The organism is Rubrivirga marina (assembly GCF_002283365.1).
GTDB classification, from domain to species: Bacteria; Bacteroidota; Rhodothermia; order Rhodothermales; family Rubricoccaceae; genus Rubrivirga; species Rubrivirga marina.
The window spans coordinates 2,816,704-2,872,570 of record NZ_MQWD01000001.1; the positions used below are offsets into that span (position 1 = coordinate 2,816,704).

Below are 55,867 nucleotides of genomic sequence, written 5' to 3' on the forward strand. Positions count from 1 at the left end.
CCCCCGCACCCCGTGCCCACGCTCCGCATCAACGGCGAGCCCCGCGACGTGCCCGTGCCGCTCGCCCTCGACGCCCTCCTCGACCACCTCGGCCGCGACCCCGGCCAGCCCGGCGTCGCCGTCGCCGTCGGCGACCGCGTCGTCCCACGCTCGCGGTGGGCCGAGACCACCGTCGACGACGGCGACCGCGTCGAGATCATCACGGCCTCGCAAGGGGGATGACGACGATGAACGCCGAGTCTCCCCAGGTCGACGCCCCCGCGGACCTGTGGACCGTCGGTGGCGCCGACCTGGGGAGCCGCGTGCTCCTCGGTACGAGCCGCTACCCGAGTCTCCAGACGCTCCTCGACTCCGTCGACGCCTCGGGCGCCGAGGTCGTCACCGTGTCCGTACGCCGCGTCGACCTCGACGCGAGCGGGGACGGGCAGACGCTCCTCGGCGCGCTCCGCCAGCGCGGCCTCCGGCTCCTCCCGAACACGGCCGGGTGCTACACCGCCCGCGAGGCCGTCTTCACGGCGCAGCTCGCCCGCGAGGCCCTCGAGACCGACTGGGTCAAGCTCGAGGTCATCGGCGACGACGAGACGCTCTACCCCGACGCCGTCCAACTCCTCAAGGCCGCCTCGGAACTCGTCGCCGACGGCTTCCAGGTGTTCGCGTACTGCGGCGACGACCCGATCACGGCGCGGAAGCTGGCCGACCTCGGCTGCGCGGCCGTCATGCCCCTCGCGGCGCCGATCGGGAGCGGGATGGGGCTCGTCAATCCGTACGCGCTCCGGATCATCCGCGAGCTCCTGCCCGACGTCCCGCTCGTCGTCGACGCCGGCATCGGGACGGCGTCGGACGCCGCGCGGGCGATGGAACTCGGCTACGACGGCGTCCTCCTCAACACGGCGGTCTCGGGGGCGCAGCACCCGGCCCAGATGGCCGCCGCGATCCGCCACGCGGTGACGGGCGGACGTCTCGCCCGCAGCGCCGGCCGGATCCCGCGCCGCCTCTACGCCCAGGCCTCGACCCCCGACGCCGGCCGCGTCGAGGTGGACGAGTAGGAGGGGTGGGGGACGAGGGAGCGGCCAGGGGGCGGACCGTCCCGCGTCTCTTGCTGATCGCGGACGGGTTCGCGACGGGCCGCGTCGAGCTTCCGGCCGACGAGATTCGGAGTCGGGTCGTGGAGCTGGTGGAGGCCGGCGTGCCGTGGGTCTCGCTCCGCGACCAGAAGGCCGATGACGGGACGTTCGCCGAGGCCGCCCACGATGTCGCCGAGGCGGTGCGGGCCGTCCGGTCCGACGTGACCCTGTCGGTCCACGGCCGGCTGGACGTGGCCCAGTCTCTCGACGCCGGGCTCCACGTCGGCCGCCTCGGGGCGTCGCTGGAGGAGGCCGTCGCGGCGGGGGTGGCGGGGCCGGTCGGCGTCTCGGCGCACTCGGCCAGCGCCGCGCTCGCGGCCCGCAAAGGCGGAGCCGACTACGTCACGTTCTCGCCCGTCTTCGCCACGCGGACTCACCCCGACACGGTGCCGACTGGTATCGACCCGCTCCGGCTCGCGGCGGAGCGCTCTGGACTGCCCGTCCTCGCCCTCGGCGGGATGACGCCGCCCCGAGCCCGCATCGCTCGCCTCGTCGGCGCGCACGGCGCGGCGGCCATCTCATCGCTCCTCTTTGCCTGGGACGCCGCCCGCACCGTCGGCCAGTTTTTGGACGCGGTCGCGGAGTGAACAAGTCACCGGGGGAGTGAGTGTTCACCCCCGAAGACTTCGCCCGCCTCCCGACTCGTCCGTGACCTCGTCCCCCCCGATCCCCACTGCTCTTACGATTGCCGGCTCGGACTCGGGTGGCGGCGCCGGGGTCCAGGCCGATCTGAAAACGTTCGAGGCACACGCCGTCTTCGGCATGTCGGTCCTCACCGCGATCACGGCGCAGAACACCCGGTCCGTCACCGCGGTCCACGCGGTCCCGACCGACGTGATCGCCGCGCAGATCGACGCCGTGGCTGACGACCTGCCCATCGGCGCGGTCAAGACGGGAATGCTCGCCTCGGTGGAGATCGTCGAGGCCGTCGCCGACGGGATCGCGCGGCACGCGCTGGCGCCCGTCGTGGTCGACCCCGTGATGATCTCGAAGAGCGGCCACGCCCTCCTCGATCCCGACGCCGTCGCGTCCGTGATCCGGCGGATGCTCCCGCTCGCGGCGCTCGCCACCCCGAACGCCCACGAGGCCGCCCGGCTCGTCGGCTTCGACGTCCGCTCGCTCGCCGACGCCCGGCGCGCCGCCGACGCGATCCTCCGCCTCGGTCCCGCCGCCGTCCTCGTCAAGGGCGGCCACCTCGATGACGAGACCGAGGCGGTCGACCTCCTGGTCTGGGGCGACGGCGAGGCCGTGTTCCGCGAGGAGCGCGTCGACACGCCGCACACGCACGGGACGGGCTGCACCTACGCGAGCGCGATCGCGGCGAACCTCGCGAGGGGCCTCGACCTGGAGGAGGCGGTCGGCCGGGCCCGAGGCTACGTCCAGCAGGCCATCCGGAACGCGCTCCCGCTCGGCGGCGGCCACGGCCCGACCCGCCATTTGTGGTTTCTGAGTGGCGCCGAGGCCTGGGGATGAGGGCCCCGGTCGACAGCCCCGCCGCGTTCCGCGGCTCTTCACTTGAGGCCGCTCCCGCGCGCGGTCTATCTTCGACGCGCTGACGGGGTGACCCGTTCGCTGCGCCGGTAGCTCAGCTGGATAGAGCGTCGCACTACGGATGCGAAGGTCGGGGGTTCGAATCCTCCCCGGCGCGCAGCGCCCTCCGCCACCCGCGGGGGGCGCTTTTCGTTTCAGGCCGCCCGTGGACTTCGACCCGCCCCCGTACCGCCCACCGCTGGCGCTCCGCAGCGGCCACCTCCAGACGGTCCTCCCGACGCTCTTCCGTCGCGTCAACGGCGTGTCCTACCGGCGCCAGCGGCTGGAGCTCGACGACGGCGACTTTCTGGACCTCGACTGGGTCGGCCGACCGGAGGGCGCGTCCGTCGCCGTGATCGCGCACGGGCTGGAGGGCAGCAGCGACCGGGCCTACGTCCGCGGGATGGCGCGCGACCTCGCTTGGCGGGGCTGGACGGTGTGTGCGTGGAACCTCCGAGGGTGCTCGGGCGAGCCGAACCGGCTCCTCAGCGCCTACCACAGCGGGATGACCGGCGACCTCGGCGCCGTCGTGGACCACGTCCTGGCCGAGGGCGCCGCCGAGGTGGCCGTGGTCGGGTTCAGCCTCGGCGGCAACCTCACGTTGAAGTGGCTCGGCGAGCAGGGCGAAGACGTCGACCCGCGCGTGGTGGCGGGGGCCGGCGTGTCGGTGCCGGTCGACCTCGCGGGCTCGTCGGAGACGATGGAGGCGTGGAGCCGGAGGATCTACATGCTCCGGTTCATGCGGTCGCTGACGGGGAAGGTGGCCGAGAAGGCCGACCGCTTCGAGGGCGCCCCCGACCCCGAGGTCGTCCGCCAGGCCCGCACGTTCCGCGAGTTCGACGGGCTGTTCACGGCCCCCGTCCACGGGTTCGAGAGCGCCGAGGACTACTGGGCGAGGGCCTCGTCCCTCCCCGTCCTCCCCGAGATCCGCGTGCCGACGCTCCTCGTGAACGCACTCGACGACCCGTTACTCGCGCCGTCGTGCTTTCCCACTGCGTCGGCTGCGGCCAACCCGTACCTCACGCTTCTCACTCCACGATACGGTGGGCACGTCGGGTTCATCCGACGCTCCGGTCCCTACTGGTCCGAGGAGGTCGTGGGGCGATTCGTCGACGCCGTGAGACGGTGAGCCTCCCCACCCACGGCGGGGTCGGACGCCGCGCGGTCGGCGTCATCTTCCGTCGCGTAGAGGAGGAGAAACCGCCGGAGGAGGTCGTCGGCCTCGGGCGACGGGCGGAGGGTGTCGAGCACGGACTGGAACGCGGCCTCGTCGGCCATCTCGGCGTAGTGGTCGCGGTAGGCCAGGAGCCGCTGGCGCTCGGTCTCCTCGTCGAGCTCGGTGTGGAACTGGGTCCCGTAGATCGGCGCGTCGCCGAGGCGGAAGGCCTGATGCGGCGCTCGGTCGTTGGTCGCCAGTTCGACGGCGCCGGCCGGCAGCCGCGCCACGCGGTCCTGGTGGCCCATCTGTGTCGCGAAGCGGTTCGGCAGCGTCCCGAACAGGGGGTCCGCGTGGCCGGCGTCGGTGAGCACCACCTCATGTGTCCCCATCTCGGTCCGGTCGGGGTCGTGAACGACCTCGCCCCCGAAGGCCCGCGCGATGAACTGGTGGCCCCAGCACGACCCGAAGAGCGGGACCCCGCCGTCGGCGCAGGCGTGGCACAGGTCGATCAGGGCCGGCGTCCAGTCGTACGTCATCGTGACCGAGTACGCGCCGGCGCCGCCGATCATGACGGCATCGACGCCGTCGAGCAGGGCGGGGGAAAGGTCGTCTCGGAGCGCGTTCGTGAGGAGGAACGCGTCGGGCCCGAGGCCGCAGCGAGCGCGGAAGCTCTCCTGCTCCTCGCGGAGCACGGCGGCGTTCGTCCGGATCTGGACGAGGCGGACACGGACGGCGGAGAGGTCAGGGGCCATGTGGCGGGCGGGGCGGCGACGTGGGAAGATCGCCAGAGTACGGACCCCGCTCGGAGCCACGTCGAGGCGGCGACGTTGGACGCTTCGATCCACCTCTCGAACTTCCTCATGGCACAGACCGAATCCATCGTTCTCGGGGGCGGCTGCTTCTGGTGCGTCGAGGCCGTGATGACGCCGCTCCGCGGCGTCGAGCGCGTCGTCTCCGGCTACGCGAATGGCCACGTCAACAACCCGACGTACCGCGAGGTCTGCTCCGGCCGGACCGGCCACGCCGAGGTCGTCGAGGTCACGTTCGACCCCGATGTGATCTCGCTCCACGACCTCCTGACCGTCTTCTTTACGACTCACGACCCGACGACGCTCAACCGCCAGGGCGCCGACGTGGGGACGCAATACCGATCGGGCGTCTACGTCTCCAGTGACGCGCAGCGCGAGCAGGCCGAGGCCGTCGTCCGCGAGATCACCAACGCCGGGATCTATGACGACCCGATCGTGACGGAGATCGAGCCGCTCGACACGTTCTACGCGGCCGAGGCCTACCACCAGGACTACTTCGCCCGGAACCCGGCCCAGCCCTACTGCCAGGCCGTCATCGCGCCCAAGGTGTCGAAGTTGCGGAAGCTGTACCTCGACAAGCTGGCTGCCTGACGGGTCCCGCCCGCCCTCGTACCGAGGCGGCCGGCCTCGGGGGGGCGGCGCATACGCTGGCGAAGCGGACGTGAAAGGGGCCCGCACCCGACCGGGCCGATTGCGCGGCGCCCCGCCGCGGCTCTACCTTCGAGCCGCTTCCCGCCCGGCGGGACGGCCTTGGGTCAGTAGCTCAGTGGTAGAGCATCCGGCTGTTAACCGGACGGTCGTAGGTTCAAATCCTACCTGGCCCGCCCAGCACGCCCCCTCCGACTCGGAGGGGGCGTTCGTTCATTTTAGGGGGCGACGCCTGGTGGAAAATCAGGTGTCTGTAGGCCAATCCCGGATCCTCCGCCCACCCAGGAACGGCTCGCCCTGCTGCTCGATCAGTGGGAGCCACTCCTCCCGTACCTCCTGTGTCGTCGCCTCCGGCCAATGCCCCGTCCCGCCGCCATCCAGCGCCGTGGGTCCGGTCGGTCGTCGGCGGGCGCCTTTCGGCACGGAGCGAGTTGCGAGGGATGCCGCTTTCGGGGCATGCCAGCCTGATGTGGTGGGCGCTCGGGTTGACGCAGACGGCTCGGCGCCGCGGCGACCTGTTTCGTGAGGCCATCCGGGACAGCCGGGGTCTCCGGTTCGCGCTGAGCCGGGCGCGAGGCTACGCGGAGATCTAGCGCTCGCCGCCGCCCTCGCCCGGGCTCGCCTCGGTCGCGGGTGAGGGCGCCTCCCACGTGTCGTTGGTCGGGTTGGCGTCGAACACGTAGCCGTCGGGGTCGAGCTCGACGCGGAGGACCTCCCCGGCAGGGAACGTGAGGGTCGCCTCATCCGCGCCGCCGAGCCACGTCTCGACCGGCACGCGCTGCTCCGCCGTCTGCCCGTCGGCGTAGGTCACGCGGACCGGCGCCGGCATCGGCGCCATCCCGAGGTCGACGATCCTCACCTCGACTGCGCCACCGGCCGACGCGAGGACGGACCCGATTCCGTGATCGACCGTCCAGGTGTCGAAGAACGTCGGTGTCCAGAACCAGTCGAGGTCCTCGCCGAGGCCGTCCTCGATGGTGCTGAAAAAGTCGTAGGGGTAGGGGTGGGCGCCCCGCCAGCGTCGGCCGTACTCGCGGTAGGCCTCAAAGAAGGCGTCGCGGCCGTAGAGCCCGGCGAGCGCGTGGAGCGCGACGGCCGGCGTGGAATAGGACGCCACCCCCCGCGCGTTCCCGCCGACGGGGTCGACCTGCCGCGTCCCGCCGCCGACGGGGTACCGGTCGTTGTGGCGCATCGGCGGGACGGCGTAGCCCGTGCCGGCGAGGAGGTAGTGCGACTGGCGGCGCCGGTCCCATGCGTCGATCCGCTCGCGATCCGGCGCCGAGCCGTCCCAGAAGGCGTCGATCCCCTCGTTCGTGTTGAACGACGTCAGGCCCTCGTCCATCCAGGTAAACGCCGTCTCGTTCGAGCCGACCATCATGGGGTACCACATGTGAGCGATCTCGTGGTACGTCACAGAGAACAGCGAGGCGTCGGTCCGGTCACCGCCGATGAGCGTCATCATGGGGTACTCCATTCCGCCGGCGATGACACCTTCGACGGCGGTCATGTGGGGCCAGGGGTACGGCCAGAGCGTTTCCGAGAGGTGCTCGATGGAGAAGGCCGCGAACTCGGCGGAGCGCCCCCAGGCGGCGGTGCCGGGTCGGTAGAAGCTGTTGATGAGGACGGCGTCATCGGCCGTCCCGTCCTCGTCCTGGTCGACAAGCGCCCGGGTCGCGTCCCACACGTACGCCGCCGAGGCGGAGAGGGCCACGTCGCGGACCTCGTTGGCCTCGAAGCGCCACACGCGGCGCCCCTCGGGGGCGGGCGCGAGGGCGTCCGCCCGGTCCGCCTCGGTCACGACGTGGACGACCTCGTCGCCGCCGAGCGCGTCGGCGAGGCGCCGGCGGGTCCGGTCGGCGTAGACCTCCTCCTCGTTGACCAGGCGGCCGGTGCCGTAGACGAGCATGTCGGCGGGCGCGTCGAACGCGACCAGGAAGTCGCCGACCTCGAGGTAGTGTTCGCCCATCCCGAGGTAGGGGTCGGTGTGCCAGCCGTAGACGTCGTCGTAGACGGCGACGGTGGGGTACCAGTAGCCGAGGTAGAACACCTCGCCGTCGGTTCCCTGGCGGAACGTGCCGGTCGCGGGCGGGACGGTGTAGCTCCAGGCGACGTCGATCGCCGCCGTCTCTCCCGGCCCGAGCGGGTCCTCGAGGCCGACGGTCATGACGGTCCCGAAGATGGCGTACTGGCCCGGCTCGACGGTTCCCTGGTAGGAGCCGGGCGTCGCCCCGACGGTCACGTCCTCGTAGTCCGTCCCGTTGACGGCGAAGGTGCTCAGGGTCATCCCCCCCGTGACGGCGACGGGCCGATTCCGCTGAACGCCGGGGGCGTGGACGTTCTGCCGGAGCTTGAGGACGAGGAACGCCAGCTCGTCGGGCGACTCGTTGGTGTATGTGATCGTTCCGGCCCCGGTGATCTGTGCGGCCTCGGCGTCGAGGCGGGCGGTGAGGTCGTAGTCCGCGCGGTTCTGCCAGTGATTGGGCCCGGGGCTGCCCGTGAGCGTCCGCGTCCCCTCGGCGATGGCGTGCTGGTACTGCGGGGGCGGAATCACCGGGTAGGGGAGCACGCGCTGCGCGGCGGGCGCGACGGCGAGGCCGACCGCGACGGCGGCCAGCACGAGGGGACGGGGCGGCATCGGCAACGGAGCGGTTTGAGCGTCGAACGAGGCGGGCGCGCAAGTTCGCGCCACGTCGGCGGCCACGACGGCGCCGAGGCGAGTGGAGAGACGGTGGAGACCGCGCCCCCCGTGGTGACCGTGCCCGCCTCGGGCTACCTTTGGCGTCCCTGAGCCCGAGTGGCGGAATTGGTAGACGCGCACGATTCAGGGTCGTGTTCCCTTACGGGAGTGCTGGTTCGATTCCAGTCTCGGGCACCTTAGAGGACCGGTTGCTAGTCTCGGCGGCCGGTCCTCTGTCGTTTGCTGGTTTTCCGTCCCGTTTGCCCCGAAGTAGGCGGATGGACTCGGCCAACTCAGGAGTTCGATACGCGCCGTCCTCGAAGACGAGATTGCCGGGGAAGATCGAACTCAGGATGCGGTCCTTCGCCTCGATCCCGGCGGCGGCGTAGTAGCGCGGGAGGTCCGCCAGCAGGGACAGGCCGTAGCGCGCGTTGTGGAGCAGGTCGCTCGTGTCGTCGCCTAGCGCCTTGCGCCGGTCCTCTAACTCCCGCTTCTGCGTCTCGTAGCGCTCCACCAATCGGATGAAAGCATCGTGCGGGATGGAGCCCTCCACCAGCTTCTCAGCAGCGTCCGTCAGCTTCTCGTCTAGCGCGTCGATCTCCGCCTCCACTTTGGCGCTGGCGGCCTCTCGGCTGCCCTCCCGTTCGTCCTGCACGTCCTTGAGGACGGCGAGGTAGAGCCGCGCTATCTCGGGAGCCACATGGATGCTTCCGAACAGTGCCAAGAGTGCCCCATGTGCGTCTTCGGCTCGGAACCGCACTGAGCACGGATGCTGGCAGTGGTAGTAGTGGTAACGGCCTCCCTTCGCGGAACTGGCGGTCAGGTTGCCGCCACACTCTGGACATGTGAGGTGCCCCCGCAGCGGGTACTCCGCACGTCGGCGGGGGCGAGGGCCGCCGGTCTTCTGATTCCCGTCGAGGATTTCCTGCACACGCCAGAACGTCTGCTCCGAGATCAGCGCCTCGTGCAGCGACGGCACCAGTCGTTCTGGTTCGTCGCCGTAGGCGTCGACGCGGATCAGCCCAGCGTAGGCCGGGTTATGAAGGAAGTTGTAGAGTTGGCTCTTTCCGCAGCGTACGCCGCGCTTGCGGATGTGCAATAGGGCCTCGGACGGGAGGTAGACACCGGAGGCCACCATCTCGAATGCCTCGCGCATCGCGGGGGCATCCTCGTTCGGGCGCATCAGGGGCCGGTCCGTTTCGTCACGGCCTTTCGAGTACCCGAGCGGCGGCTTGGTGACGTAGCGGCCCTCCAGTTTCGCTCGGCGCATCCCGTCGCGCGTGGCCTGAGAGCGGCGAAGGTTGTCAACCTCAGCTACGGCGAAGTAGAGCGCTTTTAAGATCAGGCTCTCGGGGCTCCCGTCTACCGGTTGCTCGACGCATTGGAGTTCAACCCCGAGGCCTTTGAGTGTAGCGGCCATGCTCCAGGAATGCTCGCTGCTGCGCGAGAACCGATCCCACTTGAGGACCAGCAGGAGATCCACATTCCCTTTGTTCGTTCGGATGTAGGCCAGCAACTTTTTAAACTCCGGCCGCTCAAACGTTTTCGCGGAGTAGTCGTCTTGGAAGTGCGCTGCGACCTCGATCCCTCTTCTCAGGCAGTACTCCCTAAGCTTCGCCTCTTGGTCGCGGAGGCTGTAACCGCGTTCTGCTTGATCGTCCGTCGAGACGCGAGTATAGATGATCGCACGGCGCGTCCTTTTGCTGGTGGGCATGTTCATCGTACTCGATCAAGGCGAGCTGATATAGGAGGTCCCGCAGCGCCTCGGTTTCTGCGCGAGTGTAGGTGGCGCCGTCCTGCTCCAGAATGGAGCGGCACGCCTCGATGGAGAGCATTCATGGATTCGCGGGGCCAGCCTCCGGGGTCTCCGGTCAACAGGTCGTGTGAGGGGTCATGGCTTCGCCTCCGGGGCCTCCGGTCAGCGAGCGGCATGTCAAAGCTTTTCTCTAAGCACTTGGGAGAGGTGCACAGTCTTGCCGTCCTGCCTCTTGACGGTCAGCTCCGTGTGATCCGCCTCCTCTAGTAGTTCCTCGAGGGTCTTCCCGTCGCCGGCACGTTCTCGCTCCAACATCACAGGACGCCCCTCCTTGAGCTTGACTCTCAGTCTGAGGTTGCCGGGGTCTCGGATAGCGTGAATCACCTTGAACTCGGCGTCGCTAACCAGTACGCCCGGCTTGTACTCTGGCGTTAGGTCGAGCTTCGGGAGAATCTTTTGGACTACTCGGTTGAGGCTGATGCGGACGTGGTCAGCAAGAGGGGTGAACAACTGGTTGTTGGCGTACTCGCGTTCGTTCGCCAACTCGACCTCGCCATCTTCGAACACGAGCAGATAGGCGGGCACGCCTTGCATTGCTTCCAGCACGTAGAACTCGAATAGTCTCAGACCCCCCGCTCGAAGGCCTGGCGGGTCGAGTTTGCGGATGCCCTGCTTGGCCTCACGCAGCGTCGAACTCGGAACCCCGAACCGACGGAGCTCCATGATCGAGCCAAGCCACGCGAGGTCCATGATGCTGTACCGTCGCCAGCCTTGTCCGTCCTCCCTCGGGTCGTCCACAACGCCTTCCGACTCCCACAGGTTTACCACGCGCGAACTAGCGTCTGTGCGCTCCGCAGTGAAGCGTTTGGCGCGGATGGCCGCCAGCATCTCGGGTAAATCGTCCGATTCAACGAGCCCATAGAACCGGACGAAGTGGCCGTCACCCCGCACCACCTGCCGACCGGCTCGGAGCCGCCGCAGGTTCTCTTTCTGGAAGGTTGATTGATCAGAGCTCAAAGTTTCCGGTGCGGGAAGGTTTAGGGCCGAAACTAGCCGGCACTGGATCCTTCCGCAACCGGAAACTTTAGGTCAGGCCCCGTACTCCCCCCCCTCTGTGAGTCGGGCTTGGCCGAGGCCGACTAGGGTATCCAGCAGCGTGGATACGTCGGCGCGACGGGCTCGGATGAAGTGGCGGGCCACCTGCTCCACGGTCAGAGGACCGGGCGCGCTCTCCAACGTGCGCCGGAGTTCCAGCGCGCGGCCGGGCAGGGTGTCGGGCCACGGGACCGGCTCGGCGGCAACAGCTAGGGCCTCGACGGCCTCCACCTCGACGCCGAGGCCGAGTTGGTCGGCGGCACCGGGGTTCTGGTAGGAGGGCCGGAGGTAGCGCACGCGCCCGGCGTCCTCCTCCTGCTGTCGGGCCCCGTTCAGCGCGACCACGCGCCGCAGAATGTCCTCGTCTGAGAGGGAGGCGGGCCAACCGTAGGCCTCGAACACGGCAGCGTCGAGCGCGTCGTGAAGCTCCTGGAGGATACCCACCTGCCCCCGTTCGTACGTGTCCCGCGTCTTGCCCTCCAGCGGTACGCCGGACCGGACGGCCTCCAGCGCGTTGTAGAGGGCAGTCAGTGTGAGGTCAGGGTGCTCCGCCTGCACGCGGTTGCGGTGGGCGTGCAGCAGTTCGGCGCGGTCCCGGATGGTGCTCTTTTGGTCCCCCGTCGGGTCCGGGAACGGGAAGGGCTGAAACGTCTTCGTGCTCGTGTAGCGCGGGTCATTGCCGACGCCGAGACGGCCGCCAACACCGAGAGACCAAACGACGTGCGGGCGGCTGGAGAGCACGCCGAGGGTGTAGGAGTCGTCAGAGGCCACGGCGATCAGCGCCCCGTCAGGCAGGATGTCCCCGTCGAGGAAGGCGAAGACGCGGTGCTTGGACACCTCCGGGGTCACGATGTAGCGGGGCAGGCCGCGCACGGCGTCCCGAAATGCCGGGATGGTCTCGCCATGAAGCCACCAGTTTTCTCGGCGGACCTTCCGCTTGTTCTGGTCGCGGGCGGGCTTCACGCGGTCCCGGACGCGCTGGTAGAGCGCGGGCACGCGGTCACGGGCTTCCTCGGCCGTTAGGCCGTAGAGGTCGATCACTCGCACGTCGCGTGAGATCCGCACCACATCGCTCCCATTGCGAAAGCGGGGGAGGTGGAGCGTCACGGCGGGGTCAGCGCCGAGGCCCAATGCCCGCGCCTCCTCCTCCGTCACGGTGAAGTCGCCCACCAGCTTGGCGCCCATGAAACTGAGGTCGCGGTTGGATTCAAGCGGCTTTACCCCAGTCACGTCGACGCCTATTGTCAGGTCCGCGAACACCTCTCCCCGGCGGTACTCCATCTCCAGTCGCCGGGCATCGTCTCCCTCGACGCGCTCCTCACTCATCACGGTCGCCAGCTCGCCCTCGGCCGGACCAAGCACGCCCACGGTCATTGCTACGCGGACGGCGGCGCCGAGCGTGCCGTCTACCCATGGGTGATCCGGCACGGCGTAGGCCAGCGCCAGCGGCGGGTCGGCTGACAGGTGCCGTTCGACTACACGCCGGTTGTTCGTCTGCGTGATCGAGTTAGTCGTGATGAACCCGAAGCGCTCCGCCCGCCCGTGCCGCACGGCGTCGGCCGCCTTCTCCCACCAGTACATCACGAGGTCCGCCGATCCGGGGACCTCGGGGTAAGCCGCCCGCAGGGCCTCGGTGTACCCGTCGCCTAGGGCGTCCCGCATCATCTGGCTTCCGACGAACGGCGGGTTGCCCACAAGAAAGTGTGAGGACGGCCACGCGGCCGGGGTCGGGTCGGCGTAGTCGAAGACCGGCACGCGGGCCTCGGTGTCGGGGACAGGTTCGCCCGTCGCGGGGTGCGGCATGGTCGTTCGCCCGTCCCAGACCGTCAGCGGTTCGCCGTCGTCTCCGGTGCGCGGGATCCGCTCGGCGTAGTCCAGCACGGCGTCCCGGCACACCACGTTGCCGTAGGCCTGGAGCACGGGATCGGTGATGGCCTGAGGACCCCCGTAGGTGCGGAGGTGCCACTGGAGGTACCCGATCCACAATACGAGGTCCGCGAGCGCGGCGGCGCGCGGGTTGACCTCGATCCCGAGGAACTGCTGCGGCGTCACGGCGGCGCTCTCCATCTCCAGAGCGGCCACGCCGTACTGCTCCTGCGTCTGTCGCACCTCGCCTTCCAGCCGTTTCAGGTGTTCCAGGGTCACGTAGAGGAAGTTGCCAGATCCGCAGGCCGGATCGAGCACGCGGACGCTCGTCAGGCGACGCTGGAAGCCGTTCAGCGTCTCCGTGACGGCCGCTCGGGTCTTGCGGGCTCCGGCGGCCCGTGCCCGGTCGGTGGGGTACTCGCTCGTCTCGTGCACTTCCTCAAGGCTCGCCACGGCGGCCTGTATGGCCTCCCACTCTTTGCGGAGCGGCTCGATCACGGTCGGGACGACAAGCCGCTCGACGTAGGCCCGAGGCGTGTAGTGGGCGCCGAGCTTGTGCCGCTCTCGGGGGTCCAACGCCCGCTCTAGGAGCGTCCCGAAGATGGCCGGTTCAACGTCGCGCCAGTTGGCCCGAGCGGCGGTCAGCAAAAGGTCGAGCTGAGGCCTCGATAGCGCCGGGGCGTTGGTCTCCGAGAACAGCCGCCCGTTGAACCGGCGGACGCGGGCGCGGAGGTCGGGGGAGAACCCACCCGCGTCCATCGTGTGCCAGAGCGCCGCGAGCCCGTCGGGGAGCACGTCGAGACTGTCCCGGTAGCTCTCCAGCAGGCCCGTGAACGCGCGCTCGGGGAGGAGGCCGGTGTCCTCGGCGAACATGGTGAACAGGCTCCGAGTCAGGAAACCGAACACCTCCGCCGGGGCATGGCCGTCGGCCTCTAGCGAGGTCGCCAACTCCGCGAGTGTGACTGCGAGCGCGCGGGTTGCCTCGGCCTGCCTCCGGCTCGGGTCCAATGCCTCGGGGTCCGTCCATACCAGCCTCAGCCGCTCTCGCACGGCGTCATCCCTTAGGTCCGTCAGGAAGACGCGGTAGCCCCGTTGGTCAGGGGAGGGGACGTAGCGCTGCGGATGGCCGAAGTTGGCGTAGAGGTCGATGCAGTGCCCCACGTCGATCACGAGGAGCAGTGGTGGTACTGGCTCTCGCCAGTCGCCCACGTCGAGGTTTCGCGCGTAGCGGGCGGCCTGCTCTTTCGCGGCCCGCATCGTCCGTTCCCACGCGGCCGATCCGCGCGTGCCGTGTCCAGCGCTGCGGGTCTTCCCGCGCCTGCGCCTTTCCTCGTCTACGCCCTGCTTCGTCTCGGCCACAAAGCAGCCGCGCCGGTAGAGGTCGATCCGGCCTCCGGCCTGCTGCGCCTGATCGTCGAAGACGACGGGCCGCTCGAACACGTAGGCGTCGCGCGCCGGGTTCTTCGTGGCCGGCTCGGGCTCCGCGACGCCAAGCACGTCCCGGCACAGCTCTTTCAGAAACGACTGCGCGTTGGCGAGTTCAGCAGCTTGGGCGCGTTTCCAGCGCTCTATAAAGGCATCTACCGGGTTCGGGACTGAGGTGTTTGGTCGGAGCATCGGCACATGAGTCGCTGGCCAATACTATTCCCACACCTCGACCTGAGCCCTTCCGAAATCGAGAACCGAACGAACCCGCAGGAATCCGCTCTGTCAAACGAGAAGCGAGCCTAGCACGGCGCCGCGCACATCGTCCAGAGGACCTGACGCAGGGCTGTCGATGCACAGTGGCTGAACTTGGCCGAGACCCTGGGTCGGTCTAGGGTTCCCGTCAGTCTATGGTTACCAATTTGACCCTGACCCGGTGTAGCGGACGCCCGGTCAAGGCTATGCGGCAAGCCTGAGCGCTTGCCGTTGGTGGTGCCGGTCATCGTGTGCGACCAGCACGAGGAAGCCATGCGACGCATGCCGCCGTCGCGTGCTGTAGAGGGTCTCGAGGTAGTCGAAGAGCGCTGACCGGACCTCGGCCTGCGTCTCGAACCGGTGGTCGTGGATGGCCTCCGACTTCAGGGTCACGACCACTCTATGGTTCTTCTGAATACCCTCCACTTTTCGCACCAGAAGGATTCAAGCCCCTCGCTGTCGAACCTGACAATTCAATTGCCCCGCCGAAAGACTTGGATCAAGCGCTTCCAGGTCGGCCAAGCGTGGTGAGGTTTCTTCTTTCCGCCGTAGGTATTCCTTCTCTCAGTTGATGGTGCCGCAGAAGGGGCGGACTCTATAGCCTCCGCTTCATCTGGGCCGTTGATCTCGTTGAATAGTTGGTATGCTGTTTGGTCGAATACGTTTATTGACCTGAGGGAGCCAACTGGAATGATCACTTCAAAGTCCCCTCTGGTCATATTGTTGAATCGACTGGCTTCGTGGTCGACGTTGAGCAGAACCTGTGTGTAATCAGTGGTTAGTTGTAAAATATGTGTTTTTGGATCGCGATATCCGCTCACTGACGGGATGAGCGTGATGTATCGCCTTTCTTGTGCTGGATCAACTGGTGCCGACACATAGCCAATGTAGACCTTGCCCGAATCCATGGTGATGGATACCTGCCACTTGTTATCTATGGCACGGTCTAGCAATACCTCCAGGCGGTCGCCATCGCTTTTCACGACCTCGCGGTGTCGCTCCTCTGCGTCCATTCGTGGGTTGAGGATTTCAGGTGCGGCTAGTCCAAGTGCCAGCGATAGCAACCCGCTACCAGCAAAAGGGAAAGGCACATACCACCTCCACGATGCACCTAGCCATCCTCCTAGGTGCTCAATGTCGAACCACACTATTGCGCGAGTGAGAGTCCAAGCTGTCGCGATCAGGCCGACGCCAACTAGCGCGGACAAGAAAACCAATCGCTGGCCAGACTCCCTTTTGACGTACGGTCGCGTGTAATGCCAACGGCTGACGAACCAAAATCCCCCCAGTAAGGGGAGTAGCAGCACGTTGTATGGCATCGGCTAGGCTCGACTACGCCTTCACTTTGTGAGTCGGCGGCGTACGAGTCGTCGCGGGCGAACGCGCTTTGCTTTCGAAGCCTTGACAAGACGTCCCATTTGGGCAAGAGCGCCCCTGACTTGGGGGTCATCTAGATAGTACCCAGGCTCAACGTAGAGCACGCCTGAGCTCGTCAGGCGCACCCCAGGGTCGTGCTTGTGCTCTGAGGCTTTTCCTTTTGTCGAGCTCATTTTGTCAGAGCGCCATGTGGCCAGTTCTGGCGCTGGTTTCCCATAATTGAACGCTGCTTCCAGCGTTTCAGTGCCATGAATGTACTCCGCTCCTCGGTATCGGTTGCTCCCAAGCCCGAAGCAGGAGGATGGAGCCGCCAGTCTGGTGTTGGCAGCGCACTAGCGCCAACAGAACCTCCTGTACCGGGAATGCAGAAGCTGTGTCCCGCCCCTTTGGGAGGCAGAGGGGACGTCCGAGAATGAGGTCGTAGAGAGTTGGAAGCCTGAAAGGGATATGCCTACGTGACTGGGTCGCTACCGGGGAACGGGCCTCTCGTATCCGGCAAGTGGGTCCAGCAAGGTCACAGGGACTAGCGGGGCCAACGCCGCTAGTTGCTCCATCTCGGCTACGAAGCGGTTCGATACCAGACCACTCAGGGGCACCCTCAGAGGGCCGTTGAGAGCGATCTCGGCGGCCTTTTCTGGTTCCGGTCGGTCCTCCTGAGGACGTCACGGCGCGGGGGCTGCTGGCGTATTGCTGGTGCCCGGTGCCCCACTCGGGGGCCGGTGGAGGCGCGCTCGCAGCCACCCGCAGAGGCGGGAGCGAGCGATGGCAGGACTCCACAAGGACAAGCGGACGGGGATCTACACCGTCCAGTTCTACGACGCGGACCGGTCGCCCAAGAGGAAGCAGGTGTCGACGGGGACGCGCGACTTCCGGACGGCGAGGAGGCTCCACAGGCGGTGGGAGGCGGCGTACGCGGAGGGCCGTTACGACCCGTGGACCGACCCTCCCCCGGAGGCGACCGAGGCGCGGCTGGTCAGGACTGTGACGACCCCCACGCTGGCTGAGGCTCGCGACGCCTTCCTGCTCAGCAGGTCCCACCTCGCGTCGAACACGAGGCTGAACTACGAGCGGGTCACGCGCTGGTACGTCGAGCACGCGGGGGGCGATCGGCCCATCGCGACTGTCAACAGCGACTCGGTCACTACGTGGTTGAACACGCGCGATGTGCGGCCGGTATCGAAGGCGAACTACCTCCGGCACCTCCGGGCGTTCGTCCGGTTCTGCGTCGAGCGCGGCTGGGCGGCCTCGGACGTCACGGACGACGTGGGGTTGGAGCGAGTGCCACGCCAGTTCCCCAAGGCCCTCCGGCCCGACCAGGTCGAGGCCGTCGCCGCGTACGCCGAGCGTCACTGTCGGGACGGCGAGGAGCGGTCGGCCGCGTGGGCCGCCCAGTTCGTCCGCCTCGGGGCGGAGACGGCGATGAGGCGGAACGGGCTCCACCTGAGGTGGGACCACGTCGACCTGGAGCGCGGGCACCTCACGGTGGCCTGTACGGACGCGTTCACGTCGAAGTCCGGGGCCGAGCGCAGGATCCCGTTGTCGTCGCGGGCCGCCTCTGTGCTCGACGATCTCGGAGGCGGGCGGTCGTCGCCATCGGGGTTGGTCCTGGTCGCGGGGCGGGGGAGGGGCGTTCACCCCGGGACGTGCAGCAAGACGGTCAAGCGGTTCGCCGTGGCCGCGGGCGTCCCGGACCTCACGCCCCACGTCCTCAGGCACTCGTCCGTCACGTGGCTGATCGAGAGGGGCGTTCCCGTCCCGGTCGTCCAGCGCTTCGCGGGCCACGCCGACGTCGCGACGACGATGCTCTACTGCTCCGTCGCCGACGACGTCGCGGGGGACCGGATCCGGTCGGCGCTGGACGGGCCCGGTTGAGTTGTCCCTCTACGACCGAGGGCGTCTGAGGTCGTCGTGTTATTCGCCCTTCATGCCCGGACGGCAGCGATCTCTCCCCACCGCGTCGTGTAGCGCGGGCTCATCCGCTCCCTTCGCATCTCCCACTGCGGCGCCCCGGCCGCCCCGTCCCGCGCCTTTCTGAGCGCGCTCAGCGGTCCCATCGCCGCGAACGCGACGGCCCGCCGCCCGAACCGCCGGTTGCACGCGTCGACCGCGTCCATGAGCCGGCCCTGCGCCGCCGTCCACTCCGGCGTCCGCTCGTCGGCCCCGAACAGTGCGCCCTGCTCCGTCCCCACCGGCCGGAGTTCATTGAGGATCACGCCGGCCTTCCGGTACCTGTAGGTCCGGCCCTGCGCGTCGGCCGCGACGAACGCCTCGCCCAGCGCGAGCATCGCGGCCCGGATGAGGTCGGGCGTCCGGGCCGAGGCGACCGTCAGGTCGCGCTCGACCCAGCCCGTCCGGTGTGGCCCCTGGCCAAAGCCCTTCGTCGTGCAGAACGCGCCGACCCGGCCGGCCACGAGCCCCTCGCGCCGGAGCTTCTCCGCCGCCCGCGCCGCGTGCGTCGCCACGGCCTGGCGAACCACGTCGACGTCCTCGACCGGCTCGCCGAAGGAGCGGGAGCGGACCATCGTCTTCCGCTCGACCGGGCCGTCCCCGTCGCGGACGCACGCCGTCCCCCGGAGCTCGTGGACCGTCCTCAGGAGGACGACGTTGAACCGGCTCCGGATCACGGCGTCGGGCGCCCCGGCGAGCTTTGCCGCCGTCGAGAACCCGAGGTCGCGGAGCCGCTGACCCCACCGCCGCCCGACGCCCCACACGTCGCCGACGTCGAGCGAGGCCAGGAACGCCTCGCGGTCGGGGTGGCCCCAGAGGCAGACGACGGGCTCGCCGCCGGCCTTCAGGAGCGTCCGGGCGTACTCGCTCGCCGCCTTCGCGAGCGTCTTCGTCTCGGCCACGCTCACGCGGACGGGGACCCCTGTCCACCGGAGCACGCGGCGCCGGATCTCGCGGGCGGTCGCTTCCATGTGCTCGCGGAGCGCGTCGCCGGTCCGCCCGCCCGTCGGGAGGTGGACGAACGCCTCGTCAATGCTGTAGGGGACGACATGGGGCGAGACGGAGAGGAGCGTGTCCATGACCCGCCGGCTCATGTCCCCGTAGAGCGTGTAGTTCGAGCTGTAGACCCGCGCGCCCATGTCGGCCAGCTCGCGTCGGCACTTGAAGAACGGCTCGCCCATCCGGACCCCGGCGTCCTTCACCTCCTGGCTCCGGGCGATGACGCACCCGTCGTTGTTCGAGAGGACGGCGACGGGGAGGCCGTCGAGCGAGGGGTCGAAGACCCGCTCGCACGAGACGTAGAACGCGGAGCAGTCGACGAGGGCGACGAGCCGACGGAGCGGGACGACGGACGCTGGGGACACGAGGCGGGTCGGTGGAACTGGGAAAGAGGCTCCCCGCCCTGCCAACCCCCGTGTCACCGGCCCCGTCGGCGCCCGATGCGACGACCTCACAGTCGCCCCCTCAGCCCTCCAGCCCGAACCGGTTGGGGTACACGACGAGCTCGCTCCCGAAGCCGTGCCGCCCCACGAGGTCCGGCCGGCCGTCCTCGTCGAGGTCGGCCGCGAGGACGACGACGAGCGGCGCGACGAACGGGCCCCCAGGGAGCTCCCGCCCCTCGTACGCCGGCGGCGCCCCGCGCCCCGCCGTGTTCACGAGGAGCGCCGCGACCCCGATCCCGGTCACCACGACGTCGACGTCGCCGTCCCCGTCGAAGTCCGCCGCGGCCAGACCGTTGACCTCGGCCGAGGGGTCGTCCGAGACCGCGAGCACGGTCGACGTGAACTGGCCGGACCCGTCATTGACGAGCGCGGCGACCTCGGGCGGCCTCGGCGTCGGGGCTTCGGGCGCGACGACGAGGTCGGTGTCCCCGTCGCCGTCGAGGTCCGCCGCCGCCATCGACAGCGAGGCGGTCGAGGGCACGAGGGCGGGCACGACGCGCTGGCTCGCGACCCGGAGAGGGGCCCCGGCCCCGAACGTCGCGAGCGTCAGCCCGGCCGCCGACCCGTGGACGACGTCGTCGCGCCCGTCCCCGTCGAAGTCGGCCACGGCCAGCCCACGTACGCTGTACTCGCCGTGCTCGGTGGCCGGGCGGAGCCGGACGCGCGTGGGCCCGACGGTGGCCGGGCGGGACCCGACACGCGCGGGCCCGACCTCGCCGGTATCGAAGGCGTCGGCCGCCCCGAAGTACCGGGCTGAAACGACCTCGGGCCGCCCGTCGCCGTCGAGGTCGCCCACGGCGACGAGGCCGACCGGGTCGGCCCCCCCGAGCACGTCGACCCGCCAGCTCTCGGCGAGGGCGAACCGTCCGGACCCGTCGTTCGAGAGGAGGTCGACGGCGCCGGCCGAGCCCCCGCCGGCCACGACCGCGTCGGGGTCGCCGTCGCCGTCGAGATCGGCGAGGGCGGCGGAGACCCAGCAACACGCGTCGCGGTTGGAGGCGGTCGAGGGGAGGACTCGGAACGACAGGGCGTCGGGGCCGGCGTCCGCGAGGGCCGCGTAGAGCGTCGGGAGGCTCTCGCCGCTCGGGGTCTGGGGCGTCGCGACGACGAGGTCGGCCCGGCCGTCGCCGTCGACGTCGCCGACGGCGGGCCCCGGCCTCGGGACCCCGTCCACGCCGACGGCGACGGCCGGCCCGAACGAAATCTCGGGAGGGGGATCGGAGGGCCCCCCGGTGTCGCACGCCGAGAGGGCGGCGAGCGCGGCGAGGGCGGACGCGAGGGGTCGGGTCATGGGCGCCGAAGGTAGGCGTTCCCGCCCGAGGATCAAGGGGCGAATCCGTGGACGTCCACGTCCCGAACGGCGCTCACGCGGCCACCCGCCGGAGCCCCCTCCCGGACGGGAGGTGGAACCCGGCGAGATCACCCGGTCGCCCCGGCGCACGGACCGCTTCACGGTCGGCTCGCCGTCGACGGCGGCCACGGCGGTCCTCCCCGTCGCCCGCGTGCTCACCCCGCGACCCCGAGTCGGCCCCCACTACAGGCGGAAGGCGTGGCGGGTCAACCCGCCCAGCGCGTGGTGGTGCCGCACGGCGGTGACGATCGCGTCGTCGGCGACCGACCGGTCGAGGTCCCCGAGGCCGACGTGGCGATCGCCGGGCAACAGCGCCCCGGACCGGGGCTCCCGCCGGCTCGACGGGGGCCGCCCCCGATCCGGGACGAGACGGACGGAGACCCCGCCGAGGTCGACGGAGAACACGACCCCGGTCGCGCCGATGAAGAGGCCGCCGTGGGAGGTCCCGACCCCGACCGTCGTCCCGAGGACGCCGCCGTCCCTCGACGGGCCGGCCGCCTTGGCCGCCAGTCCCCGCGTCGCGAGGACGGTGTCGGCCTCGAACACGGCGGGGACGAGGTGCCCGCGGTACCACTCGAGGAAGGCCCGCTCGACCCGGCCCTCGCCGGCGGCCTCGGGCCCTCGCCAGCGGTCGGCGCCTCGCCGCTCTCCGAGGGCCGCGTGCAGTCGGCACGTGAGGTCGTTCATGGTGCGCTCAGGGGTCCGGGTGGGGGCACGAGTCCGTGGGCGCCGGGGGAGGCCCGGCCCGCCGTCGACGTTAGGGCCGGCTCGGGGGCCGGCGGATGGTGCGGGGGGACGAGCCGGTGCCGTCGCCTCGACCTACGGGTCCGCCGCCGGTTCGGCCTCCGGGCGTCTCGGCGGCTGCCCCCTCGGGGGGCCGCCCCCTTAGGAGGCCGCCCCCACGTCCCCCACCGCCGGCCCTATTGACGGCCTCCCCGGTCCCTCCCGATCCCGGCGCGGCGTCCGAGCGCCCACTCCGAGTCCGCCGCCCGCGGCCCGTGCCGATTCGAGGCCCCCGGGTCGTTCCCTGAGCACCCGCTCCTGACCCCTGACCGGCGGGCTCGTCACCGCGGCCCGGTCTCCACACCCGTGGAGGCCGGGCCTCTCTCGTATCCGACCGCGACGTGCGTCCCGTCGGCCTTCCACCCACGGCGAACACGCGTTCGCCCCAGCCTGCGCCGAGGGGCGCACGCCATGACCCCACTCCCATCCCAGGCCGAGGTCCGCCCTGCCGACACGCTGGTCGCCCCGTCCGTCGTCGTCGTGAAGGGGCCAGGGTGTGCCACGGCGCTCCCTCAGGGAGGCCTTCGTCGCCGACGGACTGCCAGCGCACCGAGTGAGGGAGACAGGTAGTGGGGCCAGGGCCCAGGGGCGACGGGGGGTACCGTCGAGACCCTCAGTTCCGATTGACGATCGGGAGGGCCCGATCTGCCGGCTCGATCAGCGCACGGCGGTCGAGCCGGTGCTCCGGGCCGGGCGCGGCCGCCCGCCCCGCGAGGCTCCAGGCCGTCGACCCCGCGGCGGAGGCCAGGGCGAGCTCGACGCGAGCGTGGTTGTAGAGCCTTCGGTCGGGCCGATTCGGGGGGCGGGGCATGAGCGCGATAGCTAAGACGTTCCCCTAGAATCGGCTGGTGTCTCCAGACCTTGAGCCGGTGTCCGCGGTCTCGTCCGCAGACGCGCGCCCCGCCAGACGGAGCCGACGGGCCTAGTCGACGTCGATCCCGGGCGTGAGCGGCCGGCGCGTTGTCGGCCGTCGGGTAGACCCGCGCGGAGCCGAGGTTGTGGAGGGGATCGCGGTTCGTGGGTCCGCCTCGGCGGGTCCGTGCGCAGACCCATCGAGGCGGAAGGAGGTAGGCCTCGGCGTGGGACGCGGTCACGGCCTCGGCGGCCGGAGCTCGCGGAGGACGACGCCGGCCTGGCCGGCCCCGATCGCCGGCCGCGACGAACGCCTCGCCCAACGCGAGCATCGCGGCCCGGATGAGGTCGGGCGTCAGGGCCGAGGCGACCGCGAGATCGCGTTCGACCCACCCCAAAAGCGTCTAGCCCGAAAGCTTTGGACGGTTGAAGGCCCACTCCTGGCCGGCCTCTGTGCCTACGCGTGGCGCTTGCATGAGGCCCGCCGCGCCACTGCCGAAGTGAGGGGCCGGGCTGTCGCGCCACGTGGCCGCCTCGGCCAGCCCAATGATTGGCCGGGACAGAGCCGCCGCGAGCTAGGGGCACGAGCGCAGCGTGGGACCACCGGCCGGCAGGGCCTCCCCTCTGCCCCCACCTCCGAATGGGTGGAACGACCCATGACATCGCCCTCTGTGTGGGAGAGAATGGGTTCGGTGCCTGCTGCGCCCCTGCCCGCAAACCCTCCCAACGCCTCTCCCTTGGACCCGAGCTCCCCACGCCCACTCGCTCAGACATGACCCACCGACTCGACCGCTTCGCCCGCGCGCTCGGCGCCTCCGAGCAGAGCGTGACCCGCGCCCTCCCGGGCGTCCTCGGTGCCTGGCTCAGCCTCACTCCCGAGCCGGCCGTGGCCGCGCCCGCCCTTACCTGCGAGCCCGTTCCTGCCGACGGCCATTGCCCCCCGACGCGGCTCAAGCAGGGCAAGCCGGGCAACGTCCCGACGCACAACGGCTGCGGCGCCGAGGGCGGCTCGATCCCGGTCCCGCAAGGGTTCGGGAGCGCCGCCTTCACGCCCGCCTGCAACCAGCACGACCACTGCTACGAGAACTGCTCGATGTCGCAGGCCGAGTGCGACGACGACTTCTTCGGCGGGATGGTCCACTCGTGCGAGCAGGCATACGCCGGCACGCTCCACACGCTCACACGCGGGTGGTGCATGAACACGGCCGTGGCCTACTGGCAGGCCGTCGCGCAGGGCGGGGCGCCCGCGTGGGCCGCCGCTCAGGTCAAGGCCTGCGAGTGCTGCGAGGGCGGCGGCTGCGGCCGCGAGTCCGGCCGCTGCTGAGCCCCACGCCCATGCCGACGCTCCTCGTCCTCGCACGGCTGGCCCTCGCCGCCGTCTTCCTCGTGGCCGGCCTCGCCAAGCTCGCCGACGTCGCCGGCTCGCGCCGCGCCCTCCGCGGCTTCGGCGTACCCGCGCTGCTGGCGGCCCCGCTCGGCGTCGCCCTCCCGCTCGTGGAGGTGGTCGTGGCCGTCCTCCTGCTGCCGGCGTCGACCGCGGGGGCCGCGGCGACGGCCGCGCTCGGCCTCCTGCTCGTGTTCTCGGTCGGGATCGGCGCCGCCCTCCTCCGGGGGCAAGCGCCCGACTGCCACTGCTTCGGCCAGTTCCACTCGCGCCCGGCCGGGCCGGCCACGCTGGTGCGGAACCTGGCGCTGGCGGCCCTGGCCGGGGGCGTCGCCGCGGCCGCTCTGAACGGGTCGGCAGGACCGGGCGCGCTCGCCTGGGTCGCTCGCCTGCCGATCGCGACGCCCACGGGCGTGCTGGCCCTCGCCGGGGTCGGGGTGGCCGGGGGGCTGACGTGGGGGCTCCTCGGGCTCCTCCGCCAGAACGGCCGGCTCATGCTCCGCGTCGAGGCGCTAGAGGCCCGGCTCGGCACCTCCGGGGGCCCGGCCGCCGTCGGCGCCTCGGCCCCGTCCTTCCGGTTGCCCGCGCTCGACGGCGCCGACGTCTCTCTGGGCGACGTGCTCTCGGGAGACCGGCCGGCGCTCCTCGTCTTCTCCGACCCCGGCTGCGGCCCGTGCCGGGCGCTCCTCCCCGAGGTCGGCCGGTGGCAGCGTGAGCACGCCGGCCGGTGGACGACCGTCGTGGTGAGCCGCGGGAGCGCCGAGGCGAACGCGGCCGAGGCCGCCAGGCACGGGCTGGACCGCGTCCTCCGCCAGCGGGACCGCGAGGTGGCCGAGGCCTACGACTGCCACGGCACGCCCGGCGCCGTCCTCGTCGACGCGCAAGGCCGGGTCGCGAGTCCGGTCCTGGAAGGGGCCGACGCGATCCGGGCGTGGGTGACGCAGGCTGCCCTCGGCCGCGCGCTGTCCGAGGCCGCCGCTCCGGTGCCCGCCGGGCTCCCCGTCGGCGCGCCGGCCCCCGGGGTCCGGCTCCCGATGGTCGACGGGCCTGACGTCGCCCTCGCCGACCTCCGCGGCGCCGAGGCCGTCCTCGTCTTCTGGAACCCCCGCTGCGGTTACTGCCAGCGGATGCTCCCCGACCTCCGGGCCCTCGAGGCCGACCTCGCGTCCGACCCCCACGCGCCGCGGCTCCTCGTCGTCACCTCCGGGACGGCCGAGGACGCCCGGGCCCTCGACCTCCGCTCGCCCGTCCTCCTCGACTCCGCCTTCGCCGCGGGGCGCGCGTTCGGCGCCAGCGGCACGCCGTCCGCCGTCCGGATCGGCGCGGACGGCCGTGTCGCCTCGGCCGTCGCCGTCGGCGCGCCAGCCGTGCTCGCTCTGGCCGCTGGTAGAACCGAACCCGCCCTCTAGCCCTGCCATGACCACCCGCCTCGACACCCTGGCCCGGACCCTCGGCGCCTCGACCTCCCGCCGCGACGCCCTCCGCGCGCTCGGCGCCTTCGCTGCCACGACGGCCCTCTCATTCGCCGGGACGGGCTTCGCCAGCCCACGGACCGCGGACCGCGCCCCGGTCTCGGTCCGCACGGGCGGAGCCTGCGTCGGGTCTCCCGTCCCCGGTCTCCCGGAGTTCTGCTCCAACAGCTCGAACTGCCTCTGCATGGACACGCCGGAAGGCGCGTACGCCTGCGCCGAGCTCCCGTTCGACGTCTCCTTCTGTGAGGCCCCGACCTGCGCGTCGAGCGCCGACTGCGCCGGCCTCGGCCCCGCCTACTTCTGCGGGAGCCCGGGGGACGAGTTCTGCGACGACGGCCTCGCCCGGTGCGTGGCGCCCTGCGGCCTCCTCGATTGGGCCGGCACGTGGGCCGGGGTGTCCGTGCTGGGCGGCGAGCGGCTCGACGTCCAGTTCGAGATCGCCGACGTCGAGGACGCTTTGACCGGCCGGCTCGCGGTGGCCGACCCCGTGACCGGGGCCTGGGTCGATCTCGGGACGCTCTCGGGGTACCACTACAGCACCTGGGGCTCGTGGACCATGGCGACGGGCCTCTCCGTCGCGGGCGAGTTCTCCAATGGCGCGTTCGCAGGGACGCTCGCGTTCCCGGCCGTCGGGTCGTCGGCCGCGTTCGTTGCCAACGTGACGCTGGAGAAGGTGGGCGGACCGGTCGGGGACGAGCCGAGCCCGCCGGGGAGCCGTGCCGTCGAGCTGGGGGCGCCCTACCCGAACCCCGCCCGGAACGGCGCGGCCGTCACGGTCCCGCTCCGCGTGGCCGAGCCGGGCGCGGTCCGCGTTGCCGTGTTCGACGTGGTCGGCCGCGAGGTCGCCGTGCTCCACGATGGCCCCGCCGCGGCAGGCGACCTCCGGCTCACCGTCGACACGCCGCTGGCGGCTGGGGTCTATGTCGTCCGCGCGACGACGGGCGCTGCGGCCGTGACACGCACGCTCACCGTCGTGCGCTAATCGAGCGATGTTGGTCGGGCAGAGACCTCGGCCGCGAGGTCAACCGCCGCCGCACACACAGGCACGTCGCGCCCTCGGTCAGCCAGGGCGCGCCGAAGGAGGCCCTAGACTCGGCGATCGCCGAGCCCTCACGCTCCGAGGCCGCCCGAGCGCGAGGCTGCAGACGTTCGCGAACGGGGCGGGGTCACTGGGAGCCGGCTCTCGGCCGCGTCGGCCCCAGTGACGAGGGCACGGGTGCCAGCAGAGGTCTCGGCCGGCGTTAGGATAGGGCCGCCCGAGCCTGAAACAGTCGGGCCCGTGGGAGTTACGGCGTGGGGTCTGGGCCACATACGACTCGCGCTCTGCGGCGTTATCTGCCCTCAGCTCCCTGGGCCACCTAAGCTGCCACACGCCGGAGGCCCCTCCCTACAGGCAAGTGGAACCCGACGTGGCTTGCGACCACGCCCCACACGTCGATGTCCTGCCCGTCGAGGAGCTCGATCGGCCCGTGGTCCGGGGTCGCCGCGAGGAGCACGACCCGCTCGCCGCGCCGGACGTACTGCTTGACGGTCAGCTCGCCGTCGACAGCCGCCACGACGATCATCCCCGACTCGGGCCCTACAGCTCGGTCGACGACGACGTAAAACGCGGAGCCGTCGGCGAGGGCGACGAGACGGCGGGGAGACATAGGACGAGGGGAGGGACCAGGGGGGCGCCTCGTGTCGCCCGCCCTGTCACACCCGCCGGGCCCGCCCGCCTCTGGGCCTACGGGACGGGGAGCCGGACGGCGAACGTGGCCCGGCCAGGGGCCGAGTCCAACAGGACGAGGTCGCCCCCGTGCCCCTGGACCACCGTCTCCCACGCCATCGAGAGCCCGAGGCCGGTCCCCTCGCCCGTCGGCTTCGTCGTGTAGAACGGCTCGAACGCCCGGGCCCGGGCCTCCTCCGAGAGCCCGCCGCCGTTGTCCTCGACGACGACCTCGACGACGGCCCCGTCCCGTCGCGTGAGGACCGTCACGGCCGGGCGGTACCCCTCGCCCTCGGCCGCACACCGGGCGGCCACGGCGTACAGCGCGTTCTCGACGAGGCCCGCGACGGCCCGGCCGAGGTCCTCGGGGACCGCCTGCAGAGGGGGGACGTCGGGGCCCAGGACCAAGGCCACCTCCGCGGCCGGACTCCCCGCCGCGAGCCGGGCCTGCCGCGTCGCCTCGACCGTCAGCCGGAGGAGGGCGTGGACGTCGACCGTCCGCCGGTCGCCGGGGCCGCTCCGGGCGTGGGACATCATCGACCGGACGATCCCGTCGGCCCGGCGCCCGTGCTCGGCGATCTTGGCGAGGTTGGCCCCGAGCGTGTCGAGGTCCTCGACCAGTGGGTCTGGGAGGCCCCCGCCGAGCGCGTCGGCCACGGCGTCGTGGACGTCCGAGACGAGGTCGACCGAGAGGTCGGCGAAGTTCGTCACGAAGTTCAGCGGGTTCTTGAGCTCGTGGGCCACGCCGGCCGTGAGCCGCCCGAGCGACGCGAGCTTCTCGGACTGGACGAGCCGGGCCTGCGCCCGGTGGACCTCGGCGAGGGCGGCCTCCAGCTCGTCGTTCTTCCGCCCCATCTCGTCGGAGTGGCGCCGGGCCCGCTCGGCGTCGTCGAGCGCGCGCTCGGCGGCGTGGCGGGCCGAGAGGGCCTCCAGGCGGGCCGCCATCTCTTGGCCGAGGATGTCCTCTCGGACCGCCTCGTTCCGGCGGAGGTGGCGGAGCGCGTGGCCCATCCGCCCGAGCGTCTCGTACGCCTCGGCGAGGGCGACGTGGGCCTGGCTGGCCCGGAGCTTGGCCCCGACGGCCTCGGCCAACTCCAGCGCCCGCTCCATCGTCTCGACGGCCTCCTTCGGCTTTCCCAGCGCGCGGAGGGCCCGGCCGATGTCCAGGAGGCTCTCGCACTCGTCTGGGCGGAGGCCGGCGCCCCGGCGGAGGTCAAGCGCCACGCGGTGGAGGAGAAGCGCGTCGCGGGGGGCGCCCTCGGCCTGGGCGAGGACGGCGAGCGCGTGGAGCGCCTGGGCCTCCGTCGCCACGTCGCCGGCCCCGCGGGCCATCGCGAGCCCCCGCTCGTGGTGGCCCTTCGCCTCGGCGTACCGGCCGAGGTCGCAGAGGGCCGTCCCGACGGCGACGTGGGCCCGGGCCTGTCCTCCAGCGATCCCGAGGCGGTCGAACAGCGCCAACGCCTCATGCCCGAACCGGAGCCCGTCGCGGGGCGCGTCGAGGTCGGTCGCGGCCCCGCTCAGCCCGATGAGGGCCCACGCCTCTTGGAGCGCGTCGCCGTCGGCGCGGACCCGGTCGAGGAGGGCCTGGAGGACCCGGAGGACCTCCTCGAAGTTGCCGAGGTCCCGGTGGGCCCACGCGAGCCCCTGCTGGACCCACCGGTCGAGCTCCAGTGGGAGGAGGTCCCGATCGCGCTCGGCGTCGAGGAGGAGGTGGAGCGCCCCGAGCGGGTCGGCGTGGAGGAGCCGGGCGTACCCGGCGAGGGCCGTCGCGAACGCCCGCCCCGGGGCGTACCCCAGCCGGCCGGCCAGAGCGAGCGACTCCCGGGCGAGCCCCTCGATCCGGTCGGCCTCGCCCGGCCCGAGCCCGTGGGCCAGCGCGTTGAGCGCGTCCACGCGGGCCGAGCTCGCCTCGCCCTCCAGGGCAGCGACGCGGGCTTCGAGGTCGGGGACCGGGTCGGTCATGTCGGCCGAGAACGTAGAGACGGGGACGAGGCGGGACAAGATGGGGGACGGCGGTGACACGCCGTGTCACCTGGGCCCCCTACGTTCGCCGTCGACCTCCCCATTGACCGCCATGTCCGAGCCGTCGCCGTTCGACCTCCGCCACGTCCACCCCCACCTCCGGTTCGGGACGGCCTCCGACCGGTACGCCGGGTGGATCGGCCAGGTCTACCCCGAGGACGTCTGGGCCGACCGGGTCTCGACGCGGACCAAGAAGCTCGGCGGGACGACGTACGAGGAGCGGACGCTCCCGGTCGAATCGACGGCCGACTACTTCCGCCACTTCTCCGTCGTCGAACTCGACTTCACGTTCTACCGACCGCTCGCCGACGACGCCGGGAAGCCAACGTCGAACCGGTTCGTCCTGGAGCGGTACGCCGAGCACGCCCCCGACGACGCCCGCTTCCTCCTCAAGGCGCCCCAGGCGTTCTCGGCCCGGACGCTCCGTCGCGAGCGGGCCCCGGCGTCGGCCGTGAAGCTCGACGAGGGCCTGGCCAAGAGGGGCCGCCCGGCGTACGTCCCGAACCCGACGTACCTCGACGCGGCCCGGTACGCCGACCAGTTCCTCGGCCCGGCCGTCGACGTCCTGGGCGACCGGCTGACCGGCGTCGTGTTCGAGCAGGAGTACGCGCCGAAGGGCCAGAGCCCGACGCCGGAGGCGTTCGTCGGCGAGCTCGACGGGTTCTTCGCCGACGTCCCGCCCGCGGTCGGGGGCGCCGCGGTCCAGGCCCACCTCGAAGTCCGCTCGCCGCACCTCCTGGAGCCGCCGTACTTCGCGTGGTTGGAGTCGCGGGGGCTCGGGTACGTCTTCAGCCACTGGACGTGGCTCCCGTCGCTCGGCGACCAGGCCCGGCGGGCCGGCGGGCGGTTCACGGCGGCGAACGGGGAGGCCGTCGTCCGGCTCCTCACGCCGCTCCGGACCCGGTACGAGGAGGCCTACGGGCTGGCCTACCCGTTCGACGCCGTCGTCCCCGCGCTGGCCGGGACGCCGGGGGCCCGGGAGATGATCGAGGACACGGCCGACCTCGCGGCGAAGGCGGTCGAGGCCGGGGCGGTCCTCAACGTGATCCCGAACAACCGGGCGTTCGGGAACGCCCCGCACCTCGCCCGGGCCGTGGCCGACCGGGCGCTCGACCGGCTCTGAGGCCGTACGGGGAGGTGCTCAGCGCTTCCGGCTGGACCGGACGTCGCGAGACACGAACGTCACGATGCCGACACGACGTCCAGGCCCTCCTCTCCGTCTTCCGCAGCGACCCCGACAAGCGCCTCCGCGTCATGGCCCTCCGTGGTCTCGAGGCCGCGGGCGGCGTCGTGGCGACGCTCCGGGACGAGGCGGGGGCCGAGTTGGGTCGCCCGGTGGACCCCCGGGCCCGCCACCTCCTCATCGCCATCCTCGTCGACCACTACGGGGCGCACGCGCTCCGCAACGACCGGGCCGTGGCGGCCCTCGCCCAGGCGGCCTCGACCGACCCGGGCCGGTGACCTCCCCCGCTCGTGATCCCTCGCGCCCCGTTGGGTCATCCTGGCGGGGCGCGAGTCCGTGCGGTGAGGTCATCCGTCCCGACGGCGGCGCCCTCGGCTGGACAGGGCCCGTGGGGGAACAGCGATTCCCTCTGGGTGATGCACCCGCACGTGGGGCGGAGGCTCGACACCTCCGCGACGGCCGGGGACCGGAGGAGCTCCGAGACGCCCGGGGGACCGAGGTCCGCGAGCACGGCGGAGAGGCCGTCGCGCCGCTGGAAGCGGGCCGGCCGGGGCGACCCTCCAACGGCGACCACGGCCGCCTCGACGCTGTCGCGGTCGGGCCCAGCCACGAGCACGTACGGCCCCCAGACCCCGTAGCACGGGCGCGACGTGTCGGGCTCGACGCCGCGAGTGCGGGCGCGGTGGACGGCGACCTCGGCGAGGAGCTCGCGGGGCCCGAGGAGCTTCGCCCGCTCCAGTTCGGGGACCTCGGCCCTGACGACCTCGCTGGTGGCCCAGCACCCGCACGCGCCGCACCCCCAGTTCACCTCGATGGGGGGGAGGGCCGGCTCGGGGCGGCACCCGACGAGGGCTCCGAGAGCGAGCGTGAGGAGGACGGATCGCATGGTGGCCGAACCTCGCGGGCGGGCGCGCTCCGCCCCAAATTCCGCCATCGCTTGGAACGGTTGGCTCGCACGCGGTGCCTACAGCGCCTTGTCGAGGCCGGGGACCGTGTGGCGCGGCGGACTCTCGGAGGCCCGACTCACGCGCCCCTCGCGCGTCCAGCGGTCGAGCGTCCGCGTGGACACGCCGAGGTGGGCCGCCGCCTCGGCGCGCGCCAGGAGCCGGTCGCCGAGGCGGTCATTGAGGACGGCGACGTGGCGGGCGAGCCGCTCGACCTCGGCCACCAGCGGGGCGACGGCGCGGGCGCAAGGTGGGGTCAGAGAGAGAGAGGACCAGGAGGAGACCGGCGGCGGCGGGCCGTCCCACGTCGTCCTGTACCGCCGCCGGCCGGTCACCTCACGACGGTGGCGCCCACCCCCGACGCGGGGCGGTCGCCCGGGTGACGGGCCTGGTAGACTCTGACTCCGAGGCGGGCCCGTGATGGACGGGCATGGGCGGCAGGGGGAGGCCGCCGATGTACGGACTCCGAGGCCCACCGTGTCTTGAACGAACCGATCAGAGAACGGAATCGGGGCTCCGGGTCGGGGGCGCCTCCTCGATCCCCATCCGCCGGTCGATCACGCGCTCTGCGCTCTCCCAACGTGTCGGGGACACTCCCGCGAGGCGGCGGTAGGCCCGGACGAAGTGGGACTGGTCGGCGTAGCCGAACCGCTCGACCACGTCGGACCACGTCGTGCCCGGCACTGCGTGGAGAAAGGCGTGCGCGAGCCGGAACCGGACGATCTCGGCGTACCGCTTGACCGAGACGCCGAGCACCGCGAACCGCCGTCGGAGCGTCGGCGTGCTGACCATGAGGCTGTGTGCGATCGCGTCGACCCTGATCCGCCCCTCGGCCGCTTCGATCGCGTCAACGGCACGCTGGAGGAACTCGGCCTCGACGAGGTCGCTCCACGGCGCGCTGGCAAGCCCGTTCCCCAGGAAGTCGAGCGTGAGAGCGGCCCGGCTTTCGAAGTCGGCCGCGTCGAGGAGCGCCCGCTCGAAGGCGTGGGCCGCCTCTGCGAGTGGGGCTCGGACGAGCGCGGCGAGCGCCGGCGGCCTGTCAGCCCCGCCTCGCCAATACCGCCGGACGCCGAGGACCGCCAGCGGCCCGACGGCCGGGAACGTCGCGTAGAACGCCTGGAGCCCGCCGATGACTTCCGCGGCGTAGGCGTCGGGCTGGGGACCGGAGAGCAGGACCGGGGGGATCCAGAACGGCGGGTGCCCGCTGAACTCGCCACGGGCCTGCCCTCGGACGGTGACGTTGAGGATGGGCGTGACGCCCGCGCTGACGGGGATCCGGTACGATCCGGCCGAGGCGATGGGGTACGGGACCTCGTAGAGCTCGCTGAGGAACGGACGGAGCGAGCTCGGAAGGGCGTCGTGCGAGATCCGGCGTTCGCCGGGCGCGCTCGGGGCGATCGTGTTCAGAGGCGTTGGAGCAGGGAGGCCTCAAGTAACGCCCTTCCAGCCCCTAGACAAGGGGCCACCGACAAATGCCTCGGCGCCGCAGACTGTCATCTCGGGCGTCTTGGAATTTGACCCGGGGGCGAGCGTTTCGTTCAAGACCTGCGGGGGGGCGGCGCCTGCTTTAGAGCGCTCCGCGGACGGTGGCACACGGTGCCCGCCCTTCCGCTCGACATCACACCCCGCCAAGCCCTCATGCTCAGCCCCATCACCTCGCCTCGCCGCGTCCCGGTTCGTCGGGTGTCGTCCCCTGTCGTCGTCGAACCCGCCCTGCCGACCGATCCGGCCCTTCGGTACTGGAACGCCCGCCCGTCGGCGTGGCGGGCCTCGTAGGCGTGGCCCAGCGCGAGCATCGCGGTCCGGATAGGGTCGTTAGGGACATGGGGGATCCCGGGCAGAAGGTGGAGAGGGCCTCAGAACCGCGAGGCGGTGATCAGGATGTCCGCGTGGGCCCAGGCGGCCTCGAACTCGGGGCGGAGGACGTCGGCCTCGGCGTCGCGGCCCTGCTGGCGGAGCGACCCCATCAGCCCCGTGAGCGCCCACCCGTTCCTCGGCCACGACACGAGGTCGTCGCGGTAGACCCGCTCGGCCTCCTCGGCGCGGCCGGCGTCGAGGAGGACGGCGCCGAGGGCGAGGCGGGCCTGGAGCGGCCAGTTGGGCGGCTCGGTGTACATCTGCTGCTCCTCAAGCCCGACGGCCTCCTCCAGCGCGACGACGGCGGCCTCGGTGTCGCCGCGCGCGGCGGCGAGTTCGCCGGCGAGGTACCGCTCGGCGATGCCGAGGACGGAGTGGGGCGTGTTGAACCCGAAGATGGTGAGGGTGTCGAGCGCCATGTCGGCCGCGATCGGCCGGAGCGCCGCCCACTCCGCCTCCGCCTCGTCGACGCGGTCTGTGCGGGCGAGGGCGACGCCGCGCGCGAAGTGCCACAGGCCAGTGGGGTAGTCGAGCTCAGAAGGAGGTGCCTGGGCGGCGAGGATCTCGTCCCACCCGCCGAAGCGGACGCGGGCGAGGAGCGGGATCGCCGTGATGTGCTGGACCTGCCCGCCGAGCCCGCCGGGGGCGTGGAAGAGGGCGGGGTCGGCCATGTGCGAGAGGTGGCCGGCCGCCTCCAGCGTCGCCGCCCGCATCCCCGCCATCGAGGCGGCCATCCACAGCATGTCGTGGTTGTGGGGGACGTACCCGATGGGGTAGAGCCCCTGCGCGTGGCACTGCGCGAGGTAGTTGTCGTCCGCCTCGGTCGCTAGCTCGTTCGAGACGACGGCGTCGTGGTAGCGCCCGACGCGGAGGTAGATGTGGCTCGGCATGTGGACGAGGTGGCCGGCGTTGGGGACGAGCGGCCCGAGCCGGTCCGCAGCGTCGACGCCCAGCTCTGGCCGCTGCTTCTCGACGGCGTGGATCCAGAGGTGGAGCGCCAGCGGGTGGGCCGGGTCCACGGCCATCGCGCGTTCGAGCGCGGCGAGAACCTCCTCGGTCTCGGGCTTCGGCGAGCCGTCGCCGTACCAGTAGTCCCACGGCATCGTGTCCATGAGGGCCTCGGCGAAGAGGCCCTGCACGTCGGCGTCGTCGGGGTAGCGCCGGGCGACCTCTCGCATGGCGTCGGCGTAGGCGCGGTCGAGGGCGGAGCGGTCCTCGACGGGCTCCGCGACGTACCGGGCGGCAAGGGCCTCGACGAGGGCCCGGTCGGCGGCGGGGGCCGAAGCGGCCCGCTCGCGGGCGCGCCCGAGGGCCGCCCACGCCACGGGCACGTCCGCCGGCGTCATCGGGGCGTTGACGTGGGGGCCGAGGACGAGGGCCTCGCCCCAGGCGCACATCGCGCAGGCGGGGTCGAGCCGCTGGGCCTCGCGGAAGGCGCGGGCGGCCTCGGCGTGGTTGAAGGCGTAGGCGAGGACGAGCCCCTGGTCGAAGAACCGCTGCGCGTCGGCGTCGTCGGTGTCGGCGGGGCGGGTGTGGTCGCCCAGGCCGTCGAGACGCGGAGCCAGCGGGTCGCCGCCCTGGGCGCTGGCGGCGATGGCCACCAGCGGGACGAGGAGAAGAACGGGAGCACGCATGGGAGTGGGGAGCTGAGTGTTGTAGGCCGAGGTCACCGCTCGCGGAACGAGAGCCCGAACCGTTCGCAGAGCGTGGGGACGCTGTCGAAGTCCATCTCCAGGCCGTAGGCGTCGTTGATCCGCACCACGCGGTCCACGTCGCCCCACGCCTCGGCGATCTCGCGGAAGAAGTCCTCGAACCCGGCCGGCGAGATGACCTCGATGATCCGGCACGGCACGTCGCCGGCGTTCCAGAACGTGTGCCACTGGCCGCGCGGCTTGAACACCCACGTCCCCGCCTCGGCCGTCACCACGTCGTCGCCGAGGAGGGCGCCGAGCGTGCCCTCGATCACGAACGAGTACTCGTCCTCGTGGCGGTGGCGGTGGAGCGGGGCCGCGAGCTGGCGCGGCGCGATGGGGTGGTGGACGACGGCGAAGCGCCCGCCGGCCTCGGCGCCGTCGATCTTCCAATCGACGCCGAACCCGCCGAAGTCGTGGGACGCGCGCCCGTCGGGCGGGACCACCGTGGGCTCGGTTGCGAGGGGATGTCCGTTCTCAGGGATGGGGCTCATGGCAGTCGTGTCGGGTGGGAGTGGGCGGACGACGCTCGGCGTCTCATCGGGTCGCTGCTATTCACAGTTGTAAAGGGACGAGGCTCTGGGCGGCCGGTGGGGCCTGGCCATCGGGGCGGCACACGGATCGGGCGCCGCCGTCCGCAGGGAGAGGCACGGGGGTCGTCATTCGTCCGCGCGGCGCCACGCTCGCAACCGGCCCCGCCGGTCCTGCTCGGCGTCGGCCTGGCCTCGGTGGACGTCGTGCCGGCGTCGTGACTGGCGTGCTGGGCCGCTGCAGGGACCGCGAAGCTCGCCGCGGAGGCCCACGCGAGCAGGCCCGAGTGCCAGATGGCTCGTCGGGTGGCGGGGGATGGCGCACCGCGCGGGGTCGCCATGCCAGACACGGAGACGTGGATCACAGACTCCCACGCGCCGCCCTCGCATCGGGCGGTGGGTCTCAGGCCGGGGTCGGCAATGCGAACCCCACCCGACACAGGATGGTTCGATCTAGCCATCGCCCGGGACCTCGGCCCGCGAGGCTCTCGGCCCCACACGACGCTCCATGCGGGGCCGGTACGGAGTGTAGGAGGCGGGGCGCTGACACGGCAAGAGCCCGGCCAGAATTACCGCACCATGTTTAGCGACACCGGTCGGCAGGAGCGCCATGTCGGCGGCGGCCCTTCGGCATTCCCATAGAGCCAGCGTGGGAGGATGGGCTCACATCGGGCAAGGCGTGTCGTCCCACGCGTGGCCGGTAGAGCACTGCCGGTGAAGCAGTACCGAGGCCGCGGATCGACGGCGATGAGCGCCGTCCTCGGCCTCCGCCGCCGTTACGCCTCAATCGGTCAAGTGACGGAGCCCCTTTCCTACGGGAGAGTGAAACCCGACGTGGCTCGTCACGACGCCCCACACGACGAGCTCCTGGCCCTCGGCGAGTTCGCTCGGATCGTACTCCGGGTTCGCCGCGGGGAGCGGACGCGCTCGCGGCCCCGGACCTCCATCCGCGTGAACCGCTTGGGCGTGAGCTCGCCGTCGACGGCTGCGGCGACGATCGACCCGTTCTTCGGCTCCTCGGCCCGGTCGACGGCGATCCGGTCCCCGTCGAGGATCCCGTCGCCCGTCATCGACTCGCCCCGGACGCGGAGGAAGAAGCACGAGGGGGAGTCGGCCTCGACGAGCTCGTGGAGGTTCAGCCGGCCCCCGACCTAGTCGTCGGCCGGATAGAGGAACCCGGCCGGGACGTGCTCGAGGTAGAGCTGGAGGCGGGGGCTGGGGGCGACGGCCGAGGCCGGGAGGACCTCGACGACGAGCTCTCCCGGGGGAAGCGGTCGCGTCGACGCACCGTCTCCGAGGTGGGGGGAGGTGGGCATGGGAGGGGGATCGGTCCGCCCTGACGGTCCGAGGCTCCGGAGGTCCTGGGAGGCCCCGTACGCGGAGGGTCAGTACGACCCGTGGACCGGGGGGCCGCCGGAGGCCACCGAGGCACGGCCAGTCGAGACGATGACGCCCGTCACGCCGGCCTCATCACCGGACAGAGCCTAGAACGCCGCGGCGACTCCGAGGTCGGTATGCCAACGCGACAACGTGCCGTCGATCGTGTAGCCGGTGCCGACCGAGAGGCCGACGCGTCCCAGCACCGGGCGCTGAGCGCGGACCGAGACGCCCCACGATTGGCGGATCGCCGCCGTCCCGTCGGGGGCGACAATCGGTTCCTGCCCCTGTCCGAGCCTGACTTCGGCGAAGGGCGCCGTCAGACCGCCGGTCCCGTCGAAGAGGTGGCGCGCTGAGAGAGAGGTCGATACCCCGGTCACCGCTGCCGGGTCGACGACGGCCCGAACCCGGATGAGCCAGTTGCCGGCGTATCGGGCTAGCGACCCCGTGCCGAGCGTGACCGTGTTGGCCTCGAACGTGAGGTGGCGGACCCCGAAGGAGCCTTCCCATCCGCCGCCGAGGGCGAGGTACCCCTCGCCAAGGAGGTCCGAACGAGCGATGGCGGTCGCACCGGGGGCCACCTGCGCCCGAAGGTTCCCGTAGCCGGCTCGACCAAAGGAACGGTAGAGGTCCGTCGCCGCGAACGGCGCCGTCTCCCCGTTCCGTCGCCAGTGGCCGGCCTCCAATGACGCCGCCCCTTCCGAAAATCGGCGCTGGACCGCCACCTGCGACCTTTGCCACGCCTCGCGGTCCGATCGAAACGCCTCGACCCCGTAGCTGACGACGCCGCCCCACCCGGCGCGGTGCTGTGCGCGGGCGGAGGCCGAGAGGGCCATCAGGGCGGCAACGAGGAGGGCGGCGCGCATGGTCAGGTAGAGGTCGTGGCGAATCCGGTCCGCGTCATCTCGCCCCACGACGAGTCCTTCCGCAGGAACTTCCAGACTCCCTGTAACCGCCACCAGACCGTCAGCTGGCGGTAGCCGAGGTTTTCGGCGACCACCATGACGAGGAGGAGAGCGAGGTCCCGGAGCGAGGTGTAGCGGCGGAGGGCGAACTGTTCGAGGGCCACGGCCGCGATCGACTGGCAGACTCCGAGCGCGAGGGCCAGTCCAAGCAGGAGGAGGGCCACCGGGACGTTCAGGACGCCGAGGATCAGCGAGGCCACGAGCACCCCGTAACCGACGGCCTCGACGAGGGGACCGAGCATCTCGATGAGGAGGAACGAGGGGAGCGAGATCATCCCGACCCGGCCGTACCGCGGGTTGAAGAGCATGCGCCGGTGCTTCCACACGACCTCCAGCCCGCCGCGTTGCCAGCGGTCCCGTTGACGCCCGAGGACGGCCAGTGTCGACGGGCACTCCGTCCACGAGACGGCCCCCGGCGCGAAGTCGACCCGGTAGGGCAGCCCGCGCTCGCGGTGGTACCGGTGGAGCTTCAGCGTCAGCTCGAAGTCCTCGCCTACGGTGTCGGGGTCGAGCCCGCCGACGGCGACGACCGCCGACCGGCGGAAGAGCCCGAACGCCCCGGAGATCAGCGGGAGCGCGTCGATCGCGTTCCACCCGACGCGCGACGCGGCGAAAGCCCGGATGTACTCGAGCACCTGGAACCGGGCGACCCACCCGCGCGGCATCCGGATCTCCTCAACGCGGCCGCCGCGGACCCCGCAGTCGTTGACGATCCCGATCGTCCCCGCCACGGCCACCGTCGTGCGGTCCTCGAGGTACGGCTGGGCCACGCGGTACAACGCGTCCGGGGCCAGGAGGCTGTCGCCGTCGAGGGTGCAGAGGAGCGGCGTCCGGCAGTGGTTGATCCCGACGTTGATCGCGTCGGAGCGCCCGCCGTTGGCCTTCTGAATGAACCAGAGGTCTGGTCGGCTCCGGCTCCGGTACGAGCGGAGCACCTCGGCCGTCTCGATGCGGGCCGTCCGATGGCGGACGGCTGGGACGAGGTCGAACGCCTCGATGAGCCGCTCGGCCGTCCGGTCCTTCGAGCCGTCGTCGACCACGAGGATCTCCTTGCTGGGGTACTCGACCCCGAGGAGCGCCCGGACGGCCTCGACGCACACGGTCTCCTCGTTGTACATCGGCGCGATGAGCGTGATCGGGGGAGCGCTGGTGGCCCCGGCCGCCTCGCCGACGTGGAATGTCCGGGACCACCGCCGGAGGCGGAGGAGCGCGGGGAACGCGAGCGCGGTCGTGGCGGAGTACGTCGCGGCGATGGCCACGAAGAATCCCAGCGTCAGCCCGCTGACTGCCCAGAAGAGCGCGTGGAACAGGTCGGTCATGTCGCGGGGGCGAGGAACCCGGCCTCGGCGAGCGCCTGGCGCGCCACGCCGGCGCAGGGCGCGTCGCCCTCGGCGATCGCCTGGAGCGGGGCGGTCCGACCGGCCTCGACGAGGCCGCGGGCGGCCCGGAGCGCGACCCACGGGGAGGGGTCGGCGAGCGCGTGCTCGATCCGAGCCGCGTCGTCCGGGCGGATGCTGAGGGCCGACAGGGCGCTGATGGCGTGGAGCCGGACCACCTCGTCGCCGTGGTGGAGGAGGGCGCGGGCGGCGTCCGCGTGGCCGGGGCCGCCGACGTCGCGGAGCAGCCGGAGCGCGGCGGCCTGGACCTCCCGGGGCGGCTCGCTCTCCGACAGAAGGGCCGCGGCCGTGTCGCCGGCCGGGACGTAGCCCAGCCGGCGGAGGGCCTCGGCGCACGCGGTCCTCGCCGACTCGCTGAGCTCGGGGCTGGCGAGACCGGCCTCGAGGGTGGGGCCGGCCTCGATCCCGAAGAGCGTGAGCGCCGAGGCGACGGCCGGGCTCCCCCACGCCTCGAACCCGTCGAGCGCCCCGACGACGGGGCGGAGGTACCGGAGGTCACGAGACCGTCCCAACGCTCGGGCCGTGATCATCCCGACCTCGGGCGCCGGGTCGTGGAGGAGGGGGACGAGCCGGTGGAGGTCGGGGACGGACCCGACGAGCCCGAACAGGTGCGCAGCGAGCGCTCGGCGGTCGGCGCGGCGGTCGCAGAGCCACTGCCGTGCCGTGTCGAGGTGGGGGGCCGCGGCCTCGGCGAAGACGGCCCGGCTCTCGCCCCCCAGGCGGAGGGCATAGGCGATGAGGAGCTGGAAGTAGTCCCCCCGCTCGCCGTCACCGACCAGCGGGCCCAACGACGAGGGGGGGCGCTCCCCCACGAGGGCATCGAGGAGCGCCCGCTCCCAACGGGCCCACCGCTCGGCCCGGCGCGACTCCGCGCGGTCGGCGGCGACATGGACGACGACCACGAGCGCGGTGAGCGCGAGCGCGACCACCGTCAGGACGAGGAGCCCGGTGGCCGCGGCGTCCACGAAGTCGGCCGGGGGGAAGGGGGTCACAGGGAACGGCGACGCGTGAGACGGCGGACTCCCGCGCTGACGGCGATGAGCGAGAAGGGGCGGACGATGACGTCGTCGGCGTCCAGGTCGTAGGCGCGGGCGACGAGGCGGTCGTTCCCCGGCCAGAGGATGACGCCCACGCCCAACTCGGGCCGGTCCGTCTCTCCGGCCCGGACCCGGCGGAGGACCTCGAGCCCGTCGACACCTGGGAGCGACGCGCTGAGGAGCGCCGCGTCGAGCCGCTCGTCCGATAGGGCGTCGAGCGTAGCCTTCCCGTCGCTCACCGTGGTCACTGCCATCCCGTCACGCTCGAGGCGGTGCCGGACGACGTTCGCCGAGATCCGGTCGTCCTCTGCGAGGAGGACCCGGGGTCGGGTGTCGGCCGGGGCAGGCCTCGCTACGAAGGCGGGCGCCGCGGCCTCCGACCGCGGCGCCACCCGACCGGGGAGGAGGGCGGCTGGCGGTTGGCGCTCTGGCGCCGGCATCGCCCCCTCGCGGACGTCCGGTTTAGTGTGTCGGTCAGTCATCGGAGCCGTTCGATTCTAGGGGGGTATCGGTTTGGGACTCCCTGACTCAAACGGCGGCCCGCCCCAATTCCACGCCACCCCTCGTCGTCCCCCCGGCGCGACGGGGGGACTTCACTGCGCGGGAGGGGCCTAATCTGCTGTCCACAGGGCCTGCCACGGGGGCTCACCCGCCGCGATCAACGAGGCGACGTCCTCGGGCCACAGCGGTTTGGAGAAGAGGTAGCCCTGGCCGAACTGGCATCCCATGGCCTGGAGCCCAGCGAGGTGTTCCGGTTTCTCGATCCCCTCGGCCACGATCGATTTGCCGAGGATGTGCCCGAGCTCGACCACCGTCCGGACCAACTCCCGGTTCCGGGTGCACTCGTCCATGTCCGTCACGAACGACCTGTCCACCTTGATCCGGTCGACCGGGAGCGCGTGGAGCGTGGCGAGCGAGGAATATCCCGTCCCGAAGTCGTCGAGGCAGAACCTCACGCCGCCCCGTTGGAGCCGGCGGAGCACCGTCGCCACGGCGTCTGGGTCCTCCATGAGCAAGCTCTCGGTGATCTCGAGGAGGAGCCGGCGGGGGGCGAACCCGAGATCCTCCTCGAGGTTGCCGACGGCGTCGGCGTAGCTCGACTCGAGGAGGTCGCGGCCGGTGCAGTTGACGTTGAGCAGCAGGAACGAGTCCCGCTCCCCGCGATCGGCGAGGGCGCGCTCCCATTCCGTCATCTGGCGGCACGCCTCCCGGAGCACCCACCTGTCGACGGACACGATCTCGCCTCCCTTCTCGGCTGCGTCGATGAACGCGTCGGGGTAGAGGAGGCCGAGCGCGGGGTGGTCCCACCGGACGAGGGCCTCGAACCCGGCAAGGGCCCCGTCGGAGAGCTGGACGACGGGCTGGTACGCCACTCGGAGCTCCCCGCGCTCGACGGCGGCGGGGAGATCCAGTTCGAGCCGGAGCCGCTGCTCCAGGGCCGTGTGTGTGCCCGGTCTGAACGTGGCGGCCCGGCCCCGGCCCTCCCCCTTCGCCGCGTACATCGCGAGGTCGGCCTCCATGAGGACCGAGTCAGCGGTGTCGTGGTCGGGGCGGCCGACCACGACACCGACGGAGGCCCCGGTCGTGCACGCGTGCTCATCGATCTGGACGGGGGGGGCGAGCGCGTCTTGGACCCGGGCCGCTACGTGTTCCGCGGCGTCGGGCTCCCCGACCCCCTCGAGGAGGATGGCGAACTCGTCACCGCCGAGCCGGGCGACCGTGTCGGCGGGGCGGGCGGCTCTGACGAGGCGGCCGGCGACCTCCTGGAGGAGCCGGTCCCCGACCGTGTGGCCGAGCGTGTCGTTGACGGTCTTGAACCGGTCGAGGTCGAGGAACAGAACGGCGTACGCTCCTTCCCCGCGGCGCGTCCGCTCGACGGCGACCTCGAGGCGGGCGGTGAAGAGGGCCCGGTTGGGGAGGCCGGTGAGCGCGTCGTGGTGGGCCTGGTGGTAGAGTTCGTCCTCCATCTCGCGCCGTTTGCTCACGTCGCGGATCAGCCCGACGTATCCGACCAGACGGCCGTCGCTGTCGCGGACGGGAGACCCCACGGTCTCCCCCGTGAACACGGTGCCGTCGGCCCGGCGGTACTCGACCTCGTAGGGATCGAGCGAGAGGCCGGCGCTCGCGTTGAAGCGGGAGTGACCGGTTTGGGCGAACCCGGACGGATCGGCGTAGAGGACAGCTGTGCGGTGGCCCACGACGTCCGCCGGCTCGAGGCCGAACAGACGGGAGAACGCGGGGTTGACGCTCTGAATGCGCCGCTCCGGGTCCGCGACGACGAGGGCGTCCGGGAGCGCCCTCTGAACGAGCCCCAACGTGGCCCCCTGCACATCGGCAAGGCGCTCGGCTTCGGCTCGGTCCGAGGCGAGGCCGGACGCCGTCACGAGCCCGCCGATCCACCGCGCCGCGAGCCGGACGAGGTCCCGGTCGGCCTCCGTGAAGTGGGGGGTCTGAGGGGTCGGAGACGAGAAGTTGACCGTGCCCCAGACGCTGCCGGCGACGTGGATCGGCGCGCCGATGTAGGCCTCGAGCCCGAACGCCTCGTAGCAGGGGTGGCGGCTGTGCTCCCCGCCCGCCATGTGGTCGATGGCGAGGACGTCGCCGTAGTGGAGGGTGATCGAGCAGTACGTCTGGCCGAACGCGAACACATCGCCCGCCCCCATCTCCACGCCGTCGGGCACAGCGCAGGCGACGACTTCGTACCGGTCTTTCGAGGGGGTGATCCGGCTGACGATGCCGATGTCGAGCCCGAGGAGGCCGCGGAGCCGGTCGACGATGTCCGAGAGGGCATCGACGTCGTCGATCGTCTGGAGGGCGAAGGCATCGGCGAGCGTACGCGTCCGTTCGGCTTGGGCGACCAGGGCCCGTTTTTCAGCATCGAGCTGCGCCTTCGGCTCCTTCAGCGTCTCGGCCGTCTCCCACAGCGCGAACTCGTCGGTGAGCGTGACCGCCAAGTCGGCGAGGGCCTCCACCTCCTCGTCTGTCCACGAGCGGGGGACGCGGTCGATGGTGCAGAGCGCGCCGAGGACGGTGCCGTCGGGGGAGCGGAGCGGGGTGCCGAGGTACGCGACGAGGTCGAGGTCGCGGACCGCCGCGGACTCCGAGAGGAGGGGGTGGCGGCGGACGTCCTCAAGGACGAGAGGCGACTCGTTGGTGACGACGTGTCGGCATACGGAGTGCGAGAGCGGGGTCTCGCGCTGGGAGGCCCAGGGCTCCGGGAGGCCGACAGCCCCCAGGAAGACCTGGCGGTCGGGTCCGACGAGGCTGACGAGTGCGGTCGGCGTGTTGAGCAGGCGGGCGGCGAGGCGAGCGAACCGGTCGTACCTGTCGCACCGGTCGAAGGCGAGCATGTCGGGCTGCCGAGGCGGAGGGGCCAGGGGCCGGGCCGGCGATCTCGTGAGGGAGTCCAAGACGGGGAGCGTTGACGGCGGGCACGAAGGGGCTGCACCCTCTGTATCGGTCGCCTCGGGCCCGAATCAACCGAGCGTCTGTGGACGTGCCTGCGGATGTGGCGAGGCGTCAGGTCAACGGTCGTTGGGTGAGCGAGAGGGGCGAGGGGACGGGGGCGATTTGATCCGACCCCGGCCTGACGGACACTGAGTTGAGGGTCTCCTCGCAACCCCAGACCCCCGTGTCCATGTCCGCCACCTGACGCCCTTCACCTCCGAGTACAAGCGCGAGGCCGTCCGCCTCGCCGCCGGCCTCGGCGACGTCCCCCAGGCCGCCCGCGACCTCGGCATCGGCCCCAAGCTCGTCCACCGCTGGAAGCGCGAGCTCCGTGACGACGGCCGCCGCGCCTTCCCCCGCAACGGCTCCCCACGCGACGAGGAGGGCGCCCGGCTCAAGCGAGAGTTGAAGCGGGCCCGGGAGGAGGGGGCCACCCTCAAGCGAGCCGTCTGTTGGTTCGGGGACCGGCCCCAAGTCAGCTCGCCCTCCCGCTGAGGTACCGGATGATCCAGCGAGAGGCCCGCCACCCGGTCCGGACGATCGAGGATGCCGTCATGCCCGCCAGCAGCCCCACGGCCCTGGCACGCGCCACCACTCGGCCACCAGCGGCGCCATCAGAATGACGCCCATGAGGACCGTCTGCAGCGGGACCGGCTCGGAGAGGGGAGGTCGAACCCGCGCAGCGGGGAAGGGGGGGCGCAGGGTCGTCACGGAGGTCCCCGGATTCGACCCCGCCGCGCGGTCTCAGCCAGACACACGAGCGGGCTCAGGCGCCGTTCACGGAGACACAGTCGGTCCTCTCCGCTCCCCTCTGGCCCATGCGTGCGCTCCTCCTGATGGCGGCCGTCGCCGTCGCCCCCCCAGCCCCGGCCGACGGGCCGGCCCCGCCTATCGCCGTCCGCCACGACGTGGACGACGCCCGCTACCTCTCGCTCGGGGCGGCCTTCCCGGCGGCGGTGCGCGTCGGCGAGGACGGCGGCGACGGGACGCTGATCGCGCCGGACTGGGTGCTGACCGCCGCGCACGTCGCCGCAGGCCTGACCCGCCGCACCGACGGGGCCCTCTCGGTCTTCGTCGACGGCCAGCCGGAAGGCTACGCGGTGGACCAGGTGATCGTCCACCCGGCGTACGTGCCGCGGGGGCCGGTGGACCTCGCCCTGCTCCACCTCGCGCGTCCCGTGGAGGGCGTCGCGCCCGCGGCGCTGTACCGGGGCCGCGACGAGACCGGCCAGAAGATCGTGCTCGTGGGCCACGGCGATACCAAGCCCGGCACCGGCGGCGAGTGGCAGCGGGACGGTCGCCCCCGCGGCGCCACCAACCTCGTCGACGCCGTCGACGACCAGCGCATCCAGTTCGACTTCGACCCCCCCGCCACGGCGACGCCGCTGGAGGGAACTGCCGGGCCGGGCGACTCGGGCGGCCCCGCCTTCATCGATGTCGATGGCCGGCCCTGCGTCGCGGGCGTCTCGTCGATGGGGATGCCCGGCGCGAACGGGCCCGGCACCTACGGCGCCCGGGAGTTCTACGTCCGCGTGTCCTCGTTCGCGGCGTGGATCGACGGCGTGCTGGCCGACCCGCCGGCCGAGCGGTTCGTGAACCTGCCGCCCGAGCGGGCCGGGCCGGGAGGGGCGGGTGGCTCCGGCGGGGCGCGCGTCGGCGGGCCCGGGGAGGCGCTGCCGGAGGGCGTGGCCGTGCTGGAGGGCATCGGCCTGCTAGTGGCCGAGCGGGAGGGGCAGGTCCGCATGGTCGGGCGGATCGACGAGCACTTCCCGGCGGCGCTGCTCGACGGCGGCATCCGGCCCCCGGCCGCCCTGCTCCGCCTCGACGACGCGCCGGTCGCCTCCGTGGCCGCGCTGACAGCGGCCTATGAGGCGCTGGCGCCGGGGACGGCGTTCACGCTCGAATTCTTCCACCAGGGGCAGACCCGCCGGTTCAGCCTCACGAAGTAGTCCGGGAGCGCGCGGGGGGCTCTGCCCCAGCGGCGAGGCCGTGGGCTACGCGGCGACGCCCACGGTGGGGAGGCTCGGCGCGAGGGGCGGCAGCGCAGGCGGGGGCGCCGGCCGCTCGTCCCACCCGGCTTCGCCCTCCCACCGCGCGATGACCGCTGTCGCGAGGCCGTTGCCGACGAGGTTGACCGTCGTCCGGGCCATGTCCATGAGTTCGTCGACGGCCAGGATGACCGTCACGCCCGCAAGGGGGAGGCCGAACGCGGCGAGCGTCCCAGAGAGCACCACGAGCGACGCCCGGGGGACGGCCGCGACGCCCTTCGAGGTCAGCATGAGCGTGAGCATCATGGCCGCCTGCTGGCCCCACGTGAGGTCGATCCCGGCCGCCTGCGCCACGAACACGCTCGCGACCGCGAGGTAGAGCGTGCTCCCGTCGAGGTTGAACGAGTAGCCCGTCGGCATCACGAAGCTGACGATCCGACGCGGCACTCCGAACTGCTCCATCCGCTCCATCGCGAGCGGGAGCGCGGCGTCGCTGGACGTCGTCGAGAAGGCGATGAGGGCGGGGGCGCGGATGGCGTCCCAGAACCGCCGGAGCGGCACGCGGGCGGCCAGCGCCACGGGCACGAGGGCGACGACGACGAACACGACGAGCGCGGCGTACAGCGTCAGGACCAGCTTCAGGAGCGGCAGGAGCACCGCGATCCCGCTGTGCGAGACGGTCACCGCGATGGCCGCCCCGACGCCGATCGGGACGAACCGCATCACGAGCCCGACCAGCTTGAAAGTCACCTCGGCCAGCCCCTCGCAGAACCCGAGGATCGCCCGCTTCGGCTCGCCCGTCACCTGCGTCAGCGCGACGGCGAAGAGGATCGAGAAGAAGACGATCTGGAGCACGTTGTTGCCAGCGAGCGCGTCGATGAAGCTCGTCGGGACGATCTCGCGGACGTGGTCGGCGACCCCCTTGGGCGCGACGAGCTCGGGCGGGGCGGCCTCGGCGGCGGCGGCGAGCGCCGTCGTCAGCGCCGGGTCGTCGCCCGGCCGCGCGAGGTTGACGGCCGCCAGCCCGACGACCAGCGCCACCGTCGTCACGACCTCGAAGTAGAGGAGCGACCGCCACGCGAGCCGCCCGACCTTCTTGAGGTCGTCGCCATGCCCGGCGATCCCGACCACGAGCGTCGCGAACAGGATCGGTCCGATGATCATCTTGATCATCCGGATGAACAGGTCCGAGAGCAGCTTGAGGTCGCTCGCGGCCCAGCCGCCGTGGAGCGCGCGCTCGGCGTCGGGGAAGAAGACGCCGAGCGCGGCCCCGGCCGCCATCCCTACGAAGATCCACTGGGTGAGCGAAAGACGGCGCATCAGGCGACGGCGACGAGCAGGTACGCCGTGTACCCGACGTAGGAGAGGAGGAGGAGCGCGCCCTCGAGCCGGTCGAGCCGGAAGCCGGTCCGCAGGAGGGGCAGGAGCGCGATGGCGAGGACCAGCATCACGCCGAGGTCGACGGGCCCGATGCCGCCCGGTGCGAGCGGCCGCACCAGAGACGTGACGCCGAGGATGCCGAGGACGTTGAAGATGTTGGACCCGACGACGTTGCCGATGGCGATGTCGCTCTGGCCCCTCAGCGCCGCGACGACCGACGTCGCGAGCTCGGGGAGGCTCGTCCCGGCGGCGAGGATCGTCAGCCCGATGATGGCCTCGCTCAGGCCGGCGGCCTCGGCGATCGAGACGGCGCCGGTGACCAGCATCCGGGCGCCGGCCACGAGGAGCACCAGCCCGCCGACCACGAAGGCGAGGTCGCGCCAGAGCGGCCCGTCGGCGTCGGGGAGCGCGCCGCCGGCCTCGGCCTGGACCTCGGGCGCCTCGCGGCGGGCGGCCCACAGCGTGTAGGCCGTGTAGGCTCCGGCGCCGGCGAGGAGGACCGTCCCCTCGAGCGCCCCGAGGCGGCCGTCGAGCAGGAGCGCGCAGAGCAGGAGCGACGACCCGATCACGATCGGCACGTCGACGCGGATGACCTGCGCGTGTGCGGCGGCCGGGCGGACGAGCGCGGCCACGCCCAGGATGAACGCGACGTTGAAGATGTTCGAGCCGACGACATTCCCGACGGCCAGGTCGCCCTGGCCCTGGAGCGCGGCCGAGAGGCTGACGACGAGCTCGGGGCTCGACGTCCCGAACGCGACGACGGTGAGCCCGACGGCCAGCGGCGTGAGGCCGAGCCGGAGCGCGAGCGCGGCGCCGCCGCGGACGAGCCCCTCGGCCCCGCCGGTGAGGACGACGAGGCCGACGGCAATGAGGAGGAGGTCGAGAAGCATGGGACGGAGCAGGACCAGGGACGGAGGACCGGGGGGCGTCCGTTAGGGCGCGAGCGGCGCGAGGCGGCGGTTGCGGACGACCTCGACGATGAGCGGCACCAGCGACATCGCGATGACGCCGAGCACGAACAGCCCGAAGTTCTCCTTCACGATAGGCAGGCTCCCGAAGGCGTAGCCGGTCCCGAGGAACGGGACGATCCAGAGGATGGCGCCGAGCACGTTGTACCGGAGGAAGCGCGGGTAGTCCATCGCACCGATCCCCGCCACGAACGGCGCGACCGTACGTACGATGGGCACGAACCGGGCGATCACGACAGCCCGGCCGCCGTGGCGCGCGAAGAACGCCTCCGTCTGGGCGAGCCGCTCGGGCCGGACGAGCCGCCCGGCCGCCGCCCGCCCCAACCGGTGCCCGACGGCATAGTTGACGGCGTCGCCGAGGACGGCCGCCGCGAAGAGGGCCAGCCCGAGCGTCCACACGTTGAAGGCGCCCGTCGCGGCGAGGCCGCCGGCCGCGAATATGAGCGAGTCGCCGGGGAGGAGCGGCATCACGACGAGGCCCGTCTCGCAGAACACGACGGCCGCGATGGCGACGACGGCCCACGGCCCGGCCCACGCCGCGAGGTCGGCGAGGTGCTGGTCGACGTGGAGGAGGAGGTCGAGGAGGTCAGGCATGGGCGGGGGGGCGTCGGCGGCGCTCGCCAAAGGCCGTGCCACCCCGGAGCGACGCCCGCGCCCACCCATGTGGACGCCCTCAGCCCGCCGCCGCGTTGCGGTCTGCAACGGCCCGCACGCCCGACCGGCGATCTGCAATCTCGCGGGGCATCCCCCGGGGTTTACACTGGCTTCGGCACGCGGATTGTCTCCGCGCGGCGATCCCCTCCCCCGCGATGTCCGATCCCCCGGCCTCCGGCCGCCGCGCGCTCCGCACGGCCGCCCTCTACGTCGTCCTCGTCGGCGTCCCCGCGCTCGGCGTCGCCGCCACGATCCACGTTGGGCAGAACCTCGAGGCGCCGCCGTCGGTCGGGGGCGCGTGGGCCGTCGCGCCGGACGCCGAGGGGTGCGCGCGTGCGGCGGGCGCCCTCGTCGTCGAGCAGTCGGGGCCGCAGATCGAGGCGGTCTACACGCCCGAAGGCGCGAGCGCCGTCGCCCTCCGGGGGCGCGTCGCCGACACGGCGGCCGTGCTCGGCGAGCGCGCGAGCTGCGAGCGAGTCGAGGTGGCCGTCGCGCGCGACCCGTCCCGGCCCGCGACGCTCCGGGCAACGCTCCAGACCGGCGTCTGCGGGTGCCGGACCACGTCGGCCACGCTCACCCGCGCCGACGCGGCGCCCCTCGCGGGGGGCCACTGATGCTGCTCTACCTCCTGCCGCAGATCGCGGCGATCCTCGTCCTCGGGCGGATCCTGGGCGGCCTCGCGCACCGGGTCGGGCAGCCGCGCGTGGTCGGCGAGATGGCGGCGGGCATCGTGCTCGGGCCGTCGCTGCTGGGATGGCTGGCGCCGGCCGCGCAGGCGGCCCTGTTCCCGGCCGAGAGCCTCGGCGCGCTCAACGCGATCGCCCAGGTCGGGCTGGTGCTGTTCCTGTTCCTCGTCGGGCTCGAGCTCGACCCCGCCAAGCTGCGGGGGCAGGGGCACGCGGCGCTCGTGACGAGCCACGCGTCGATCATCGCGCCGTTCCTGCTGGGGTCGGTGCTCGCGCTCTACCTGTACCCCCAGCTGAGCGACGCGTCGGTCCAATTCTCGCACTTCGCCCTGTTCATGGGCGCGGCCATGAGCGTGACGGCGTTCCCGGTGCTGGCGCGGATCCTCGCCGAGCGGAACCTCTTGCAAACCAAGCTGGGCGTCGTCGCCATCACGTGTGCGGCCGTCGACGACGTGACGGCGTGGGGGCTGCTGGCCGTCGTGATCGCGCTCGTCCGGACGTCGGGCGCCGTCGAGGTCGTGGCCGTGTTCGCGTGGACGATCGTGTTCGTGGCGCTCGTGCTGTTCGCGCTCCGGCCCGCGCTCCGGCGCCTCGCGGTCTACCACCGGACGCGCGGCGGGCTCACGCGCGGGGCCCTCGCGACGGTCCTGCTCGTCACGATCGCGTCGGCCTGGACGACCGAGTGGATCGGCATCCACGCGCTCTTCGGCGCCTTCCTGGCGGGCGTGGCGATGCCCAAGGACCCCGACTTCGTCCGCGACGTGGAGCACCGGCTGAGCGACGTCACGACGCTCCTCTTCCTGCCGCTCTTCTTCGCCTACGCCGGGCTCAACACCCAGATCGGCCTGCTCGACTCGCCGCGGCTCTGGCTCGACGCCGGCCTCGTGGTCGCCGTCGCGACGGCCGGCAAGTTCGGCGGCTCGGCGCTCGCGGCCCGGATGTCGGGGCTCGGGATGCGCGAGTCGGCCGCGCTCGGCATCCTCATGAACACGCGGGGGCTGATGGAGCTCGTGATCCTGACGATCGGCCTCGAGCTCGGCGTCGTGAGCCCGGCCCTGTTTGCGATGATGGTGATCATGGCCCTCGCCACGACCGTCATGACCACGCCGGTCCTCGAGCGGATCTACCCCGCGAGCCTCGCCCAGCAGGAGTCGGCCGACGCCGCGCCGTCGGCGTTCTCGGTGCTGCTCCCGGTGGCGCTCCCGTCGAACGGGCCCGAACTGCTGCGCGTGGCGCGCGCCCTCGCCCCGGCGTCGCGGCTGCGCGTGTACCCGCTCCACCTGCTCCGCGCCGACCGGCCGCTCGCCGACGCCCTCGCCCCGCTCCCGGCCGACGAGACCGACGCGCTCCTCCCGCTCCTCGCCGCCGCCGACGGCCTCGACATCCGCCCGCTCGCGTTCGTCAGCCGCGACGTCGGCGGCGACGTCGTCGACCTCGCCAAGGCCAAGCAGGCCGACCTCGTGCTGATGGGCTGGCACGAGCCGGTCGTAGCGAGGAGCGCGCTTGGCGGCGTCGTCCGCGACGTGATGCGGCGGGCCCCGACCGAGGTGGCCGTGGTCCTCTCCCGAGGCGACGGGGCGTGGGGCCGCGTGCTCGTCCCGTTCGCGGGCGGCCCACACGACCGGGCGGCGCTGGCGCTGGCCCGGCGCCTCGCCGAGGGCCCCGAGGCCGTCCCTGTCACCGTCCTCACGGCCGGGCTCGACGCGCGCGACGCGGTGTCGGTGGCGGCCGTCGAGGCGGCCCGGGCGGCGGGCCTCGACATCCGTCCGGCGCTGCCGGGCGCCCCCCTCGACGCCGTCGTCGCGGAGGCGGCGTCCGGGTACGGGCTCGTGGTCGCCGGCGCGTCGGCGGCGTGGGGGTTGGAGCCGTCGCTGTTCTCGGTGGCCCACGAGCGGCTGGCACGCGAGGTGCCGGCCTCGCTCCTCGTCGTCCGCGCGGGGCCCGAGCAGGGGGCGGGCTGACTACGCGTCCGAGGGCACCGACGGGCCGCCGCCTCCGGGGACGCCCACCCGGCAACGCCCGACGCCGAGGCCCTCGACGACCTCGACCTCGAACCGGACCCCGTCGTGCTCGACGGCGTCGCCCGCAGCAGGCGGGCGGCCGAGGAGGACGAGGACGAGCCCGCTCACGGTCTCGACCTCGGCGTGGACGACCGGCCGGCCCAGCCACTCCTCCAGGTCCTCGAGGCGGACGGCCCCGTCGACCGAGAACGCCCCCGGGCCGGCCGGTTCGACGTCCGGCGGCCCCTCGCCCGCGCCCTCCTCGACCTCGCCGACGGCCTCGATCCCCAGGTCCTCGATCGTCACGATCCCGGCCGTCCCCCCGTGCTCGTCCATCACGACGGCCAGTTGCGTCCGGGCCTCGCCCATCGCCGCGAGCACGCGGTCGAGCCCGGCCCCCTCGGGCACGAACACGGCGGGGCGGACGTCGGCGGCCTCCAGCGCGCGGGCGGCCCGGACGAGCCGGAGCACGTCCTTGACGTGGACGACCCCGACGACGTGGTCGAGGTCGCCCTCGTAGACGGGGTACCGCGTGTGGGCCTCGTCGAGGAGCCGCTCGCGCAGGGCCTCGTGCGGCGTCCCCAGCGGGAGCCCGACGACCCGGACGCGGGGGACCATCACGTCGCCGGCCGTCCGCCCCCCGAACGCGAACAGCTCGCGGACGACGCGCCCGGCCTCGCTCCGCATCAGCCCGCCGGCCTCGCTCTCGCGCACGACGTCGGCAAGTTCCTCGGGCGTGTGGTAGTGGCCGGCCGCCCGCTCGCGGCGGACGCCGACGGCGCGGAGGAGGGCGTTCCCGACTGCGTTCAGCCCGACGACGAGCGGGTACAGCGCCGTCTGGACGACGAGCATCGGCCGGGCCACGCGGTAGACCGTCGCCTCGGCGCGCGAGAGCGCGAGCGACTTCGGGACCATTTCGCCGAGGACCACGTGGAGGTACGTCAGCGCGGCGATGGCGAGGACCGACGCGAGCGCGTGCGACGAGACCGACAGCCCGAGCCCCTCCAAGCCGGCCCCGCCGAGCCGTTCGGCGAGCCACTCGGCGAGCGCGTGCTCGCCGTACATCCCGAGCCCCAGGCTCGCGAACGTGATCCCGAGCTGGGCCGTCGCGATGAACCGGTCCTGGCGGACGGGGTCGCTCATGATCCGCCACGCGAGCCGGGCCGCGGCCCCGCCCTCGGCCGCCCGCCGCTCGACGGCCGCGCGGGGGGCGCCGATGGCGGCGAATTCGGCCGCGACGAACAGCCCGTTGAGGGCCACGAGCGCGAGGACGATGAGGGCGGGGACGAGCATCAGGCGTCGGGGTCGGGGCCCGCCGGGGCGGGCGTGACGAGGACCGACGCGACGGCGTGGCCGTCGACCCGCTCGACCTCGACCTCGGCGTCGCCGAGGCGGAGCCGCTCGCCGGCCGCGGGGACGCGCCCCAGTGCGGCGACCACGAGCCCGCCGACCGTCGCGGCCGCGCCGACGGACGGGCCCAGGAGCTCGGCCGCCTCGTCGGCACGGAGGGCCCCGGGGAGCCGCGTCCGGCCGTCGGGGAGCGGCTCGGCTGCCGGCCGGCCCTCCTTGAACTCGTCGCCGACGCCGCCGACCAGCGCGGAGAGCACGTCCTCCAGCGTGACGATCCCCTCCGTCCCGCCGTACTCGTCGACGACGGCGGCGAGCCGGACGCGCCGCTCGCGGAACCGGGCCAGGAGTTGGTCGGCCGCGAGCCCGCCGGGCACGCTGAGGAGCGGCCGGAGGGGGGGGAGCCCGGGCCGCCCGGCCGCGAGGTGGACCGCGACGTCCTTCGTGTGGAGCACGCCGACGGGGTGGTCGAGGTCGCCGCGGTAGGCGGGGAGCCGGGTGAAGGGGCTCGCGGCGGCGGCCTCGACGGCCGCCTCGGGGTCGGCCGCGTCGACGCCCACGACGGCCCGACGCGGGGTCATGAGCTGGCGGGCCGTCGTCCGCCCGAGCCGGAGCGCGCGGCGGAGCCGGTCCTGCTCGTCGGCCTCGAGGAGCCCGCCGTCGCTGCTCTCGGCGATGAGGAGGTCGATCTCCTCTGGCGAGTGGACGTGCCGGTGGCCCCCGCCCGGCTGGAGCCCGAGGGCTCGGAGCACCGCCCACCCGCTCCCGTTGAGCACGGCGATGAACGGGCGGTAGACGACGGCCGACCACCGGGTCGGGAGGTAGGTCAGGAGCGCGGCCGGGACTGGGAACTGAAGCGCGAGCGACTTCGGGACGAGCTCCCCGACGACCACCTGGAGCGCCGTCAGCGCGACGAGCACGGCGACCGCCGCCGTCGACCGCGCCCCGACCGGGTCGAGCCCGGCCCCGATCAGCGCGTCCCCGAGCGCGATGGCGACCGTCGCCTGCCCGAACGCGCCGAGGACGAGGCTCGAGAGCGTGATCCCGATCTGGCACGCGGCGATGTAGTCGTCGAGCCGCCGTCCGTCCTCGAGCGTCGGGAGCAACCGCCGCGCGAGCGCGTGGCCCTCGCGGGCGAGCGCACGGATCTGTCCGTGCCGGACGCTCACGGCCGCGAACTCGGCCGCCACGTAGAGCCCGTTGACGAGGATCAACACGGCGATGACGCCCCAGGCCCCCACGGCTACGTCCTCGACGGACGGAGCCGTCGAGCGGGGGGAGGGTCGTCGGTCGGAGTGGGCATCGGGGGCGCCCCGGGGGCCGGGGCGGCGGGCGGGCACGAGGGCGCCGCCGTCAACCTCCGGCCCGGCCTCCTGTTCCGGTCCGCGCCGGCCGTCGGGTGGGGGCCGGGCGTCACCGGATCTTCGCCACGCGCGCCAGCGACGCCTCGTCGCCCGTGACCACGAGCGTGTGGGTGTCGAGGAGCGGCGCGTCGGGGTCGGGGACCGGCGTCGTCGTGTCGGCCAGCACGTCGTGGACGGCGACGACGGAGACGCGGTGCGCCCGCGTCAGGTCGAGCTCGCGGAGCGTCTGCCCTTCCCACGCGCGCGGGACCGCCATCTCCTGGATGCTCAGCCCGCTCCCGAGGCGGACGTAGTTGATGAGCGCGGCGCCCTGCGTCATCTGCAGCGCCAGGTTGATCGCCGACTCCCGCTCCGGGAAGACGGTCCGGGTGGCCCCGACGCGGGCGACGATCCGGGCGTGGTCGGCCGAGACGACCTTCGCGACCACCTCGCGGACGCCCAGGTCGCGGAGGGCCATGACGGCGAGCGCGCTCGCGCTCAGGTCATCGCCTGTGCTCACGACGGCCGCATCGGCCCCGCCCGCGCCGATCCGCTCGAGGACGGCCCGGTCCCGGGCGTCGCCGACGACGGCGCGCGTCACAAGCGGGGCCATCCGGTCGACGAGCTCGCCGTCGCGGTCGATGGCGACGACGTCGTGGCCCTGTTTGTGGAGGGCCTGCGCGGCGGCCGAGCCGAAGATGCCGAGGCCGACGATCACGTAGCGGTTCATGGGGCTGGGGCGTGGGGCGTGGAGCGGGGGGTCATCCGAGGCCGACGTCTTCGGAGGCGTAGCGGAACGCCGTCGGGTCGCGGCGCCGCGAGAGCGCGGCGGCGAACGCGAGCGGGCCGACGCGGCCGACGAACATCAGCCCGATCGCCGTCCACCGGCCGACGACCGAGAGGTCGGGCGTGACGCCCATCGACAGGCCGACGGTGTTGAACGCGCTCGCGGCCTCGAACATCAGCGCCAGGAACTCGGCCTCGACCGTCGCGCCCTGCGCCTCGGCCCAGGCCAGCTCGCTCCACGTCAGGACGAAGATGGCCGCGGTCACAACCCCGAACGCGACGACGAACAGCCCGACGGCGCGTTGGATCGTCCCCTCGGGGACCGTCCGGCCCCAGACGGCGACGTGGTCGCGGCCCCGGAGCCGGGCCCAGGCGAGGAGCACGAGGAGCGCCGCCGTCGTCGTCTTGATCCCGCCCGCCGTCGAGCCGGGCGAGCCCCCGACGGACATAAGCAAGACCGTCAAAAAGTTGGTGCTCGGGGCCGCCTCGGCGTAGTCGATGGCGTTGAACCCGGCCGTCCGCGCGGTCACGCTCAGGAAGAGGCCGTTGACGGCCCGGTCGAGCGGGTCGAGCTCGGAGAAGGTCCGCCCCCACTCGAAGGCGGTGAAGAGCACGCCGCCGCCGACCGCGAGCAGCGCCGTCGTCGCGAGCACGAGCCGGGTGTGCACCGACAGCCGCGGCCGTCGCTCGGGGTGACGACGGAGCCGGTCCATCAGCTCCTCCAGGACCAGGAACCCGATCCCGCCAACGGTGACGAGGGCCATCACCACGACCAGGATTCCCGCGTCGCCCTGGGCGCCGACGAGGGAGTCCGAGAACGTCGAGAAGCCGGCGTTGCAGAAGGCGCTGACCGAGTGGAAGACGGCCGGCCAGAGGGCCCCGCTCATCCCCATCTCCGGCGCCCACTGGACGTAGAGCAGCGCGGCCCCGACGGCCTCGATGCCGAGCGTGAACCCGACGACGTGGCGCGTCAGCCGGAGCGGGTCGAGGCCGACGGCCGGGCCCGCGGCGCTCCGCGCGAGGTCCTCCTGGCGGAGCGAGAGCCGGCGGCCCAGCGCGGCCAGCAGCAGCGTCGAGAACGTGAGGATGCCGAGCCCGCCGAGCTGGATGAGGAGGAGCACGTAGGCCTGCCCCCAGCCCGTGAAGAACGTCGCCGTGTCGACGACGACCAGGCCCGTCACGCAGATGGCGCTGGTCGCCGTGAACAGGGCGTCGAGCCACGACAGCGGCTCGCCCGCGTAGAGGCCGGGGAGCGCCTTGAATCCGACCGTCCCCACCCCGACCAGCAGGAGGAACGAGCCGACGAAGAGCTGGGCGGCCGAGAGCGACCGTCCCCACGCGCCCCGCTGGCGCACCGGGCCGTCGGCGTCGGTCACGAGCCCCAGGCGGCCGGCGGCGCCTCGTGCGCCCGCTCCCAGCGCGCGAGCGCGGCCCGGACGTCGGCAGTGCCCCCGGCCGTCCGGAGGGCGTGGCGGAAGTCGGCGTCGTGGCAGGCACGGGCGACCTGGGCCGTCGTCCCGAGCCCGGCGGCGCCGGGCGGGAGGAGGAGGAGCCAGACGACCTCGGTCGGAGCCTCGGCGTCGGCCACGCCGCCGCGCGTGAGGC

The 55,867-nt window shown here is 72.5% G+C and carries 49 protein-coding genes and 3 tRNA genes (1 of these 52 cut by a window edge); 19 read left to right on the top strand and 33 right to left on the bottom strand.

Features of this window, described 5'->3' with window-relative positions; all coding sequences use genetic code 11:
- Positions 1-12: 12 nt before the first annotated feature.
- The 6 genes from thiS (at position 13) to BSZ37_RS11790 (ending at position 3,783) form a co-directional block, all read left to right on the top strand.
- Entirely contained in the window at positions 13-222 is a 210-nt protein-coding gene (thiS, locus tag BSZ37_RS11765) for a sulfur carrier protein ThiS (RefSeq protein ID WP_245838629.1), read from the top strand.
- Entirely contained in the window at positions 219-1,046 is an 828-nt protein-coding gene (thiG, locus tag BSZ37_RS11770) for a thiazole synthase (RefSeq protein WP_095510733.1), read from the top strand. The genes thiS and thiG overlap by 4 nt, the downstream gene beginning before the upstream one ends.
- A 50-nt stretch (positions 1,047-1,096) precedes the next feature.
- Positions 1,097-1,711, top strand: coding sequence for a thiamine phosphate synthase (locus BSZ37_RS11775; protein ID WP_179299597.1), 615 nt, complete (start codon positions 1,097-1,099; stop codon positions 1,709-1,711).
- A 61-nt stretch (positions 1,712-1,772) separates the two neighbouring features.
- Complete coding sequence (gene thiD, locus BSZ37_RS11780; RefSeq protein WP_218830489.1) at positions 1,773-2,597, top strand: bifunctional hydroxymethylpyrimidine kinase/phosphomethylpyrimidine kinase; 825 nt, start codon at positions 1,773-1,775, stop codon at positions 2,595-2,597.
- 101 nt (positions 2,598-2,698) lie between these two features.
- Positions 2,699-2,772 (top strand) — tRNA-Arg (locus tag BSZ37_RS11785).
- A gap of 48 nt (positions 2,773-2,820) precedes the next feature.
- Positions 2,821-3,783: a YheT family hydrolase gene (locus tag BSZ37_RS11790; protein ID WP_218830490.1), complete on the top strand. Its 963-nt coding sequence runs from the start codon at positions 2,821-2,823 to the stop codon at positions 3,781-3,783.
- On the opposite strand, the gene BSZ37_RS11795 is transcribed toward BSZ37_RS11790, so the two are convergent.
- Positions 3,732-4,565, bottom strand: coding sequence for a type 1 glutamine amidotransferase (locus BSZ37_RS11795; protein ID WP_095510736.1), 834 nt, complete (start codon positions 4,563-4,565; stop codon positions 3,732-3,734). The genes BSZ37_RS11790 and BSZ37_RS11795 overlap by 52 nt on opposite strands.
- A 108-nt stretch (positions 4,566-4,673) precedes the next feature.
- Between BSZ37_RS11795 and msrA the strand changes: the two genes are divergently transcribed.
- Both msrA and BSZ37_RS11805 read left to right on the top strand, forming a co-directional pair.
- Positions 4,674-5,213, top strand: coding sequence for a peptide-methionine (S)-S-oxide reductase MsrA (msrA, locus tag BSZ37_RS11800; RefSeq protein ID WP_095512384.1), 540 nt, complete (start codon positions 4,674-4,676; stop codon positions 5,211-5,213).
- 161 nt (positions 5,214-5,374) lie between these two features.
- Positions 5,375-5,446: transfer RNA gene (locus BSZ37_RS11805), tRNA-Asn, on the top strand.
- A gap of 413 nt (positions 5,447-5,859) precedes the next feature.
- Here BSZ37_RS11805 and BSZ37_RS11810 read toward each other — a convergent pair.
- Positions 5,860-7,905, bottom strand: coding sequence for a M1 family metallopeptidase (locus BSZ37_RS11810; protein WP_095510737.1), 2,046 nt, complete (start codon positions 7,903-7,905; stop codon positions 5,860-5,862).
- A gap of 153 nt (positions 7,906-8,058) precedes the next feature.
- On the opposite strand from BSZ37_RS11810, the gene BSZ37_RS11815 reads away from it, so the two are divergent.
- Positions 8,059-8,142, top strand: a tRNA-Leu gene (locus tag BSZ37_RS11815).
- On the opposite strand, the gene BSZ37_RS11820 is transcribed toward BSZ37_RS11815, so the two are convergent.
- The 5 genes from BSZ37_RS11820 to BSZ37_RS21540 all read right to left on the bottom strand — a co-directional run bounded on the left by BSZ37_RS11820 (position 8,108) and on the right by BSZ37_RS21540 (position 15,435).
- Complete coding sequence (locus BSZ37_RS11820) at positions 8,108-9,661, bottom strand: recombinase family protein (RefSeq protein ID WP_179299598.1); 1,554 nt, start codon at positions 9,659-9,661, stop codon at positions 8,108-8,110. The genes BSZ37_RS11815 and BSZ37_RS11820 overlap by 35 nt on opposite strands.
- A gap of 219 nt (positions 9,662-9,880) precedes the next feature.
- Positions 9,881-10,720, bottom strand: coding sequence for a MerR family transcriptional regulator (locus tag BSZ37_RS11825; protein ID WP_095510739.1), 840 nt, complete (start codon positions 10,718-10,720; stop codon positions 9,881-9,883).
- Positions 10,721-10,792: 72 nt separating this feature from the next.
- Positions 10,793-14,281, bottom strand: coding sequence for a class I SAM-dependent DNA methyltransferase (locus BSZ37_RS11830; RefSeq protein WP_095510740.1), 3,489 nt, complete (start codon positions 14,279-14,281; stop codon positions 10,793-10,795).
- 267 nt (positions 14,282-14,548) lie between these two features.
- Positions 14,549-14,737: an IS3 family transposase gene (locus BSZ37_RS11835; RefSeq protein ID WP_179299599.1), complete on the bottom strand. Its 189-nt coding sequence runs from the start codon at positions 14,735-14,737 to the stop codon at positions 14,549-14,551.
- Positions 14,738-14,817: 80 nt separating this feature from the next.
- Positions 14,818-15,435, bottom strand: a complete 618-nt coding sequence (locus BSZ37_RS21540) for a hypothetical protein (protein WP_143537640.1) — start codon at positions 15,433-15,435, stop codon at positions 14,818-14,820.
- A 1,048-nt stretch (positions 15,436-16,483) separates the two neighbouring features.
- Between BSZ37_RS21540 and BSZ37_RS11840 the strand changes: the two genes are divergently transcribed.
- Positions 16,484-17,593, top strand: coding sequence for a tyrosine-type recombinase/integrase (locus tag BSZ37_RS11840; RefSeq protein ID WP_095510742.1), 1,110 nt, complete (start codon positions 16,484-16,486; stop codon positions 17,591-17,593).
- A gap of 50 nt (positions 17,594-17,643) precedes the next feature.
- On the opposite strand, the gene BSZ37_RS11845 is transcribed toward BSZ37_RS11840, so the two are convergent.
- The 4 genes from BSZ37_RS11845 to BSZ37_RS11860 form a co-directional block, all read right to left on the bottom strand.
- A complete protein-coding gene (locus BSZ37_RS11845; RefSeq protein ID WP_095510743.1) occupies positions 17,644-19,032 on the bottom strand; it encodes a Y-family DNA polymerase in 1,389 nt (462 codons plus the stop codon).
- Positions 19,033-19,132: 100 nt separating this feature from the next.
- Positions 19,133-20,401: an FG-GAP repeat domain-containing protein gene (locus BSZ37_RS11850; protein ID WP_095510744.1), complete on the bottom strand. Its 1,269-nt coding sequence runs from the start codon at positions 20,399-20,401 to the stop codon at positions 19,133-19,135.
- Between the two features lie 243 nt (positions 20,402-20,644).
- Positions 20,645-21,148: a hypothetical protein gene (locus BSZ37_RS11855; protein WP_095510745.1), complete on the bottom strand. Its 504-nt coding sequence runs from the start codon at positions 21,146-21,148 to the stop codon at positions 20,645-20,647.
- A 709-nt stretch (positions 21,149-21,857) separates the two neighbouring features.
- Positions 21,858-22,055 (bottom strand): hypothetical protein, encoded by a 198-nt coding sequence (locus tag BSZ37_RS11860; protein ID WP_095510746.1) that lies wholly within the window; start codon positions 22,053-22,055, stop codon positions 21,858-21,860.
- 813 nt (positions 22,056-22,868) lie between these two features.
- Here BSZ37_RS11860 and BSZ37_RS11865 point away from each other — a divergent pair.
- Genes BSZ37_RS11865 through BSZ37_RS11875 form a run of 3 tightly spaced genes read left to right on the top strand, consistent with a single transcriptional unit; the run spans position 22,869 to position 25,934 of the window.
- A complete protein-coding gene (locus BSZ37_RS11865) occupies positions 22,869-23,420 on the top strand; it encodes a phospholipase A2 family protein (protein ID WP_179299600.1) in 552 nt (183 codons plus the stop codon).
- A gap of 11 nt (positions 23,421-23,431) precedes the next feature.
- Entirely contained in the window at positions 23,432-24,889 is a 1,458-nt protein-coding gene (locus BSZ37_RS11870; RefSeq protein ID WP_095510748.1) for a TlpA family protein disulfide reductase, read from the top strand.
- A gap of 7 nt (positions 24,890-24,896) precedes the next feature.
- A complete protein-coding gene (locus BSZ37_RS11875) occupies positions 24,897-25,934 on the top strand; it encodes a T9SS type A sorting domain-containing protein (protein WP_095510749.1) in 1,038 nt (345 codons plus the stop codon).
- A 376-nt stretch (positions 25,935-26,310) separates the two neighbouring features.
- On the opposite strand, the gene BSZ37_RS11880 is transcribed toward BSZ37_RS11875, so the two are convergent.
- Positions 26,311-26,601, bottom strand: coding sequence for a LexA family protein (locus tag BSZ37_RS11880; protein WP_095510750.1), 291 nt, complete (start codon positions 26,599-26,601; stop codon positions 26,311-26,313).
- A gap of 77 nt (positions 26,602-26,678) precedes the next feature.
- The gene (locus tag BSZ37_RS11885; RefSeq protein ID WP_095510751.1) at positions 26,679-28,622 is read right to left on the bottom strand and encodes an ATP-binding protein; all 1,944 of its coding nucleotides are present in this window, start codon (positions 28,620-28,622) and stop codon (positions 26,679-26,681) included.
- A gap of 112 nt (positions 28,623-28,734) precedes the next feature.
- Between BSZ37_RS11885 and BSZ37_RS11890 the strand changes: the two genes are divergently transcribed.
- Positions 28,735-29,805: a DUF72 domain-containing protein gene (locus BSZ37_RS11890; protein ID WP_095510752.1), complete on the top strand. Its 1,071-nt coding sequence runs from the start codon at positions 28,735-28,737 to the stop codon at positions 29,803-29,805.
- Positions 29,806-29,936: 131 nt separating this feature from the next.
- Positions 29,937-30,143 carry a hypothetical protein gene (locus BSZ37_RS21545; RefSeq protein WP_143537641.1) on the top strand — a complete coding sequence of 69 codons (207 nt, stop codon included), beginning with the start codon at positions 29,937-29,939 and terminating at the stop codon, positions 30,141-30,143.
- 35 nt (positions 30,144-30,178) lie between these two features.
- On the opposite strand, the gene BSZ37_RS11900 is transcribed toward BSZ37_RS21545, so the two are convergent.
- From BSZ37_RS11900 to BSZ37_RS11950, 12 genes are all read right to left on the bottom strand, one after another.
- Complete coding sequence (locus BSZ37_RS11900) at positions 30,179-30,751, bottom strand: hypothetical protein (RefSeq protein ID WP_095510754.1); 573 nt, start codon at positions 30,749-30,751, stop codon at positions 30,179-30,181.
- A gap of 78 nt (positions 30,752-30,829) precedes the next feature.
- Entirely contained in the window at positions 30,830-31,033 is a 204-nt protein-coding gene (locus BSZ37_RS11905) for a hypothetical protein (RefSeq protein WP_095510755.1), read from the bottom strand.
- Between the two features lie 271 nt (positions 31,034-31,304).
- On the bottom strand, positions 31,305-31,601 hold the full coding sequence (locus BSZ37_RS11910; RefSeq protein WP_095510756.1) for a helix-turn-helix domain-containing protein: 297 nt from the start codon (positions 31,599-31,601) through the stop codon (positions 31,305-31,307).
- Positions 31,602-32,665: 1,064 nt separating this feature from the next.
- Entirely contained in the window at positions 32,666-34,300 is a 1,635-nt protein-coding gene (locus BSZ37_RS21550) for a tetratricopeptide repeat protein (RefSeq protein ID WP_143537642.1), read from the bottom strand.
- A gap of 32 nt (positions 34,301-34,332) precedes the next feature.
- Positions 34,333-34,851, bottom strand: coding sequence for a cupin domain-containing protein (locus BSZ37_RS11920; protein WP_095510757.1), 519 nt, complete (start codon positions 34,849-34,851; stop codon positions 34,333-34,335).
- A gap of 878 nt (positions 34,852-35,729) precedes the next feature.
- Positions 35,730-36,026 carry a LexA family protein gene (locus BSZ37_RS11925; RefSeq protein ID WP_281253048.1) on the bottom strand — a complete coding sequence of 99 codons (297 nt, stop codon included), beginning with the start codon at positions 36,024-36,026 and terminating at the stop codon, positions 35,730-35,732.
- A gap of 12 nt (positions 36,027-36,038) precedes the next feature.
- Complete coding sequence (locus tag BSZ37_RS22025) at positions 36,039-36,203, bottom strand: hypothetical protein (RefSeq protein ID WP_179299601.1); 165 nt, start codon at positions 36,201-36,203, stop codon at positions 36,039-36,041.
- A gap of 168 nt (positions 36,204-36,371) precedes the next feature.
- Positions 36,372-37,130 (bottom strand): YaiO family outer membrane beta-barrel protein, encoded by a 759-nt coding sequence (locus BSZ37_RS11930; protein ID WP_143537643.1) that lies wholly within the window; start codon positions 37,128-37,130, stop codon positions 36,372-36,374.
- Positions 37,131-37,132: 2 nt separating this feature from the next.
- Positions 37,133-38,548 (bottom strand): glycosyltransferase family 2 protein, encoded by a 1,416-nt coding sequence (locus BSZ37_RS11935; protein WP_095510760.1) that lies wholly within the window; start codon positions 38,546-38,548, stop codon positions 37,133-37,135.
- A complete protein-coding gene (locus BSZ37_RS11940) occupies positions 38,545-39,618 on the bottom strand; it encodes a HEAT repeat domain-containing protein (RefSeq protein WP_095510761.1) in 1,074 nt (357 codons plus the stop codon). Before BSZ37_RS11940 ends, BSZ37_RS11935 begins: the two co-directional genes overlap by 4 nt.
- Entirely contained in the window at positions 39,615-40,145 is a 531-nt protein-coding gene (locus tag BSZ37_RS11945) for a response regulator transcription factor (RefSeq protein WP_095510762.1), read from the bottom strand. Before BSZ37_RS11945 ends, BSZ37_RS11940 begins: the two co-directional genes overlap by 4 nt.
- Before the next feature lie 129 nt (positions 40,146-40,274).
- Positions 40,275-43,013 (bottom strand): EAL domain-containing protein, encoded by a 2,739-nt coding sequence (locus BSZ37_RS11950; protein ID WP_095510763.1) that lies wholly within the window; start codon positions 43,011-43,013, stop codon positions 40,275-40,277.
- Between the two features lie 298 nt (positions 43,014-43,311).
- Between BSZ37_RS11950 and BSZ37_RS22850 the strand changes: the two genes are divergently transcribed.
- Positions 43,312-43,605: a transposase gene (locus tag BSZ37_RS22850; protein ID WP_095510765.1), complete on the top strand. Its 294-nt coding sequence runs from the start codon at positions 43,312-43,314 to the stop codon at positions 43,603-43,605.
- Between the two features lie 323 nt (positions 43,606-43,928).
- Positions 43,929-45,059, top strand: a complete 1,131-nt coding sequence (locus BSZ37_RS11965) for a S1 family peptidase (protein ID WP_095510766.1) — start codon at positions 43,929-43,931, stop codon at positions 45,057-45,059.
- A 45-nt stretch (positions 45,060-45,104) separates the two neighbouring features.
- Here the strand turns inward: BSZ37_RS11965 and BSZ37_RS11970 are convergent, their stop codons facing one another.
- From BSZ37_RS11970 to BSZ37_RS11980, 3 genes are read right to left on the bottom strand one after another with little or no spacing between them, the layout of a single operon-like run.
- Entirely contained in the window at positions 45,105-46,418 is a 1,314-nt protein-coding gene (locus BSZ37_RS11970; protein ID WP_095510767.1) for a dicarboxylate/amino acid:cation symporter, read from the bottom strand.
- Positions 46,418-47,368, bottom strand: coding sequence for a calcium/sodium antiporter (locus BSZ37_RS11975; RefSeq protein WP_095510768.1), 951 nt, complete (start codon positions 47,366-47,368; stop codon positions 46,418-46,420). The genes BSZ37_RS11970 and BSZ37_RS11975 overlap by 1 nt, the downstream gene beginning before the upstream one ends.
- Positions 47,369-47,410: 42 nt before the next feature.
- Complete coding sequence (locus BSZ37_RS11980; protein WP_095512385.1) at positions 47,411-48,040, bottom strand: VTT domain-containing protein; 630 nt, start codon at positions 48,038-48,040, stop codon at positions 47,411-47,413.
- Between the two features lie 215 nt (positions 48,041-48,255).
- Here BSZ37_RS11980 and BSZ37_RS22030 point away from each other — a divergent pair, with 215 nt between their 5' ends.
- Positions 48,256-48,714: a hypothetical protein gene (locus BSZ37_RS22030; protein WP_179299602.1), complete on the top strand. Its 459-nt coding sequence runs from the start codon at positions 48,256-48,258 to the stop codon at positions 48,712-48,714.
- Positions 48,714-50,747: a cation:proton antiporter domain-containing protein gene (locus tag BSZ37_RS11985; protein ID WP_179299603.1), complete on the top strand. Its 2,034-nt coding sequence runs from the start codon at positions 48,714-48,716 to the stop codon at positions 50,745-50,747. The genes BSZ37_RS22030 and BSZ37_RS11985 overlap by 1 nt, the downstream gene beginning before the upstream one ends.
- On the opposite strand, the gene BSZ37_RS11990 is transcribed toward BSZ37_RS11985, so the two are convergent.
- The 5 genes from BSZ37_RS11990 to BSZ37_RS12010 all read right to left on the bottom strand — a co-directional run.
- Positions 50,748-52,079: a hemolysin family protein gene (locus BSZ37_RS11990; RefSeq protein ID WP_095510770.1), complete on the bottom strand. Its 1,332-nt coding sequence runs from the start codon at positions 52,077-52,079 to the stop codon at positions 50,748-50,750.
- Positions 52,079-53,350, bottom strand: a complete 1,272-nt coding sequence (locus BSZ37_RS11995) for a hemolysin family protein (protein WP_218830491.1) — start codon at positions 53,348-53,350, stop codon at positions 52,079-52,081. The genes BSZ37_RS11990 and BSZ37_RS11995 overlap by 1 nt, the downstream gene beginning before the upstream one ends.
- Positions 53,351-53,546: 196 nt before the next feature.
- Positions 53,547-54,206: a potassium channel family protein gene (locus tag BSZ37_RS12000; protein ID WP_095510772.1), complete on the bottom strand. Its 660-nt coding sequence runs from the start codon at positions 54,204-54,206 to the stop codon at positions 53,547-53,549.
- Between the two features lie 31 nt (positions 54,207-54,237).
- Positions 54,238-55,638, bottom strand: coding sequence for a TrkH family potassium uptake protein (locus tag BSZ37_RS12005; RefSeq protein WP_218830492.1), 1,401 nt, complete (start codon positions 55,636-55,638; stop codon positions 54,238-54,240).
- Positions 55,635-55,867, bottom strand: partial view of a PTS sugar transporter subunit IIA gene (locus BSZ37_RS12010; protein WP_095510773.1) — the final stretch only. The gene runs 319 nt beyond the window's last position; the window shows 233 of its 552 coding nt (coding positions 320-552); its start codon lies beyond the right edge, outside the window; the stop codon is at positions 55,635-55,637. The genes BSZ37_RS12005 and BSZ37_RS12010 overlap by 4 nt, the downstream gene beginning before the upstream one ends.

What these genes read in the sequence shown, in the direction of transcription:
- thiG (WP_095510733.1), top strand. Translation starts at nt 219, where the DNA reads ATGACGACGATGAACGCCGAGTCTCCCCAGGTCGACGCCCCCGCGGAC.
- BSZ37_RS11795 (WP_095510736.1), bottom strand. Translation starts at nt 4,565, where the DNA reads ATGGCCCCTGACCTCTCCGCCGTCCGTGTCCGCCTCGTCCAGATCCGG.
- msrA (WP_095512384.1), top strand. Translation starts at nt 4,674, where the DNA reads ATGGCACAGACCGAATCCATCGTTCTCGGGGGCGGCTGCTTCTGGTGC.
- BSZ37_RS11810 (WP_095510737.1), bottom strand. Translation starts at nt 7,905, where the DNA reads ATGCCGCCCCGTCCCCTCGTGCTGGCCGCCGTCGCGGTCGGCCTCGCC.
- BSZ37_RS11820 (WP_179299598.1), bottom strand. Translation starts at nt 9,661, where the DNA reads ATGCCCACCAGCAAAAGGACGCGCCGTGCGATCATCTATACTCGCGTC.
- BSZ37_RS11830 (WP_095510740.1), bottom strand. Translation starts at nt 14,281, where the DNA reads ATGCTCCGACCAAACACCTCAGTCCCGAACCCGGTAGATGCCTTTATA.
- BSZ37_RS11840 (WP_095510742.1), top strand. Translation starts at nt 16,484, where the DNA reads ATGGCAGGACTCCACAAGGACAAGCGGACGGGGATCTACACCGTCCAG.
- BSZ37_RS11850 (WP_095510744.1), bottom strand. Translation starts at nt 20,401, where the DNA reads ATGACCCGACCCCTCGCGTCCGCCCTCGCCGCGCTCGCCGCCCTCTCG.
- BSZ37_RS11855 (WP_095510745.1), bottom strand. Translation starts at nt 21,148, where the DNA reads ATGAACGACCTCACGTGCCGACTGCACGCGGCCCTCGGAGAGCGGCGA.
- BSZ37_RS11860 (WP_095510746.1), bottom strand. Translation starts at nt 22,055, where the DNA reads ATGCCCCGCCCCCCGAATCGGCCCGACCGAAGGCTCTACAACCACGCT.
- BSZ37_RS11865 (WP_179299600.1), top strand. Translation starts at nt 22,869, where the DNA reads ATGACCCACCGACTCGACCGCTTCGCCCGCGCGCTCGGCGCCTCCGAG.
- BSZ37_RS11870 (WP_095510748.1), top strand. Translation starts at nt 23,432, where the DNA reads ATGCCGACGCTCCTCGTCCTCGCACGGCTGGCCCTCGCCGCCGTCTTC.
- BSZ37_RS11875 (WP_095510749.1), top strand. Translation starts at nt 24,897, where the DNA reads ATGACCACCCGCCTCGACACCCTGGCCCGGACCCTCGGCGCCTCGACC.
- BSZ37_RS11880 (WP_095510750.1), bottom strand. Translation starts at nt 26,601, where the DNA reads ATGTCTCCCCGCCGTCTCGTCGCCCTCGCCGACGGCTCCGCGTTTTAC.
- BSZ37_RS11885 (WP_095510751.1), bottom strand. Translation starts at nt 28,622, where the DNA reads ATGACCGACCCGGTCCCCGACCTCGAAGCCCGCGTCGCTGCCCTGGAG.
- BSZ37_RS11890 (WP_095510752.1), top strand. Translation starts at nt 28,735, where the DNA reads ATGTCCGAGCCGTCGCCGTTCGACCTCCGCCACGTCCACCCCCACCTC.
- BSZ37_RS21545 (WP_143537641.1), top strand. Translation starts at nt 29,937, where the DNA reads ATGGCCCTCCGTGGTCTCGAGGCCGCGGGCGGCGTCGTGGCGACGCTC.
- BSZ37_RS11900 (WP_095510754.1), bottom strand. Translation starts at nt 30,751, where the DNA reads ATGCGATCCGTCCTCCTCACGCTCGCTCTCGGAGCCCTCGTCGGGTGC.
- BSZ37_RS11910 (WP_095510756.1), bottom strand. Translation starts at nt 31,601, where the DNA reads ATGGTCAGCACGCCGACGCTCCGACGGCGGTTCGCGGTGCTCGGCGTC.
- BSZ37_RS21550 (WP_143537642.1), bottom strand. Translation starts at nt 34,300, where the DNA reads ATGCGTGCTCCCGTTCTTCTCCTCGTCCCGCTGGTGGCCATCGCCGCC.
- BSZ37_RS11920 (WP_095510757.1), bottom strand. Translation starts at nt 34,851, where the DNA reads ATGAGCCCCATCCCTGAGAACGGACATCCCCTCGCAACCGAGCCCACG.
- BSZ37_RS22025 (WP_179299601.1), bottom strand. Translation starts at nt 36,203, where the DNA reads ATGCCCACCTCCCCCCACCTCGGAGACGGTGCGTCGACGCGACCGCTT.
- BSZ37_RS11930 (WP_143537643.1), bottom strand. Translation starts at nt 37,130, where the DNA reads ATGCGCGCCGCCCTCCTCGTTGCCGCCCTGATGGCCCTCTCGGCCTCC.
- BSZ37_RS11935 (WP_095510760.1), bottom strand. Translation starts at nt 38,548, where the DNA reads ATGACCGACCTGTTCCACGCGCTCTTCTGGGCAGTCAGCGGGCTGACG.
- BSZ37_RS11945 (WP_095510762.1), bottom strand. Translation starts at nt 40,145, where the DNA reads ATGACTGACCGACACACTAAACCGGACGTCCGCGAGGGGGCGATGCCG.
- BSZ37_RS11950 (WP_095510763.1), bottom strand. Translation starts at nt 43,013, where the DNA reads ATGCTCGCCTTCGACCGGTGCGACAGGTACGACCGGTTCGCTCGCCTC.
- BSZ37_RS11965 (WP_095510766.1), top strand. Translation starts at nt 43,929, where the DNA reads ATGCGTGCGCTCCTCCTGATGGCGGCCGTCGCCGTCGCCCCCCCAGCC.
- BSZ37_RS11970 (WP_095510767.1), bottom strand. Translation starts at nt 46,418, where the DNA reads ATGCGCCGTCTTTCGCTCACCCAGTGGATCTTCGTAGGGATGGCGGCC.
- BSZ37_RS11975 (WP_095510768.1), bottom strand. Translation starts at nt 47,368, where the DNA reads ATGCTTCTCGACCTCCTCCTCATTGCCGTCGGCCTCGTCGTCCTCACC.
- BSZ37_RS11980 (WP_095512385.1), bottom strand. Translation starts at nt 48,040, where the DNA reads ATGCCTGACCTCCTCGACCTCCTCCTCCACGTCGACCAGCACCTCGCC.
- BSZ37_RS22030 (WP_179299602.1), top strand. Translation starts at nt 48,256, where the DNA reads ATGTCCGATCCCCCGGCCTCCGGCCGCCGCGCGCTCCGCACGGCCGCC.
- BSZ37_RS11985 (WP_179299603.1), top strand. Translation starts at nt 48,714, where the DNA reads ATGCTGCTCTACCTCCTGCCGCAGATCGCGGCGATCCTCGTCCTCGGG.
- BSZ37_RS11990 (WP_095510770.1), bottom strand. Translation starts at nt 52,079, where the DNA reads ATGCTCGTCCCCGCCCTCATCGTCCTCGCGCTCGTGGCCCTCAACGGG.
- BSZ37_RS12000 (WP_095510772.1), bottom strand. Translation starts at nt 54,206, where the DNA reads ATGAACCGCTACGTGATCGTCGGCCTCGGCATCTTCGGCTCGGCCGCC.